This window comes from Caulobacter sp. 05L422, assembly GCF_056397765.1.
The window spans coordinates 55,573-106,856 of sequence record NZ_JBFTOB010000012.1 but is presented as its reverse complement, the minus strand read 5'-3'; the positions used below and the strand labels follow the sequence as shown (position 1 = coordinate 106,856).

Annotated in this window: 70 protein-coding genes (2 of these 70 only partly in view); 48 read left to right on the top strand and 22 right to left on the bottom strand. The window is 68.6% G+C overall.

All coding sequences use genetic code 11. The annotated features are described in order from the left end of the window. The 13 genes from AC1DMQ_RS13155 to AC1DMQ_RS13095 all read right to left on the bottom strand — a co-directional run. Positions 1-27: the 5' portion of a hypothetical protein gene (locus AC1DMQ_RS13155; protein WP_477034009.1), read on the bottom strand. The gene continues 237 nt to the left of window position 1, outside the view; only the first 27 of its 264 coding nucleotides appear in the window; it begins with the start codon at positions 25-27; its stop codon lies off the left edge, out of view. After that, positions 20-346: a hypothetical protein gene (locus AC1DMQ_RS13150; RefSeq protein ID WP_477034008.1), complete on the bottom strand. Its 327-nt coding sequence runs from the start codon at positions 344-346 to the stop codon at positions 20-22. The genes AC1DMQ_RS13155 and AC1DMQ_RS13150 overlap by 8 nt, the downstream gene beginning before the upstream one ends. Beyond that, the gene (locus tag AC1DMQ_RS13145) at positions 343-1,680 is read right to left on the bottom strand and encodes a hypothetical protein (RefSeq protein WP_477034007.1); all 1,338 of its coding nucleotides are present in this window, start codon (positions 1,678-1,680) and stop codon (positions 343-345) included. The genes AC1DMQ_RS13150 and AC1DMQ_RS13145 overlap by 4 nt, the downstream gene beginning before the upstream one ends. Further along, entirely contained in the window at positions 1,680-2,897 is a 1,218-nt protein-coding gene (locus AC1DMQ_RS13140) for a helicase HerA domain-containing protein (RefSeq protein ID WP_477034006.1), read from the bottom strand. Before AC1DMQ_RS13140 ends, AC1DMQ_RS13145 begins: the two co-directional genes overlap by 1 nt. Beyond that, positions 2,897-3,130: a hypothetical protein gene (locus AC1DMQ_RS13135; protein WP_477034005.1), complete on the bottom strand. Its 234-nt coding sequence runs from the start codon at positions 3,128-3,130 to the stop codon at positions 2,897-2,899. The genes AC1DMQ_RS13140 and AC1DMQ_RS13135 overlap by 1 nt, the downstream gene beginning before the upstream one ends. Positions 3,131-3,150: 20 nt before the next feature. Beyond that, positions 3,151-3,597 carry a helix-turn-helix domain-containing protein gene (locus tag AC1DMQ_RS13130; protein ID WP_477034004.1) on the bottom strand — a complete coding sequence of 149 codons (447 nt, stop codon included), beginning with the start codon at positions 3,595-3,597 and terminating at the stop codon, positions 3,151-3,153. 94 nt (positions 3,598-3,691) lie between these two features. Next, positions 3,692-3,946, bottom strand: a complete 255-nt coding sequence (locus AC1DMQ_RS13125; protein WP_477034003.1) for a hypothetical protein — start codon at positions 3,944-3,946, stop codon at positions 3,692-3,694. Positions 3,947-4,061: 115 nt separating this feature from the next. Then, positions 4,062-4,250 (bottom strand): hypothetical protein, encoded by a 189-nt coding sequence (locus AC1DMQ_RS13120; protein WP_477034002.1) that lies wholly within the window; start codon positions 4,248-4,250, stop codon positions 4,062-4,064. Beyond that, positions 4,247-4,762 carry a hypothetical protein gene (locus AC1DMQ_RS13115; RefSeq protein WP_477034001.1) on the bottom strand — a complete coding sequence of 172 codons (516 nt, stop codon included), beginning with the start codon at positions 4,760-4,762 and terminating at the stop codon, positions 4,247-4,249. The genes AC1DMQ_RS13120 and AC1DMQ_RS13115 overlap by 4 nt, the downstream gene beginning before the upstream one ends. Before the next feature lie 94 nt (positions 4,763-4,856). After that, entirely contained in the window at positions 4,857-5,171 is a 315-nt protein-coding gene (locus tag AC1DMQ_RS13110; protein ID WP_477034000.1) for a hypothetical protein, read from the bottom strand. Then, positions 5,168-5,449, bottom strand: a complete 282-nt coding sequence (locus AC1DMQ_RS13105; RefSeq protein WP_477033999.1) for a hypothetical protein — start codon at positions 5,447-5,449, stop codon at positions 5,168-5,170. Before AC1DMQ_RS13105 ends, AC1DMQ_RS13110 begins: the two co-directional genes overlap by 4 nt. After that, a complete protein-coding gene (gene gapR / locus AC1DMQ_RS13100) occupies positions 5,449-5,721 on the bottom strand; it encodes a nucleoid-associated protein GapR (RefSeq protein ID WP_477033998.1) in 273 nt (90 codons plus the stop codon). Before gapR ends, AC1DMQ_RS13105 begins: the two co-directional genes overlap by 1 nt. Before the next feature lie 237 nt (positions 5,722-5,958). Beyond that, positions 5,959-6,294: a hypothetical protein gene (locus AC1DMQ_RS13095; protein WP_477033997.1), complete on the bottom strand. Its 336-nt coding sequence runs from the start codon at positions 6,292-6,294 to the stop codon at positions 5,959-5,961. Positions 6,295-6,391: 97 nt separating this feature from the next. Here AC1DMQ_RS13095 and AC1DMQ_RS13090 point away from each other — a divergent pair, with 97 nt between their 5' ends. Next, positions 6,392-6,655 carry a helix-turn-helix transcriptional regulator gene (locus AC1DMQ_RS13090; RefSeq protein WP_477033996.1) on the top strand — a complete coding sequence of 88 codons (264 nt, stop codon included), beginning with the start codon at positions 6,392-6,394 and terminating at the stop codon, positions 6,653-6,655. Positions 6,656-6,675: 20 nt separating this feature from the next. On the opposite strand, the gene AC1DMQ_RS13085 is transcribed toward AC1DMQ_RS13090, so the two are convergent. After that, positions 6,676-6,891, bottom strand: a complete 216-nt coding sequence (locus AC1DMQ_RS13085) for a hypothetical protein (protein ID WP_477033995.1) — start codon at positions 6,889-6,891, stop codon at positions 6,676-6,678. 266 nt (positions 6,892-7,157) lie between these two features. Between AC1DMQ_RS13085 and AC1DMQ_RS13080 the strand changes: the two genes are divergently transcribed. From AC1DMQ_RS13080 to AC1DMQ_RS13045, 8 genes are all read left to right on the top strand, one after another. Further along, positions 7,158-7,430 (top strand): hypothetical protein, encoded by a 273-nt coding sequence (locus AC1DMQ_RS13080; RefSeq protein WP_477033994.1) that lies wholly within the window; start codon positions 7,158-7,160, stop codon positions 7,428-7,430. A 652-nt stretch (positions 7,431-8,082) separates the two neighbouring features. Next, the gene (locus AC1DMQ_RS13075; RefSeq protein ID WP_477033993.1) at positions 8,083-8,364 is read left to right on the top strand and encodes a hypothetical protein; all 282 of its coding nucleotides are present in this window, start codon (positions 8,083-8,085) and stop codon (positions 8,362-8,364) included. Then, positions 8,361-9,113, top strand: a complete 753-nt coding sequence (locus AC1DMQ_RS13070) for a helix-turn-helix domain-containing protein (RefSeq protein WP_477033992.1) — start codon at positions 8,361-8,363, stop codon at positions 9,111-9,113. The genes AC1DMQ_RS13075 and AC1DMQ_RS13070 overlap by 4 nt, the downstream gene beginning before the upstream one ends. 447 nt (positions 9,114-9,560) lie before the next feature. After that, positions 9,561-9,887: a helix-turn-helix domain-containing protein gene (locus AC1DMQ_RS13065; protein ID WP_477033991.1), complete on the top strand. Its 327-nt coding sequence runs from the start codon at positions 9,561-9,563 to the stop codon at positions 9,885-9,887. 66 nt (positions 9,888-9,953) lie between these two features. Continuing rightward, on the top strand, positions 9,954-10,484 hold the full coding sequence (locus AC1DMQ_RS13060) for a hypothetical protein (protein ID WP_477033990.1): 531 nt from the start codon (positions 9,954-9,956) through the stop codon (positions 10,482-10,484). A gap of 121 nt (positions 10,485-10,605) precedes the next feature. After that, on the top strand, positions 10,606-10,770 hold the full coding sequence (locus AC1DMQ_RS13055; protein WP_477033989.1) for a hypothetical protein: 165 nt from the start codon (positions 10,606-10,608) through the stop codon (positions 10,768-10,770). An 8-nt stretch (positions 10,771-10,778) separates the two neighbouring features. Further along, a complete protein-coding gene (locus AC1DMQ_RS13050) occupies positions 10,779-10,958 on the top strand; it encodes a hypothetical protein (protein WP_477033988.1) in 180 nt (59 codons plus the stop codon). A 213-nt stretch (positions 10,959-11,171) separates the two neighbouring features. Next, positions 11,172-11,726 (top strand): hypothetical protein, encoded by a 555-nt coding sequence (locus AC1DMQ_RS13045; protein ID WP_477033987.1) that lies wholly within the window; start codon positions 11,172-11,174, stop codon positions 11,724-11,726. On the opposite strand, the gene AC1DMQ_RS13040 is transcribed toward AC1DMQ_RS13045, so the two are convergent. Next, complete coding sequence (locus tag AC1DMQ_RS13040; protein ID WP_477033986.1) at positions 11,723-12,013, bottom strand: hypothetical protein; 291 nt, start codon at positions 12,011-12,013, stop codon at positions 11,723-11,725. The two genes, AC1DMQ_RS13045 and AC1DMQ_RS13040, sit on opposite strands and share 4 nt — an antisense overlap. 176 nt (positions 12,014-12,189) lie before the next feature. Here AC1DMQ_RS13040 and AC1DMQ_RS13035 point away from each other — a divergent pair, with 176 nt between their 5' ends. Further along, on the top strand, positions 12,190-12,384 hold the full coding sequence (locus tag AC1DMQ_RS13035; RefSeq protein ID WP_477033985.1) for a hypothetical protein: 195 nt from the start codon (positions 12,190-12,192) through the stop codon (positions 12,382-12,384). Here AC1DMQ_RS13035 and AC1DMQ_RS13030 read toward each other — a convergent pair. Then, on the bottom strand, positions 12,381-12,605 hold the full coding sequence (locus tag AC1DMQ_RS13030; RefSeq protein WP_477033984.1) for a hypothetical protein: 225 nt from the start codon (positions 12,603-12,605) through the stop codon (positions 12,381-12,383). The two genes, AC1DMQ_RS13035 and AC1DMQ_RS13030, sit on opposite strands and share 4 nt — an antisense overlap. A 23-nt stretch (positions 12,606-12,628) precedes the next feature. On the opposite strand from AC1DMQ_RS13030, the gene AC1DMQ_RS13025 reads away from it, so the two are divergent. From AC1DMQ_RS13025 to AC1DMQ_RS13010, 4 genes are read left to right on the top strand one after another with little or no spacing between them, the layout of a single operon-like run. After that, complete coding sequence (locus AC1DMQ_RS13025) at positions 12,629-13,681, top strand: site-specific integrase (protein WP_477033983.1); 1,053 nt, start codon at positions 12,629-12,631, stop codon at positions 13,679-13,681. Next, positions 13,678-13,908 carry a hypothetical protein gene (locus AC1DMQ_RS13020; protein ID WP_477033982.1) on the top strand — a complete coding sequence of 77 codons (231 nt, stop codon included), beginning with the start codon at positions 13,678-13,680 and terminating at the stop codon, positions 13,906-13,908. Before AC1DMQ_RS13025 ends, AC1DMQ_RS13020 begins: the two co-directional genes overlap by 4 nt. After that, positions 13,905-14,108, top strand: coding sequence for a hypothetical protein (locus tag AC1DMQ_RS13015; protein ID WP_477033981.1), 204 nt, complete (start codon positions 13,905-13,907; stop codon positions 14,106-14,108). The genes AC1DMQ_RS13020 and AC1DMQ_RS13015 overlap by 4 nt, the downstream gene beginning before the upstream one ends. Continuing rightward, the gene (locus tag AC1DMQ_RS13010) at positions 14,095-14,763 is read left to right on the top strand and encodes a DUF3164 family protein (RefSeq protein WP_477033980.1); all 669 of its coding nucleotides are present in this window, start codon (positions 14,095-14,097) and stop codon (positions 14,761-14,763) included. Before AC1DMQ_RS13015 ends, AC1DMQ_RS13010 begins: the two co-directional genes overlap by 14 nt. On the opposite strand, the gene AC1DMQ_RS13005 is transcribed toward AC1DMQ_RS13010, so the two are convergent. Continuing rightward, entirely contained in the window at positions 14,760-15,176 is a 417-nt protein-coding gene (locus AC1DMQ_RS13005; protein WP_477033979.1) for a hypothetical protein, read from the bottom strand. The genes AC1DMQ_RS13010 and AC1DMQ_RS13005 overlap by 4 nt on opposite strands. A gap of 143 nt (positions 15,177-15,319) precedes the next feature. Between AC1DMQ_RS13005 and AC1DMQ_RS13000 the strand changes: the two genes are divergently transcribed. Further along, complete coding sequence (locus AC1DMQ_RS13000) at positions 15,320-16,117, top strand: DNA adenine methylase (RefSeq protein ID WP_477033978.1); 798 nt, start codon at positions 15,320-15,322, stop codon at positions 16,115-16,117. On the opposite strand, the gene AC1DMQ_RS12995 is transcribed toward AC1DMQ_RS13000, so the two are convergent. After that, positions 16,114-16,395 (bottom strand): hypothetical protein, encoded by a 282-nt coding sequence (locus AC1DMQ_RS12995; RefSeq protein WP_477033977.1) that lies wholly within the window; start codon positions 16,393-16,395, stop codon positions 16,114-16,116. The two genes, AC1DMQ_RS13000 and AC1DMQ_RS12995, sit on opposite strands and share 4 nt — an antisense overlap. Before the next feature lie 200 nt (positions 16,396-16,595). Between AC1DMQ_RS12995 and AC1DMQ_RS12990 the strand changes: the two genes are divergently transcribed. The 31 genes from AC1DMQ_RS12990 (at position 16,596) to AC1DMQ_RS12840 (ending at position 45,896) form a co-directional block, all read left to right on the top strand. Then, the gene (locus tag AC1DMQ_RS12990; RefSeq protein ID WP_477033976.1) at positions 16,596-16,796 is read left to right on the top strand and encodes a Com family DNA-binding transcriptional regulator; all 201 of its coding nucleotides are present in this window, start codon (positions 16,596-16,598) and stop codon (positions 16,794-16,796) included. Then, positions 16,759-17,685, top strand: a complete 927-nt coding sequence (locus AC1DMQ_RS12985) for a DNA cytosine methyltransferase (RefSeq protein ID WP_477033975.1) — start codon at positions 16,759-16,761, stop codon at positions 17,683-17,685. The genes AC1DMQ_RS12990 and AC1DMQ_RS12985 overlap by 38 nt, the downstream gene beginning before the upstream one ends. A gap of 588 nt (positions 17,686-18,273) precedes the next feature. Then, a complete protein-coding gene (locus AC1DMQ_RS12980; RefSeq protein WP_477033974.1) occupies positions 18,274-18,885 on the top strand; it encodes a hypothetical protein in 612 nt (203 codons plus the stop codon). After that, the gene (locus AC1DMQ_RS12975) at positions 18,821-20,953 is read left to right on the top strand and encodes a phage terminase large subunit family protein (protein WP_477033973.1); all 2,133 of its coding nucleotides are present in this window, start codon (positions 18,821-18,823) and stop codon (positions 20,951-20,953) included. Before AC1DMQ_RS12980 ends, AC1DMQ_RS12975 begins: the two co-directional genes overlap by 65 nt. Positions 20,954-20,962: 9 nt before the next feature. Next, complete coding sequence (gene gpW / locus AC1DMQ_RS12970; protein WP_477033972.1) at positions 20,963-21,193, top strand: gpW family head-tail joining protein; 231 nt, start codon at positions 20,963-20,965, stop codon at positions 21,191-21,193. Further along, positions 21,193-22,857: a phage portal protein gene (locus AC1DMQ_RS12965; protein ID WP_477033971.1), complete on the top strand. Its 1,665-nt coding sequence runs from the start codon at positions 21,193-21,195 to the stop codon at positions 22,855-22,857. Before gpW ends, AC1DMQ_RS12965 begins: the two co-directional genes overlap by 1 nt. Next, positions 22,854-24,227, top strand: a complete 1,374-nt coding sequence (locus AC1DMQ_RS12960) for a S49 family peptidase (protein WP_477033970.1) — start codon at positions 22,854-22,856, stop codon at positions 24,225-24,227. Before AC1DMQ_RS12965 ends, AC1DMQ_RS12960 begins: the two co-directional genes overlap by 4 nt. A gap of 47 nt (positions 24,228-24,274) precedes the next feature. Further along, positions 24,275-24,931 (top strand): head decoration protein, encoded by a 657-nt coding sequence (locus AC1DMQ_RS12955; protein ID WP_477033969.1) that lies wholly within the window; start codon positions 24,275-24,277, stop codon positions 24,929-24,931. Between the two features lie 100 nt (positions 24,932-25,031). Then, complete coding sequence (locus tag AC1DMQ_RS12950; RefSeq protein ID WP_477033968.1) at positions 25,032-26,048, top strand: major capsid protein; 1,017 nt, start codon at positions 25,032-25,034, stop codon at positions 26,046-26,048. 104 nt (positions 26,049-26,152) lie between these two features. Then, a complete protein-coding gene (locus AC1DMQ_RS12945) occupies positions 26,153-26,389 on the top strand; it encodes a hypothetical protein (RefSeq protein WP_477033967.1) in 237 nt (78 codons plus the stop codon). Then, positions 26,389-26,721 (top strand): head-tail joining protein, encoded by a 333-nt coding sequence (locus tag AC1DMQ_RS12940; RefSeq protein ID WP_477033966.1) that lies wholly within the window; start codon positions 26,389-26,391, stop codon positions 26,719-26,721. Before AC1DMQ_RS12945 ends, AC1DMQ_RS12940 begins: the two co-directional genes overlap by 1 nt. Next, positions 26,721-27,497, top strand: a complete 777-nt coding sequence (locus tag AC1DMQ_RS12935; RefSeq protein ID WP_477033965.1) for a hypothetical protein — start codon at positions 26,721-26,723, stop codon at positions 27,495-27,497. The genes AC1DMQ_RS12940 and AC1DMQ_RS12935 overlap by 1 nt, the downstream gene beginning before the upstream one ends. Next, entirely contained in the window at positions 27,494-27,955 is a 462-nt protein-coding gene (locus tag AC1DMQ_RS12930) for a hypothetical protein (protein ID WP_477033964.1), read from the top strand. The genes AC1DMQ_RS12935 and AC1DMQ_RS12930 overlap by 4 nt, the downstream gene beginning before the upstream one ends. Before the next feature lie 8 nt (positions 27,956-27,963). Beyond that, positions 27,964-28,275 (top strand): hypothetical protein, encoded by a 312-nt coding sequence (locus tag AC1DMQ_RS12925; protein WP_477033963.1) that lies wholly within the window; start codon positions 27,964-27,966, stop codon positions 28,273-28,275. A 9-nt stretch (positions 28,276-28,284) separates the two neighbouring features. Continuing rightward, positions 28,285-29,292 (top strand): phage tail tube protein, encoded by a 1,008-nt coding sequence (locus tag AC1DMQ_RS12920; RefSeq protein WP_477034056.1) that lies wholly within the window; start codon positions 28,285-28,287, stop codon positions 29,290-29,292. Continuing rightward, positions 29,289-29,903 carry a hypothetical protein gene (locus AC1DMQ_RS12915; RefSeq protein ID WP_477033962.1) on the top strand — a complete coding sequence of 205 codons (615 nt, stop codon included), beginning with the start codon at positions 29,289-29,291 and terminating at the stop codon, positions 29,901-29,903. Before AC1DMQ_RS12920 ends, AC1DMQ_RS12915 begins: the two co-directional genes overlap by 4 nt. Before the next feature lie 47 nt (positions 29,904-29,950). After that, positions 29,951-30,103: a hypothetical protein gene (locus AC1DMQ_RS12910; RefSeq protein ID WP_477033961.1), complete on the top strand. Its 153-nt coding sequence runs from the start codon at positions 29,951-29,953 to the stop codon at positions 30,101-30,103. Between the two features lie 21 nt (positions 30,104-30,124). Then, entirely contained in the window at positions 30,125-33,319 is a 3,195-nt protein-coding gene (locus tag AC1DMQ_RS12905; protein ID WP_477033960.1) for a phage tail length tape measure family protein, read from the top strand. Then, positions 33,319-34,191, top strand: a complete 873-nt coding sequence (locus AC1DMQ_RS12900; RefSeq protein ID WP_477033959.1) for a hypothetical protein — start codon at positions 33,319-33,321, stop codon at positions 34,189-34,191. Before AC1DMQ_RS12905 ends, AC1DMQ_RS12900 begins: the two co-directional genes overlap by 1 nt. A 1-nt stretch (position 34,192) precedes the next feature. Beyond that, a complete protein-coding gene (locus tag AC1DMQ_RS12895) occupies positions 34,193-34,690 on the top strand; it encodes a hypothetical protein (RefSeq protein WP_477033958.1) in 498 nt (165 codons plus the stop codon). After that, positions 34,690-35,103, top strand: coding sequence for an NlpC/P60 family protein (locus AC1DMQ_RS12890; protein ID WP_477033957.1), 414 nt, complete (start codon positions 34,690-34,692; stop codon positions 35,101-35,103). The genes AC1DMQ_RS12895 and AC1DMQ_RS12890 overlap by 1 nt, the downstream gene beginning before the upstream one ends. A gap of 40 nt (positions 35,104-35,143) precedes the next feature. Beyond that, on the top strand, positions 35,144-40,129 hold the full coding sequence (gpJ, locus tag AC1DMQ_RS12885; protein WP_477033956.1) for a TipJ family phage tail tip protein: 4,986 nt from the start codon (positions 35,144-35,146) through the stop codon (positions 40,127-40,129). Beyond that, complete coding sequence (locus tag AC1DMQ_RS12880) at positions 40,130-40,360, top strand: hypothetical protein (RefSeq protein WP_477033955.1); 231 nt, start codon at positions 40,130-40,132, stop codon at positions 40,358-40,360. A gap of 25 nt (positions 40,361-40,385) precedes the next feature. After that, positions 40,386-40,661, top strand: a complete 276-nt coding sequence (locus AC1DMQ_RS12875; protein WP_477033954.1) for a hypothetical protein — start codon at positions 40,386-40,388, stop codon at positions 40,659-40,661. A gap of 1 nt (position 40,662) precedes the next feature. Continuing rightward, positions 40,663-42,924 carry a sialate O-acetylesterase gene (locus tag AC1DMQ_RS12870; protein WP_477033953.1) on the top strand — a complete coding sequence of 754 codons (2,262 nt, stop codon included), beginning with the start codon at positions 40,663-40,665 and terminating at the stop codon, positions 42,922-42,924. Beyond that, the gene (locus AC1DMQ_RS12865; protein WP_477033952.1) at positions 42,921-43,862 is read left to right on the top strand and encodes a hypothetical protein; all 942 of its coding nucleotides are present in this window, start codon (positions 42,921-42,923) and stop codon (positions 43,860-43,862) included. Before AC1DMQ_RS12870 ends, AC1DMQ_RS12865 begins: the two co-directional genes overlap by 4 nt. Positions 43,863-44,218: 356 nt before the next feature. After that, positions 44,219-44,590 (top strand): hypothetical protein, encoded by a 372-nt coding sequence (locus tag AC1DMQ_RS12860; protein WP_477033951.1) that lies wholly within the window; start codon positions 44,219-44,221, stop codon positions 44,588-44,590. Next, entirely contained in the window at positions 44,587-44,922 is a 336-nt protein-coding gene (locus AC1DMQ_RS12855) for a hypothetical protein (protein WP_477033950.1), read from the top strand. The genes AC1DMQ_RS12860 and AC1DMQ_RS12855 overlap by 4 nt, the downstream gene beginning before the upstream one ends. Beyond that, entirely contained in the window at positions 44,919-45,287 is a 369-nt protein-coding gene (locus AC1DMQ_RS12850; protein ID WP_477033949.1) for a tlde1 domain-containing protein, read from the top strand. Before AC1DMQ_RS12855 ends, AC1DMQ_RS12850 begins: the two co-directional genes overlap by 4 nt. Further along, entirely contained in the window at positions 45,284-45,676 is a 393-nt protein-coding gene (locus AC1DMQ_RS12845; protein WP_477033948.1) for a hypothetical protein, read from the top strand. The genes AC1DMQ_RS12850 and AC1DMQ_RS12845 overlap by 4 nt, the downstream gene beginning before the upstream one ends. 25 nt (positions 45,677-45,701) lie before the next feature. Beyond that, on the top strand, positions 45,702-45,896 hold the full coding sequence (locus tag AC1DMQ_RS12840) for a hypothetical protein (RefSeq protein WP_477033947.1): 195 nt from the start codon (positions 45,702-45,704) through the stop codon (positions 45,894-45,896). 104 nt (positions 45,897-46,000) lie between these two features. Here the strand turns inward: AC1DMQ_RS12840 and AC1DMQ_RS12835 are convergent, their stop codons facing one another. Genes AC1DMQ_RS12835 through AC1DMQ_RS12825 form a run of 3 tightly spaced genes read right to left on the bottom strand, consistent with a single transcriptional unit; the run spans position 46,001 to position 47,663 of the window. Beyond that, a complete protein-coding gene (locus AC1DMQ_RS12835; RefSeq protein WP_477033946.1) occupies positions 46,001-46,687 on the bottom strand; it encodes an SOS response-associated peptidase in 687 nt (228 codons plus the stop codon). A gap of 3 nt (positions 46,688-46,690) precedes the next feature. Further along, on the bottom strand, positions 46,691-47,080 hold the full coding sequence (locus AC1DMQ_RS12830) for a hypothetical protein (RefSeq protein ID WP_477033945.1): 390 nt from the start codon (positions 47,078-47,080) through the stop codon (positions 46,691-46,693). A gap of 4 nt (positions 47,081-47,084) precedes the next feature. Further along, on the bottom strand, positions 47,085-47,663 hold the full coding sequence (locus tag AC1DMQ_RS12825) for a hypothetical protein (RefSeq protein ID WP_477033944.1): 579 nt from the start codon (positions 47,661-47,663) through the stop codon (positions 47,085-47,087). Positions 47,664-48,034: 371 nt separating this feature from the next. Between AC1DMQ_RS12825 and AC1DMQ_RS12820 the strand changes: the two genes are divergently transcribed. Both AC1DMQ_RS12820 and AC1DMQ_RS12815 read left to right on the top strand, forming a co-directional pair. Continuing rightward, complete coding sequence (locus tag AC1DMQ_RS12820; RefSeq protein WP_477033943.1) at positions 48,035-49,228, top strand: esterase-like activity of phytase family protein; 1,194 nt, start codon at positions 48,035-48,037, stop codon at positions 49,226-49,228. A gap of 5 nt (positions 49,229-49,233) precedes the next feature. Continuing rightward, the gene (locus AC1DMQ_RS12815; protein WP_477033942.1) at positions 49,234-50,340 is read left to right on the top strand and encodes a winged helix DNA-binding domain-containing protein; all 1,107 of its coding nucleotides are present in this window, start codon (positions 49,234-49,236) and stop codon (positions 50,338-50,340) included. Here AC1DMQ_RS12815 and AC1DMQ_RS12810 read toward each other — a convergent pair. Further along, positions 50,337-51,284, bottom strand: the 3' portion of a protein-coding gene (locus AC1DMQ_RS12810) for a glycosyltransferase (protein ID WP_477033941.1). Its footprint extends 306 nt past the window's final position; only the last 948 of its 1,254 coding nucleotides appear in the window; its start codon lies off the right edge, out of view — the gene reads right to left on this strand; its stop codon occupies positions 50,337-50,339. The two genes, AC1DMQ_RS12815 and AC1DMQ_RS12810, sit on opposite strands and share 4 nt — an antisense overlap.

The window sequence follows — 51,284 nt, the reverse complement described above, 5'->3', positions numbered from 1 at the left end:
CGCCGTTGCGCTGCGGACCTCAGGCATTCGCACCCTCCGGTCGAAGGGCGCTCTCGATGTCACGCGCGACAGCGGCGCCGGCGTCGAGCAGCCAGTACTCCGTCCAGGACCTGCCCTGCCCACGGACTGACCGACTATCCGCCAGGCCGCGATCGCGCAGCGCGCCGATCACCAGGGGGTTGCCCGGCCACATCCCGTCCGTTTCACCGGTGAACTGGATCATCGGGACATCGGCGATCGGCTTGCCGGTCTCGCGCGAGACAGCGCCGGCGCGCAGCAGGCCCAACAGCTGGGCCCGCTGATTGGCGGTGAGCGGATGGCCGCGGGTTCGGGAAATGCAGCTCACGATTGGGCTCCTAGCGGCTGCGCCGGCGCACGCGCGGTTTTCGGTCGGCCGCGTCGGCGCTTGGGGGTGAGGTCATTGACCGGGGGGAGGTCGGTGCGATCCAACGTCAGGATCTGCTGCAGCGTCGGCTTGCCCTCGAACGCCACGGGGAGACGAGGACGCGCCGGCGACGACCAGGACAATCCAAGCTTCTGCATTCGCTTGAAGACGGCGGCGTCTGCACGACCTATGGCCGCTGCGGTCTGGCTGATCGTTAGGTCATGCTTCCAGGCGATGCGAAGCGCCAGGTCCTCGTCGGCGGAGTAGGGCTGCCTGTTGCCGAACTCTAGACCCAGGTGGTGCGCGAGCGTGTAGACCGCCCTGAGCGAGCGATTGAGGCGTTTGGCCAGGTCCTTGTTCGGGATCTTGCCGTAGTTGGCCCGCACGATTCCCCTTTCAGCTTCCGTCCACACCGGCTCGGTGCGCCAGCCCGCTTTGCTGACATGTGTTCCCCGCAAGCCGAGCTCACCAGCTCTCCATCGGATGGAGTAGATCCCGCGGCCGAGGCGGTCCGTGAGCGGCGTCAGGCTGGCCCCATTGGCGTAAGCCGCCCTGAGCAGATCATCCTCTTCGGATGTCCAGCTACGCCCCCAACCCCGACCGTATCCCATGGCCTTGAGCTTCGGCCCGAGACCGGCCTTGCTGCGCCGGGGGAAGCCTTCCTCAACCAGCATCTCGATGATCGCGAGGTAACGGTGCCCTTCGCTCGCCAGGCTAAGCGCCCGGCTCGTCTCCTCGAGCGACCAGAAGTCGGGCGCGCTCGCATGTGGGATCTTCAGGTGGCAGGCCATCGAGTTGACCGAAGAAAGCGTTCGGCCGATCAGCTGTGCCACCTGGAAGACTGGCACCCCTGCGCTGTAGCCCGCGCGGACCTGGGCGAGTTCCCACTCCGTGTATGGCGGCGACGCCGCTTCGCTCAGGCCGAGCCTGAAGGCGCGGAAATAGACCGCGCCGCTGCTTCGGCCGAGATCCTGGGCGATCTGGGAGGAAGACTCCATGCCGTAGCGCTTGATCAGTTCCGCGTCGTCAAGCTCAGTCCACGGGCGCGACGAGTTGCGGCGCAACCCCAGCTCATAGAACTTGGTGGAGACGCCGGCGCGGCCTCGCCCCAGGGCGGCGGCTATCTCCTCGATCGAGCGGTCCTCATCGAACATGGACCGCAGCAGCGCTATCTCGTCGGCCAGCCACGCATTGTGCCGAAAGGCGACTTCACGCAACGGCGCGGCTGGCACCGACGGCGGCACATAGGGGGCCAGCTCGACGACGTCGGCGGCCAGATCGAACGCGACGGCCATCACGCAAGCCCCACGATCTGAACGTCCGAAGCACGCTGACGCAGCTTCGCCGACAGTCGCGCTATGCGCTGTTCCCCACGTGGCATGGTGTCCACCGCTCCAAGACTTCCGAGGAGATCCAGAGCGCGGTCGACTTGGTCGCCCTCCAGGGAGAGGTGCTGGCCTAGGTTGACTGCCGTGGTGGCGTTGGGGGAGATGGCGCGCAACGCCTCGACGATCCGGACGCTTGGCCCGGCGATCGGGTCCATCAGGAATGCTTCCAGCGCGCGGCCGCCACGGTGACCGGCCGCGCTGGACCTGGCCGCGCCGGTCTCCCGAAGGGCGTCTAGTTGCAGCAGGTCGGCCGACTCCTGTGGCGACGCGAATGCCGGGCCGACCAGTTCGGGCGTCGCGCCGAGGTGTTCGGTGATCGGCGGCAGAACCTTGGTCATCAGGGGACGCACGCAAAGCGCCGGGCCGATGCAGTAGAATTCGCCAGGGTCTAGTTGGCGCAGGCGCGCGGCCTGGTCCGAGGCGAATCCCAGTCGGTCGGCCGCTCGCGCCAGATCGCGATCGAACACCGTCAGGCCGATCATGGAATTGTGAAGCTCGGAGGTCACCGACGGCGACATCTTGGCCAGGCGTTGGGTGGCGATCACCGAGACGATGCCGCGCTTTCGGCCCAAGGAGCATAGGTCGACCATGGCCGCGACACCCAACTGGCGGGTTTCGCGATCACGGGCCGAGGCGGCCATGTGCGGAGCCAACAGATGGGCTTCGTCGACCGCGACCAGGACCGTATTGCTCCAGTCCTCGCGCGGACAGCCCACTAGCCCGGCGAAGAAGGCCGCAGCCTTGATGATCCGCTCGTCCGGTGGCAGGCCGGAGAGGTCCAGGTGCAGGGGGAGGCGATGCTTGCGCGCCCGCACCGCCGCCGCCGTCAGACCTTCGGCTGCGAGATCTGTAGCGATCAGAGTCGTCGCACCGATGTGCGTGGCGAGATTGCCGAATTCACCTTCAGGGTCGACCAGGATGACGGTGACGTATTCAAACGCCTCCTCGACCAGGCGACGAAGCGTGCGGCTCTTGCCCGCGCCCGAGGAGCCCTGGATCAGCAGCCGGCCGGCCAGCAGCTTCTCCAGGTCGATCATCGTGGTCGCTCCGCCCGGGCCCGCACCGATCTCGAGGCGAACGGCCTGATGCGGAGGCGACACGGCCAAGGCGACGGCGGCAGACATCAGTGCACCGCCCCGCAGGCGCTGGCCTGCAGGGCCGCGCTGGCGTTCGCGCAAATCGCCACCTGATCGACCAAGCTAGGCACCGTCGCCGGGGGGATCGACGCCTGCGCGTAAATCTTGCCGGCTTCATCGTGGAGGCGGACCAGGAGGAAGCCGCAGCTGTCGACGACGACGCTCATGGCATGGGCCGCTTCAGGCGCTTCCAACGCTTCCGCCGTCGCCGGCGGGGTCATGCGGACGAGGTCTCCCACGGCTAGGCCGCCACGAGCTGGTCGGCGGGGTCAAACCCCATGGTGTCCTTCACCACCAGGGCGACGTTCTCGATCGAGCGCCGGCGGACGGAGTCACAGGCCAGGTAGGCCTGGGCCAGTTCGACGCCGCCCGGTGCCATGGCCAACTGCTGGATGGGATCGCTGGTCGGGCGACCATCGTCGGCGACCTCGGCCAGGCCCTCGAAGAAGTAGCCCGGCTTGACGCGCAGGTAGACGGCGATGTCGTAGAGTTTCGAAGCACTGACGCGGTTCGCGCCACGCTCGTATTTCTGGACCTGCTGGAAGGTCAGGTTGAGCGCGTCGGCCAGCTTTTCCTGGCTGACGTTCTGCATCTTACGAAGGACGCGGATCCGAGCGCCGACGTGCAGGTCGACCGCGGCCGGCGTGCGGGCGGCGGAGGGGACGACGGCGAGTTTGGACTTGGACATGGTTAGCTCCCTTGGACAGCGATGAGGGCGGCCTGGCCGAAACCAACGACGATGACCGCCAGGCAGAGAAGGTTGTGGTGGAGGGTGCTGAGCATCAGCCCGCTCTCTCGTTGATCGCGCGCCACCGGATGGCGGCGCAGGACGCTGCGGTGTTGACCCGCATGCGGGGATTGGCGCCGACGGCCGCTTCGACCTCGGCGCCCAGGACGGCAAGGCGCAGCAGCTCGGTCACCAGGGCGGCGGAGTCGCCGTTGAGCCGCATGGTGCTCTGCAAGCCCCGACTGGTCGTCAGCTCCAGACGCCGCTCGGCGTGGGTGAGCACCATGCTGTCCAGATCGTGGGGTTTCATCGGAAGACCCCCAGGAAATGGGCCCAGATTCCTGCGATGATCAGCACCCACGCCACGCCGCCGATCAGCAACTTGACGCAGGTCGGCACGGCGCCGGGAATGTCGGTGCGCCGGCTCATCGCAGCAGGGACGTGATCAGCAGGGCCGCGTGCTCCTCGAGCCACGGCGCGGCAGCGAAAAAGGCGAGGGCGGCCACGGCCAGGAGGATGTCGCGGGCATGGCGGGCGAGGGTCCGCCAGATGCGCCGGGATGAGCGCCGCGCGAGGCGCGCGCCAGGCGGGGGCTGGAAGGGCGCGGGGTTCATGCGGCCTCCGAGGTGGCGACTACCGCCGGCGCGACAGCCCGGCCGGCGGGGGTGAGGTCGTGCAGCGCCGGGATCGCGTGCTGCTCGTTGATGCGACGGACAAGGCCGCCCTGACGCATCTCCCAGAGCAGGGCTTCCAGGTTCTTGATCTCCGGCGCTCTAGCCTTGATGGCAGCGCTGGTGTGGAGGCCTTCCGCCAGCAGGGTCAGGACCCGGTACTTCTTGGTGCCGGGCTTGGGCACGGCGCCGACACGTTGTTCAGTCCGCTCAGCGCCCACCGGTCGCCCCTTGACCGGGTGAAGGGGCTGGGTCAGGTGCGCGAGGTCGAGGCCCTCCTCGTCGGCGGCCGCCCGGGCCTCCTCGGGATCCAGGTCGGCCAGGAGAGCCCAAGCGAAGCGACGCAGCTCGGGCGTGGAGACCTTGAACTCTTCCATGTAGCGACCGTCGTTCGGATGGATCTTCAGGATCCAGGCGTCGGCGCTACGGCGGCTGTGACGAAGGACGGCGGTCAAAGGGGGCCTCCGGTCAGGACGGCGGCCGCGACGATCACCAGCCAGCAAGCGCCGGCAACCGAAGCGAGCGACAGAGCGAAATGGGCGACGCGGCTCATGGCTTGCTCCGGGCCCAGACATCGAGGGCGAAGAACAGGCCGGGTCCGCCGCCGGCGAACTCGACGGTGGTGAACAGGCGGCCATGGCGCCAGAAGGTCTGGGCCAGGGGCAGGGGGCGCTCCCCCCGCAGCATCCGCGTCTCGGCCCAGGCGGCGATCGTCGAGGACGTGGGCAGGGCGAGCACCAGCTCGATCGGCAACGGCCAGCTGGTGGCGTCCAGGGCCGAACGGCCGAACTTCTCCACCGCCTGCAGGTGCGGCGAGCCGGTGACCTGGACGTACTGGTCGGGCTTGGGGAGCGGCGCGTTCATTGCGCCGCCTCGACGCCGGCGTCGGTGAGCCAGTAGCGAAAGCAGCCGTCGCCGGCGACGCGGGCCCGGACAAGGCCCTGGGCCATGCAGGAGCGCAGTGCGCTGGAGCTGGCGCCGTCGATGGCGCGGCAGGCACGGGCGGTCTCGCGGGTCAGCGCGCCGAGGCGCGCCATGGCGCGAAGGAGTTTACGGTGCGGATGCAAGGTGGCGGGGTCGCGCGCCAGCCAGGCGGCGAAGCGATGCGCCAGCTCGAGATCGACGGGATCCGGCTCGGTCATCAGATTTCACCGATGGCCGACAGGTAGAGGTCGAGGATCGCGTCCTCTTCCTGGCGCTTGGCGCGGTCGGTCTTGCGGAGGCGAACGACCTTCCTCAGGATCTTGACGTCGAAGCCGTTGCCCTTGGCCTCGAGGTAGACGTCCTTGATCTGCTCGGAGATCTCGGCCTTCTCGACCTCGAGCCGCTCCACGCGGTCGATGATGCTTTTCAGCTGGCTCTGCGCCGTCTGGTTGAGAACATCGGCGTGGGCAGTCCCGGATCCGTCGGCCACGGCAGACTCCTGGTGAGAGGATGTCCACCGGGCCTGCCGATGAGAGGGTCATCTCCGCATCTCGGGGGGAATGCGGTACGCGCTGACCCGGTGGACAGCGCAAGGTTTGGGGAAATCAAACTTCCTGTCAAGCGGCCAGTTTGAAAATTCCGAACCTTTTTGCCGCAGGTCCTCCCAGGACGGGCGTGAAGAGGCTCTCGTCGGTCCGGATGATTCTCGCCGCGGCCTGGCTAGAGCCTAGCCGTGGGTGCCCGTGCGCCGCGACGGAGCTATCGGGCCGGGCTTGGGCAGGAAGCGATCAGAGGCGCTGTTGTCGGCCACGATGGCCTCGGCGGTGGCGACCAGGCGCCGGACCGCCATGGCCTTCTCCGGGGGCATCAGCAGCTCGTAAGGCTCGATGCCCAGCCATTCGGCGACCTGGCGGATGTCATCCCGCTTATAGGACTGTTTGCCGTGGTACATGAAGTTGGCCCGGGCCTTGTCCCAGCCCAGCTCGTTGACAAGCGACGCCTGGATCTTGCCGGCCTCGCTCAGCCACTCCTTCAGGTACCAGTCGCCGGTCGTGTGGGTCATCCACAGATGATGCGCCTCGGCCGTTGCTGCGTCGGGAGGGGAAAACCAAACCCCGGCCCTTGACTCGAAGTTTGAAATATCCAAACCATGCCTTCTCATGGAACTGGCCGCCTTTCGAGAGTCGCAAGGACTGACGCAACACGCGTTCGCGCAGGAGCTCGGACTCCGGTCGAAGGGCTACCTGAGCGCCATCGAGCGCGGCCGAGAGACCTGCGGCCTGCGTTTGGCCCTGAAGATCGAAGCGCGATCGGCCGGAAAGGTCCCGGCGCTCTCGTTGGTCGAGCCTGATGACGCCGCCCTGCTGAAGGGCTTCGCCGATCGGCTCGCCGGTCGAGCCGCCAAGCCGGCGAGCACGCAATGACCGCCCGCCGCGCGCCCGATCTAGGCCGCCTGGGTGGGCGTTCGGCCGAGCGCCCTTTCGAGCAGGGCGATCCTGAAGCGCAACACCAGGTCCTCGCTTGGATCCCGCCGTTCGGTCCGACCAGCTTCGATTTGTTGGAGCCGCAGCCGCGTGATCTGAAGAGATCGATCAAGTTCGCCGGGTGCGAGCTGATCGATGATCTTTCCAAATTCGGCCACGATGCTGTTGAGGGCCATGAGTTCGTGGGTAATCGCGTCTTGTTCAGCATTCCCGCTGCTCGACGCCGCGCCTGTACAGTCCAAAACTCTACTCCCCGAGAACCACTGCTCTCTCGGATGAGCCCCACCGCCAAGCTTGGCAACAGTCTGCCAACCTTCGGTTGCGCGTCAAACTCCTTCAGATTGAATCCCCCTTGCCGCCGCGTGACGAGCATCCGTGTCGGCCAGGCACCGGCCGGCCCCTGCGTCACACGGGCCGGCCGGATCGCCACTGGGCGGGCGGCATGAGCACCTTCGCGCCCGGCCGGAGGGTCACGTGGTTCAGCGCCGCCCAGCGTCGCGAGGCCGAGCGCATGATCGCCGAGGCCCTGGAGTCCGACCGGGCGGTCCAGCGCGAGTTCATCCGCGAGCAGATCCTGCAAGAGCTGCGCACCGGCAAGCTGGCCGAGGAACTGCGTCGTGAACGAGCGAAGGCCTCCACGCCCGACCGTATGGCGTTGGCGCAGGCCTGCTTCGAGGCCCAGCTCGGCGGTCAAGCGCCCGCGGCAGGGACATAGCGCATGGGGCGGAAACGCTACGCGCTGAGCCCCGTCCCGACGCCCGATCATCTTCGTTCTGAACTGTTCCCGATTCGTGCTCAAGCGCACGGACCGCTCTCGCGCCGCCCGTCCGACCGGCGGTTGCCGAACCTTCGCCGCCGCCTCTTGGCGCGCCTGGCCCTGGACCGTGAGCGACAGGGCCGCACGATCCCAAATCACATCCGCGGGGGGCGCACGCCCGACGCCGCCGTCGCCCAGGTCGCCTGACCTGAGTGGCGGGGCGGCGTCGCCCTTCGCTTCATCCCCATAGATTCCGTCAACGGTCCTTCCGTTCACGCGCCGCTCCTGAGGCAGCGCGCGAGAAGCCTATTGCCGGTCGCACAGCGCCCAGCCGCGCCACACCTGTGGAAGCGGACGAGCCCCTTTGCGCCCGAAGCACGGCTTTCCGCGCGTCGTTTTCGAGAGCGTCACTGTGCGCGTGGACGGGGGGAGTCGTCTGCCGGACTCTTTTGACGAGAGTCCACCTGTGCACGCCATGAGCAATGCGCAGCACGCTCAGCTCGCCCGCGACTTGATCCGGGCCTGCGGAGGTGCGCGAAAGGCAGCGGCCCTGTGCCGCCTAGAACGTTCCCGGCTCTATGAGTTCGAGGATGAGACCGGCGACGCCTACATGCCGGCCGACATCATCGCCGACCTGGAGGAGTACTGCGGCGATCCGATCTACAGCCGGGGCCTGGTCGAGAACCGACCGTCGGCCGTCGAGCCCGGCCGGCTGGTCGACGAGACGTCGTCCCTGACCGAGATCTCCGCCAGCCTCCAGGCCTATGCCCGCTCAGCCGTGGCGGACGACGTGGTCACCCGTGTCGAGAAGCGCCAGCTGCTGGCCCTGCTCGCCAAGATCAAGGACCAGATCCGATCGGCCGAGGCCGCGATCGAGCGGGGGCGGCCATGACCGACGCCGTCGTGGAGATCGACCTTCGGCCGCATCGCGACCAGGTCAAGGCCAAGCGCCGCGAGCCCGCCCACCGCCGCACAGGTTCGCCTGTTCGGCGCGGGAGCGTGCCTGAAGGCGGGGAACGCCCCGTACCGGTCACCTGGACCCAGCGGCGCCTGCGCCTGGACGCGTTCGACAAGCTCGCCGTCGAGCGGCGCCGCGCCCAGCAGCGTTGGGGCGCCAAGGCCAAGGACGGCGACAAGGACAGCTGGATGTTCTCGCGCCATGATCGCGAGATCCTCGGCCAGCTGCTCGCCTTCGCCGCCAAGATGCGCGGCCAGGTCTATCCGACGCTGGCCCACATCGCCGAGCTCGTCGGCTGCACGGTGCGATCCGTCGTCGAGGGGCTCAAGCGCCTGAAGAAGGCCGGGTTCCTGACCTGGGACCGGCGCTATGTCGAGACGGGCAAGAAGGGGCTGCGCGGGCCCCAGGTCGAGCAGACCAGCAACTTCTACTACATGGCCTTGCCCAACGCGGCCGCGGCGCTGATCGACAAGTGGCGGGGCAAGCGCGCGCCCAGGGAGGACGAGGCCGCCGAGGCCGATCGCCGGGCCCGCGCCGACTTCACCGAGCGTTGCCGAAAGGCGGAGCTGGAAGATCGATGGAAGGGCAGGGGCGGCGACCCCCCCTCCGTCCTGAAGGCCCTCGCAAAAGCGCCGGCCGTCCAGGCTGGGGCCGCCGGCCAGGCGGCCACGGACTCGTCATAACGTGATTTCCCCCGGGGTCGAGAATCCCGGACTGGCGTCTATACAGAAGAAGGGAAAAGGCGTCGGCCTGCCGGCCGACAACATTATTCAGACCCGCAACAGAACCCCGACACGGAGCCAAGAACCGCAGGCGCTGCACTCAGCCGCCCGGGCCGAGCCCCCGTGTCCTCAGCGCGACCGCCTTCGGCGCGCGCTTCGTCCCGGCGGGGGCCGGCATGGCCTTCCTGACAGGCCGGGGCGTCAGGTCCGGACGCACCCCGGCGGCGGAACCACCGGATGGCTCTTCGGGGAAGAGCACTCGATTGTCGCCTGCGCGAACCTGGGGTTCGCCCCGGGTTCGCCAAGCGCCCAGGGCGCGGCTCACCAGGTCGTCGATCGCCTGCCGGCGACGTATCGCTGTCAGCGATATTGTCTTGCGCGCGGGCCGGCGGCGGGCAACATATCGCCATGAGCGATATTTCAGACGACCAGATCGTGATCACCCGGGCCGAGTACGACGAGCTGCTGGCCTATCGCGCGGCGGACCCTCGGCGCCGGCCTGACCAGGTGGCGGCGATGATCGCGGGCGGTGACAGCCCGCTGCGCGCGTGGCGCCGCTATCGCGGCATGACGCAGGTCAAGCTGGCCGCCGCCGGCGCGATCGGCCAGGGCTACCTCTCCGAGCTCGAGGACGGCAAGAAGTCGGCGTCGCGCGAGACGCTGCACTTCCTAGCCCTGGCGCTCGAGGTCGCGCCGGCCGCGCTCCTGCCCGGCCTGCCGGCCCGGCTGCGCTAGGCTTCACCGGAAATTGCGACATTCCACCGCATGGCTTAGGTTGAGCGATGTTCTAGGGGTGTTCTCATGGCGTCTGTGGCTGAGCGGAAACGAAATCGGAAGGCCAACGCCCGGGCCTCCGCCTCCGCCCGGCCCGCGTCCGACCTCGAGCCCCGGCGCCTAATCAAAACCGGTTCCTATGTTCGCCGGCAGACCGGGCTGCAGAGCCTGGGCAGCAAGGGCAAGATCAATCGCCGGCAGGCCGCCCGCGGCGAGGCCTATGGCCGACTCTACCGCGTGTCGACGATCTCGAACGGCGTGGCCATCCCTTCGGCGCTCGGCGACCTGGACCGGGTGCGGGGCACGGGCGGCGCGCTGATGCTGAACGACTATTCGGCGATCATCGTCGAGGCGCGCGAGCTCTTGGCGGCCGCGCGGGGCGCCCTGGGCTTCCACACGGGCTTGATCCTGGCCTGCGACCTGGTCTGCGGGCGGGGCCTGACGCCGCAGGAGATCACCGAGGTGCGCCGCGAGGCCGAGGAAATCGAGACGTCGCTGAGGATCGCCCTGGACCTCCTGGACGACCACTTCGGCGACGTCGCCAGCTGGTGGACTTGAAAGTTGGACCAGAAAGTGGTTCACATTGCTTCAGATGCCGAGCTGCGCCACCCGCAGCATCATCGGTTCCCCGATCGCCCCGCGCCCACCGGCCGGGGCTTTCGCATTTCTGGACATCGTCATGACGCCCAATGTGCTGCAGAAGCTGCGCGCGATCGCGGCTGACTGTGACGTGCGCGACCGGCAGACGGTCGCTGAATTCACACCTCGCCCGTGGCCGGCCGGCGCCCCGCTCCAGCCGGGTCCGGTCTCGCCGCCGACGCGGCCGCAGAGCCGGGCCGGCTGATCCAGCGCGTGACGCCGGTCGCCGACCTGATCGCCGCCAAGCGCGCCCTGGGCGTGCCGTGCGGCGTCTGCGAGCTCGAAAACTGCGCCGAGCTGCTCGAGCACCGTCGCCGCGGCGACGATGAATTCGAGCGCCTGCGCTGCTCGCTCGACGATGTGACCTTCCGTCGGATCTGGATCGCCGGCTGAGGATGGGCGCCATGCCCATCCAAGCGGGCGCCATACCCACTTCGCCGACCAAGTCGGCCTTCATCTGACTCAGGATGAGTCACCCACCATCCGCAGCGGCGGCGATATCGGGCCAGTGATGCAGCGCGGTCATCGCGTGCTGTCCGGCAGCGTTCGCGAAACCGCCTAAGCCGCCTGACGCACGGCCTGCGGACCCCCACCCGGAGCACGCCCATGACGGACGCCGCATCGATCTGCCCGCAACAGCGCGGGGCCGTCCTGCCGTTCCAGGTCTCGCATGTCGCGACCTGGCGCGTCGACGATCGCGACGGGCACGGCAAGGAGACGTGCTCCTACTGCGGCAGCCTGCACCCCGACGCGTTCATGGCCGCGGCCGAGGCCGGCCTGCAGCTGACCCCGACCGACAAGAGCTACAAGGTCTATGTCGACCTGCCGCGTGGTGATGTCGGCCAGCCGGTCGTCAGCGGCATGGGCGCCGTCCGCAGCGGCGGCGGCTGGGTCACCGCGTCCGAGGAGCACCGCGCGCTGATCGAGCGTACCTGGATGAAGGAAAGCGCCGACCGCGCCATCGCCAACGGCGAGGCCATCCTGATCAGCGCCCAGACGGCGACGAACACCGAGAAGTTCTACTTCGAGCATCTGAGCGAAGATCAGAAGCAACGTTTCGTGGAGCTGTTGAACGCGGGAACGCTGAAGCTCGCAGCGCCGGGCTATTTCTACGCCGCGCCGTTCTTCATCAGGTTCGGGCCCAAGTCGGACGCCGCCTAACCTCTGGGCGGCGGCGGTGGCGGTGGCCGCTGCAGGGTCTTTCGAGCTTCGCGGGTGCCGGGCTCCGTCGCCGGCGCGCTGATCACCGGGTCGCGGACCGCTTCGAACGTCAACGCTCTGTCGAGGCCTCGGTGGACCGTGAAGTACACCGGAACCTCGTCGAGCTGGCGCTGTTCGTCGAGCTCGATCGTGGCCGACCCGCCGGCGCGCCGGAGCAGGGTGTAGATGATCCGCACCAGGTCGTCCTGGTCCAGACCCTCCAGGTAGTCGCTGTCCTTGCTGAGCATGGTCGATCTCCAGGCGCCGGGGCTATGCATATTTATGCATTTCCATGCATAAATCGCGGCGTCGGTGGGTGAGCGGTTTAAACCCTCTGGCGCGCACAGTCCCTTGGAGCCGCGCGTGGCCGAGAAGGGGGACCGGGGGTTCGACTCCCTCCCGACCCACCGAAGCGAGACGGTCAATGCCGGAGAACGTCGGACTGCATTGGTGTGTTCACGCGGATGGCAAGGTGACGCTCACCTTGTTGGACGTGTTGCATTCGCTGTCGGTCACCGTGGACATCTCCGACGCGCGCCGAATGTCGAGTGCTTTCGCCGCCGCTCTGGACGATCCCGACATCACCTTCGGGTTGCTAACCTCTCCCCGATCGCCCTAGTCAAGGTCGTGCCGCCGAGCGTAGTCCCTTAGGTGCGCCTCGTCCGTGAAGGTCTGCGTTACGGTCGTGGCGCGGGTGTCCGGCACGTCGATTACGTCAAAGCCGCCGCCCACGAGCGGGATCCTCTCCTCCCTGCTGGTCGGTTCGAGCCAGGTCACCTCGGCCTTCAGGCCGTCTAGGTCCCAACCAATCGCTGTAATGCTCTTCAGGTAGCGCGGCATCGGGCCTCCCATAGGCGGGCGCCGTGTTCGCCAACGAGCCGCCGTCCAGCGTCCAAGAATTACACTTCTCGGACCCTGAGAAACACAGGATTCGCATGCCAGATAACGCGATCGCGACGGTCGCGGCGTCTGGCTGCGTCAAGTTCGCCAGCCTTGCCGAACCCCTTCGCGACTTCGCCCAGGCGGCGACGTCGCCGAGCACCCGGCGCGCGTACGAGAGCGCTCTGCGGGAATGGCGAGCCTGGTGCGCCAGCGTCGACGTTTGCCCGCTCCCGGCGGATCCGGCCCACGTCGCCCTGTATCTGACCGCTCGCGCGCCCAAGCTCGCGACGTCGACGCTGGCGAAGCACCTGGCCGCCATTCGGTGGAGTCACACAGAATCGGGAGAGGTCGCACCGGAGCATCCGGATCTCGACCGCGTCTGGGCCGGAATTCGCCGAACACTGGGGCGGCCGCCGCGCAAGAAGCGCGCGCTGCAGACCGACGATCTGAAGAAGGTGCTCAAACGCCTGCCGCCTGGCGCCGCCGGCGTTCGCGATCGGGCGCTGATCCTGGCGGGTTTCGCCGGCGCATTGCGGCGTGGCGAGCTGGCGGCGCTGGCGATCGGCACGGCCGGCGTCGACGAGCACCTGGTGGTCTTCGTGAGCGACGGCATGGAAATTCACCTGGGCCGCGCCAAGGGCGACCAGGAAGGGAAGGGCGCCGTCGTGGCGATCCCGTTCGGCAAATCCGTGTGTCCGGTGGCCGCGCTGCAGGCGTGGCTGGAGACCGCGAACATCCGCACCGGCCGCATCTGGCGGCACATTGACAAGCACGGGAACATCGCCGGCGCCGCGATCGGCGAGAAGGCGATGGTTCGCATCGTCAAGCGCGCCGTCGAACGCGCCGGCTTCAGCGCTTCTCAGTTCGCGGGCCACAGCCTTCGCCGCGGCCTGATCACCAGCGCCGCACGCGGCGGCGCGGCGGGAGACGTCCTCATGCGGCATGCCCGACACAAGAACGTCCAGACCACCATGGGCTACATCGAGGAGGCCGAGCGCTTCCGCAAGAACGCCGCCGGCAGGGCGGGCCTGTGAAGCCGGTCGGCGACGCCGACCTGGCGGAGCTTCTCGCCCTCGAGGAGGCCGCGAACGACGACCAACTGGCCCGCATGTGCGCTCTTGGCTTCGATCGGCGCGAGCTCCGGGCCCAGGACTCCGAATTCAACCCGATCGTCGGGCCGCTGAACCTGCTCCATTGGATGGGTCTCCCATCCACCTGGTGCTTTCGCCTTCAGCTGCTGCTCGTGAGGATCTTCCGGTGAGCGTCCAGGACGAAGCGGCCGAAGCCGACGCCCTGGCCGACGAAGTCAACAAGCTGGCCATGCTGTTCGGCAAGCCTGAGCGGTTCCACGAGATCAAGAACGACGTCGCCGTACGGCTTCGGAAGATGGCCAAGCGCCTGCGGGGCGATGGGCCCCGGAAAGACCTGACGACCTGGAGGGCGCCGAATGTCCGACGCTGAGACCACCAAGCTGCAGAAGCCGGTTGTGCTTCCGCCGGGCGTCGAGATCGTCAACGGCCTCGAGTACATGCGCAACGCCAAAGGCGGCCTGGATCCGATCTCGATGGTCAAGGACAAGGCCAAGCTGGAGGACCAGCTGGTGCGCGACTTGATGGCCAAGGCCGAGGCGGCCGCCGCCGTGCTCGCCCAGCTGAAGGTTGATATGTTCTCGGCGGTCGACGCCTTCAACGACCTGGTCTGGGAGAAGTACGAGCAGAAGCCGCGCGGCGAGAAGGGTAACCAGACCCTGGCGACCTACGACGGCAGGATGCGGATCCTCGTCCAGGTCGCCGACCAGATCGCCTTTGGTGAGGAGCTGAAGGTCGCCAAGGACCTGGTCATGGAGTGCGTGCACGACTGGGCCAGCACCAGCCGGGCCGAGTTGGTCGCAATCGTCGAGAACGCATTCCGCGTCGACAAGGCGGGCCAGATCAACCGCGGCGCCCTGTTGTCGCTGCTGGCGCTGAACATCGCCGACGAGAAGTGGCTGCGCGGCATGGACGCCATCCGCGACAGCATCCGGGTCGTCGGAACCAAGCGCTACGTCCGCCTGGCCAAGAGGGTCAAGTCTGAGGACGAGTGGCAGAACGTGCGCCTGGATCTGGCGACCGCTTAGTTGAACTCAGGAAGCCCTATCCACATGGCTTTGCAGTGTGGGCAGGCCATGTTCCTCGCTGGCATCGTCCTGGCTAGTTGAAGGTAGCGTCCGTCAACTTCCTCGCAGCGCGAGCAGAACGGCAGCCCCTGAGGTCCCCCGGTCTCAATGTTCTTGCGATACTTCATCCCTTTGACCTCGACCAGCTCCTCTCTGAATGCGAACTGTTTTGCCAAGCGGGCGATCTCTTCATCCTTCTTTCGAAGCTCTTCACGTGCATCGAGCAGCGCGTTCTTCGCGTCCGCTACCGCAACAAGCGCGTCGGCCATCTGAGCTTTGAACTTGGCATCGTCGAATGCTTTATCGACCTCGACCACGGTCTTCATGACGCTCGCGACTTGCCCGAGGGCAACTAGTCCGCTGGCGATGTCCATTTGATCTCCCCGTTAATGCGACGGGGGCCAGGGCGCTGTCACGCCCTGAGCCGCGAGGCTCGCACCTCGCACGTCCAGGGGTGCACGCCCCTTCCGCCCCGCCACCGGTCCGACCGGCGGGGCCATCCGAAGTTGAGTCCCACATGGAGTCGAGCCCCTTGAGGCCGGTCGCGCCCGTGCGCCCGGTCGCCCCTTACATCGGCGGCAAACGCAATCTGTCCCGCCGTCTGACTGCCCTGATCGAAACGATCCCCCACCGGACCTACGCCGAGGTGTTCGTCGGCATGGGCGGTGTCTTCCTGCGCCGCGCGGCCAGGCCCCAGGCCGAGGTCATCAACGACTGGAGCCGCGACGTCTCCAACTTCTACCGGATCCTGCAGGTGCACTTCGTGGCCTTCCTGGACATGCTCCGATTCCAGATCACCACCCGGGCCGAATTCGAGCGTCTGGTCGCCGTCGATCCCGAGACGCTGACCGACCTGCAGCGAGCGGCCCGGTTCCTCTACCTGCAGCGAGCGGCCTTCGGCGGGAAGGTCGCAGGACGCAATTTCGGGGTTAGCCGCCATCGCCCAGGGCGGATCGACGTGACCCGCCTGCAGGGCGAGCTCGAGCAGCTGCACGAGCGCATGGCGGGGGTCACGATCGAGCGGCTTCGCTGGCGGGCCTTCGTCGAGCGCTACGACACCCCGGAGACCCTCTTCTACCTCGACCCGCCGTACTACGGCTGCGAGGGCGACTACGGGCCCGACATGTTCAGCCGGGACGAGTTCATCGAGATGGCGGAGGTCCTGGCTGGCCTGAAGGGCCGGTTCATCCTGTCGATCAATGATCGGCCCGAGGTCCGCGAGCTCTTCGCCGCCTTCGAAATGGAGGGCGCCGACGTGACCTACACGGTCAGCGGCGGCGCCACAGCGGCCAAGGAGCTGATCATCACGGGCTAGGGCAGGCGCCGTGGGGGCCGGATGGGCCGGGCGCCGGAGGCCTCCTCGATGGCGTCCTCCCGTTCTCGTCTCACGGTCTCGATGACCTCCTTGACGACATGCGTCAGGTGCATCGGAGCGGCGCCGTCGAGTTCGGACCAGGTGCAGAGGCGGTTGAGCTCCTCGTCTCCGCTTCTGGCCATGACATCGACGCCTTCGATGGTCAGGAGCAGGACGATCGGGAAGGGCGCCTTGGTCGCTTCGGCGGCCGCCTGGGCGAAGTCTTGGAGCTGGGACATGGGTGAGGCCTCCATGCGGGGCACCTTGCCAGATTCCCTGACCTTCCACATCGAGATACCCCCGCCGCATTGTTGGCGGGGGCCAGGGCGTTCGCATCGCCCTGAGCCGCGGGAGTGGAGCCCGCACATTGGGGCGCTAGCAGCCCCTCTGATCCCGCCACCGGTCCGACCGGCGGGGGATCTCCACGTTGAGTCCATCCATGGAGTCTATCCGTTGCAACCCCTGCGGGGCGTTGCTGTTCAAGGCCGATCGGCGGGCCCTCTCGGGGTCGATCGAGATCAAATGCCGGCGCTGCGGCGCCACCAACAATCCGAGGCCTCTGAGCCCTAACGCCGGCACGCCGGCAGAAGGGAGCACGCCTTGTGGCTCTACGTTCCGAATTCGTCCCCGAGCCCGATGATTTCCGGGGGCTCTCGCTCTGCGCCGGCTACGCGGGCCTCGACCTCGGCGTCCATATCGCCGAGCCCAACTATCGAACTGTTTGTTTCGTCGAGCGGGAAAGCCACGCTGCGGCCACTCTCGTGGCACGGATGGCGGACCAAGCCCTGGGTCAAGCGCCTGTCTGGAGTGACCTTAGAGCCTTCGACGGCCGCCCTTGGCGTGGACGCGTTCATCTCATCGCTGCCGGCTATCCCTGCCAGCCGTTCAGCCTGGCCGGCCGGCGGCGAGGATCCGACGACCCCCGCCACCTCTGGCCTGCCATCGCTCGGATCATCGACCAGGTCCGACCCGAGTGGGTCTTCCTCGAGAATGTCGAAGGCCACGTCGATCTGGGACTGGCCGACGTCGTCGGAGACCTTGGCGGCCTGGGCTTCACGTCAAAGGTCGGCATCTTCACGGCGCGAGAAGCGGGCGCTAGCCATCGGCGTCGCCGGCTCTTCGTCCTGGCCCACGCCAACGGCCAGGGACAGCGGCTATCAGACCGACCTGATGGTCCAGGGGAGCTCCATCAAGCTGGTAGCGCCGGCGGACATCGATCCGGACAGCGGGGGGCAGTTCCCGGTCTCTTGGTCAGCCCGGGTGTGGACCATGCTCTTCCTGGTCCTGCAGGCGATGGGGATCCCGCTGTCTGCGGCCAGGCCGAGCTCTTCGCTCCCGGTCCGGGTGAGCTTCAAAGGTGGGAACGGCTACTTGCTGTCCGCCCTGAGGCCCAACCCGCTGTTCTACGAACTGCTTATGGGATGGCCGACGTCCTGGACCGAACCCGGGGCGTCGGTAATGGAGTTTGCAGCATGGCTGCAGCGCTCGCGTGGGCAACTCTCAAGGCTGCTCACGGCCTTCGAGCCTGAGGGGTAGGGCGGCTAGTTACTGGCCATCCGCTGATCTAGCGTGCGCCCACGATCCCGAGCGAACGGGGTGGGTTGATGGTCAAGGCGCGATAGTCGAAGGCCGGACTGCCCCTAGTAGGCCAGCAGCGTGGCGGTTCGCTGTCAGCTGGCGCAGGCTGTTACTGCGCCAGAGGGTGAAGAGCCCGCAGCCGGTGGGAACCCGGCACCCGCCATTGGAGGCATGCGATGTTCGATGGCAAACCATGGCCTGGGACGGAGTGGCTTTCGCAGGGCAGGGTGGCGCCCCTCTATCCCGACGAGCCGATCGTCTTGGGCGTAGACCTGGCCGAGGACCGCATCGAGTTCGACATCGCCGGGTGGGGCAAGGGGGCGATTGTCGCCGAAGGCCTGGCACCCCGGCCGAACCGCAGGGCTCGACGGGCCGCCGCGAGCCGGGCCCGGCGCCCGACCTGACACTCCTTCGGTGCAGGTCGGAAGGGTGCAGGCGCACGGGTCCTTCCCCGGCCCGGTGCAATACGGACGGGCAGAGCCGTTTGTGAATCCCAGCTATGAATCGCGAAAGTCGGTTGTCGGTTGACGGAGGTTGTCGTGGGCCTCGTATCGGTCGCCGAATTCGCCGAGCTGCATGGCGTCAGCAAACAGGCCGTCGGGAAGTGGAAAGCCAAGGGCTACTTGGCTTTGCGCGAGGGAAAGATCGACACCGAGCGCAGCGATCGCGTGCTCGAGCATGCGGGCCTGGGCCGCTTCAAGGACGCAGCGCCGGTTGTCGATCGACAACCGACAACCGACAACCAGCCTGATCCCGGCGACAACCTGGTTGTCGCGCCCAGGGCGGCGATCGAGATCGATGACGAGGCCGCGCTCGAGGACTTCATCGAGAACCTGCTGGCCGGGAAGTACGCGTCGATCGTGGTGGCGGCCACGGTCAAGGAAAACGCCCTGGCGGCGCGACGCCTTCTCGAGATGCGGCGGATGTCCGGCCAGCTGGTCGAGCTCGAGACCGCCGAGAAAGAGTTTTTCAAGCAAGCCCGGACGATGCGCGACATCTGGATGGCGTTTCCGACCCGCGTGGGCCCGCTGCTCGCCGCGGATCTAGGCGTGGAGCCGGACATGGTCGTGGAGGCCCTCACGGCGCATGTCCACCAGCAGATCGTCGAGTTCGGCGAAACGGAACCCAGCTTCGACGACGACAGCGATTGACCGCCTAGGACGCGCCTGGAGGCGCGGCTGGACGCCTCCGCCGCGCATCAGCATCCCCGAATGGGCGGATGAGTACCGCAAGCACGCCAAGGAGGCGGGCAACAGCTCGGGCAAATGGTCGACGTCGCGGGTGGAGATCGCCCGGGGCGTGCTTCTGGCCCCCACCGAACCGGGCGTCCACATCATCACCGCCCAGGTGGCCACCCAGCTGCTGAAGACGGCCACGATCGAGAACATCGTCGGTTACCACGTCCACCTCGATCCCTGCCCGATGTTGCTGGTGCAGCCGAAGGAGGACGCGGCCGAGCAGTTCTCCAAGGAACGGATCACCCCGTTTATCCGCGCCACGCCGGTCCTGAGGGACCTGATCGGCACGGGAAAGACCCGCTCGTCCGACGAGACGCTGCTCTACAAGGCGTTCCCCGGAGGCTTTCTAGCTCTGGCCGGGGCCGGCAGCCCGGACAACCTGGCCCGCCGGCCGGTCCGCATCGTCCTCTACGACGAGGTCGACAAATACCCGATCACCCGCGAGGGCGACGGTATCGCCATCGGCGACGAGCGGATGGCCACCGCCGTCAACTGGCTGTCGGTGCGGGTCTGCTCGCCGACGATCGCCGACGAGAGCCGGATCGAGGCCAGCTACCTCGAATCCGATCAGCGCCGGGCCTCGGTGGAGTGCCCGCACTGCGCGCACCGTCAGTTCCTGGATTTCTTCAAGCACGTCCGATGGGAGAAGACGCCGGAAGGCGAGCACCTGCCCAAGACGGCCAAGGTCTACTGCGAGGCCTGCGACAAGGCCTGGGAGGAAGGACAACGCCTCAGGGCCCTGGCGACCATCCGCTGGCACCAGACGCGACCCTTCACCTGCTGCGGCGAACGACAGGAGCCCTTGGCGGCCTACCAGGCCGCCTGGGCCCAGGACGGCCTGGCCGAACCGGTCGGTGAGGTATGGGATTGGTGGTCTTCCAACCGCTTCGCGGTCTACCGGGCCAAGTGTCGCTGCTGCGGGACCTGGGCGGTCGACAACGAACACGCCGGCTTCCAGGCCGGAAAGCTCTATTCGCCGTGGCCCAAGGACGCGCCGCGCAACCAGGCCAAGAAGTGGCTGGCGGCCAAGAACGACGAGGACCTGAAGAAGGTCTGGTGGAACACCCAGCAGGGCGAGACCTACAAGTACGTCAGCGGGAAGAACATCGACGTCGACAAACTGGCGTCCCGGCGCGAGGTGTGGCCCGACCCGGTCCCCGATGGCGTGGGCCTGATCACCGTCGGCATCGACGTCCAGGACTATCGCGTCGAGCTCGAGGTCGTGGGGTGGGGCAGGGACGAGGAGTCCTGGTCGCTCGACTACCAGGTCGTTCCCGGCGCCTTCGACGATCCGGTCGTGCAGTCCGCCGTCGACGGCCACCTCAAGGAAATCTGGCGCCTGGCCGGCGGCCGAGGCCTCGAGGTCGCTGCCACCTGCATCGACTCGGGCGGTCACCACACCGAAGCGGTCTACCAGTTCTCGAAGGCCCGCCTTGGCCGCCGGGTCTGGGCCGTGAAGGGCGCCAGCGAGAAGAACGGCCAGCGCCAGCCGGTCTGGCCGACCAAGATCCCGACCCGGAAGACCAAGAAGAGCTTCCGACCGACCATCATCGGCACGAACGCGGCCAAGGACGTGGTCCGCGACCGCCTGATCAAGACCGATCCGGGCGCCGGCTACATGCATTTCCCGGCCGATCGGGACCTGGACTGGTTCCACCAGCTGCTGGCCGAGAAAATCGTCGTCAAGGTGGCCAGCGGCCACAAATACCGCACCTGGGAGCCGATCAAGGGCCGCGCCAACGAGGCCCTGGACTGCCGCGTGTACGCCTATGCCGCGCTCTGCGGCCTGCGCCACATGGGCCTGCAGCTGAACAAGCGGGTCGAGCAGGCCGCCAGCGACCAAAAACCGCGCGCCGCGCCTTCCGAAGCCCTTCCGGCGCCCGCCGACACCCTCAAGCCCGCCCGATCGCCGCCGCCGGCGTCCACGCCGCGCAAGGCCAGGACGCTGAGCGACCGTCTGGGCGCGCTGAACCAAGACTAGGAGACGCCCATGGCGCCACTGAGCGACGCGGAACGCGCCGTGCTGACCGCCCAGCTGGCCGAGGCCAAGGCGTCCTTGCACAAGGCGACCGTCGGCGGTTCCCGCGTCCAGTCGCGCTACGGCGACCAGGAGATCCGCAACAGCGAGGTCGATAGGGACGCACTGCGCGTCTACATCGCCGAACTGGAAGGCAAGCTTGGCATCGGCGGCCGCGTCGGTGGCCGTCGGGTGAGCACCTGATGGCGCTCCCCTTCGGTCAGGGCCGGCCAGGGCCCGCCTATACGCCGCTGGTGCTCTCGGAGGGGTTCGCGCGGCCGTCGCCCTCGGCGCATGACGGCTTGAGGGGACCCTTCGCAGGCGCTTCGACCCGCGATCCGGATCTGGCCGCCTGGAACCCCTACAACTACTCCGGCCACGACGCGATCAGCGCCGACTACGACATGCTCACCACGCGTGTCCACGACTTCGCCCGCAATAACGGCTGGGCGTCGGCGGCGATGACCAAGTACGTCGACACCACGATCGGCGCGGGCTGGGTGTTCATCTCGCAGCCCAACGTGCGTCGCCTGGGCATCACCGAAGAGGCGGCGGCGGAGTGGTCGGCCGATGTCGAGGCCTTCCTCGACGACGTCACCACCGATCCGGAGTGCTGGCTGGACCGCGAGCGCACCTCGCCCTTCGGTCTGCAGCTGGCCCTGGCGATGCGCCACCGCATGGCCGACGGCAACGCCGTTGGGGTGATCGGCTGGAGCGAGCGCGGCGGCCCCTTGGCCACCTGGCTGAGCATCATCGACCCCGATCGCCTGTCCAACCGCGCCGGCGACATCAACACCGCGCTCCTTAAGGACGGCGTGGTGCTCGACCCCGTCGACCACGCGCCGATCGGCTACTGGATCCGCGTGACCCACCCGTCGGAGGGTTACGACGGCGACAACATGCGCTGGGTCTGCCTGGACCGTGACGTCAGGTTGCCCGCCCACAGCCGCCGCCAGGTCGTTCACGCCTTCGAGCCGACCCGGGCAGGAGAGCGCCGCGGCGTGCCGGCGCTGGCGTCGGTGCTCAAGAAGATGCGGATGCTGGACCGCTACGACGAGACCGAGGCCCAGGCCGCGCTGATCAACGCGATCATGGCCGCCTTCGTCACCAGCCCCAACGATCACGGCCAGCTTGCCGAAGCCCTCGACGACGAAGGCGCGGAGGGCATGTCCAAGTACCAGGAAGGCCGACTTGGCCACCACGAGAAGCACCCGATCCGGATGGCGGGCGCGAAGATCAACTTCCTCTACCCGAACGAGCAGGTAACGCTCACCAGCCCCAACCACCCCAACGCCGTCTACGACCCCTTCGTGCGGGTGGGCCTTCGGAACATCGCCGCCGTCGCCGGCCTCTCGTACGAGCAGCTGACGGGCGATCTCAGCCAGGTGAACTACGCTTCCATCCGGGCGGGCCTGCTGGACGTCAAGCGCGGCTTCACGGCCCGCAAGAGCCACTTCTCGACCCAGCTGGTGATGCCGTTCGGCACGGCGCTCATCCAGGAGGCCGTGGCTCGCGGCTTGCTGAAGCTGCCGGCCGGCGGCCCGCCCTTCGAGCAGAACAAGTCCGCCTACTGCGCCGGCGAATGGATCGGCCAGGGCCTGGGCGAGGTCGACCAGCTCAAGGAGATCAACGCCATGCGCGAGCGCCTGGCGCTGCGCATCACCACGCGCCGGCGCGAATGCGCCGAGCGCGGCTACCGCTTTCGCAACGTGCTCTCCGAGGCCAAGCGCGAGGACCAGGAGATGCGGGACGCCCAGATCGACCCGACGGTCGTCTCCAGCGCCGGCGCCAAGGGCGCGCCGCCTCCGGACGACCCCGCCGAGGAAGCGCGCCCCGCCCCCAAGCCCCAGAAAGGCGGCCAGGCATGAGCCAGTATCTCCGTATCGCCAACCGTCTGTTCAATCGCCCTCTGCTGCTCCTGCCCAGCGCGGCCGAGGTCGTCGCCTCGGTTCTCTCCTCGAGGACCGGAGTCGAAAGTCTCCTCAACCCGGCCGACTTCTCCGCCGCGGTCGAACGCGAGCTGGCGGCCAGGTCGCCGACGCCGGAGGCCAGTCGCTTCACAGGCCGTCATGTCGGGCCCGACGGCTCGTCCAAGCCCTTCTTCCGGCTCGAAGACGGCGTGGGGATGATCCCGGTGGTCGGCGAGCTGGTGAACCGCGGCGCCTGGATCGGCGCCAACAGCGGCCTGGTCTCGTACGAGGCGATCCAGGCCCAGCTGCAGGCCGCAAAGCGCGACGGCGACGTGACCTCGGTCATCATCGACCTGCAGACGCCCGGAGGCGAGGCCGTCGGGGCGATGGAGACGGCCGAGGTCGTGCGCGAGGTCGCCGCGGTCAAACCGGTGATCGCCGTCGTCAACGGCATGGCCGCGAGCGCCGGCTACGCGATCGCCTCTGGCGCCACCGAAATCGTCACGACCTCGACAGGGGTCTCCGGCTCGATCGGCGTCGTCATGCTCCATGTCGACCAGTCCGAGCGCCTGGCCAAGGCGGGCCTGAAGCCGACCCTGATCTTCGCCGGCGCGCACAAGGTCGACGGCCATTCGTTCGGACCGCTGCCCAAGGGCGTGGCGGCCGACATGCAGGCCGAGGTCGACGCCTTCTACGACCTCTTCGTCCAAACCGTCGCGGCCGGGCGTCCCGGGCTGACCGACGAGCAGATCCGCGCCACCGAGGCGCGCACCTTCATCGGACAGGCGGCGGTCGACGCCGGTCTGGCTGACCGCGTGGGCACTTTCGCCACCGCCCTCGCGGACCTCAAGGCCGGCCGATCGGCCCGCACCCAACCCAACAGAAGTAAGGAATCCAGTTCCATGTCGGACCAGACCGCTCCGGCCGCCCCGCCGGCCCCCGCTCCCGCCGCCACGACCACCCCGGCTGCCCCGGCCGCGGCCGCTCCCGCCGCCGCTGCTCCGGCGGCCACGGTGGACACCGTCGCCGTCGCCGCGGAGGCCACCAAGGCCGCCCAGGCCCGGATCAAGGCGATCACCACCTGCGAAGAGGCCAAGGGCCGCGAGCCGCAGGCCAACCACCTGGCCTTCGAAACCACCCTGTCGGCCGAGGATGCCAAGGCGATCCTCGCCGCCGGGCCCAAGGCCGCCGATGGCCTGATCGCCGGCATGAACGCCAGGGACCCGGTGGAGCTGGGCTCGGGCGGCACCACCTCGGCCACGACCGAGACGCCCATGGCGGCGGACGACATCTACGCCGCCCGCCGCGAGGCCAGCCAGCGCAAGTAGCGCTGGCGGTCAACACTCCCATCAACCCACCCTAGAAGGAGCTCTCCATGCTCAAGGAAGGCAACTACGCCGGGGAGTTCCTGCTCTCCGAAGCCGCCGGCAGCCGCTCGCGCGGCGTCACCAAGCTGGCCATCAACCAGACGCTGCTCGCCGGCCTCGTCCTGGGCGTCGTCGCCCTGGGCGCCCTGTCGGGCGCGGGCGTCGCCCAGGCCGGCAACACCGGCACCGGCGCGATCTCGGCGATCACCGTCGCCGCCGGCACGCCGATCGGCAAGTACCAGGTGCGGGTCATCGAGCCGGCCGCCAACGCCGGCGCCTTCGTCGTTGCCGACCCGGGCGGCGTCGAGATCGGTCACGGAACCGTCGGCGTGGCGTTCACCGGCGGCGGCCTCGGCTTCACCATCGCCGACGCGACCGATTTCGTGGCCGGCGACGGCTTCGACATCACGGTTAGCGCGGCAGCCGCCGCCGACGCCGGCCAGGCCAAGCCCTGGGATCCGACGGCGACCAACGGCCTCGAGCACGTCTCGGGGATCCTCTGGGACAACGTCACGACCACCGACGCCGCGGTCGACGCCCTGGACATCGAACGCGACGCCGAGGTCATCGCCGCGCTCCTGAAGTGGAAGACCGGCCTCAACGACAACCAGAAGGCCGCCGGCATCGTCCAGCTGAAGGCCCTGGGCATCATCGCCCGCGCCTAATCGGCGCACCACCACCCATCCCGAAAACGGACAGAGCGCGCCGCCCTCCGAGCGATCGGAGGCGCGGCCGTCGTGCGTCCATGCCTGAGAGACCATCCCCATGGATTTCACCCTCGCCGACGTCTTCAAGAGCGACCTGTTCCGCACGACGTCGCTCGGGGCCGCGATCGATCGCGTCCCCTATGTTCCCAATGTCCTGGCCCAGATGGGCATCTTCGAAGAAGGCGGCATCAGCACCACCTCGATGATGATCGAGCGCAAGGGCTCGCGCCTGCAGCTGGTGCCGGCCAAGCCGCGGGGCTCCCCGGGCACGCCGCGTGTCAGCGGCAAGCGCGATGCCGTCTACGTCGAGGCCCCCCACCTGCCGGTCACCGCCTCGCTGACGCCGGACATGCTGCAGAACGTTCGCGGCTTCGGCACCCCGGCCATGCTGGTGGGCGTGAAGGAAAAGCGCGACGAGATGATCGTCGAGCTCAGCCGTGACCTGGACGTCACTCTGGAATATCACCGCCTGGGCGCCATCAACGGCGTCATCCTGGACGCCAACGGCGACGTCCTGCTGGACCTGTTCGACCTCTTCGAGATCTCGCAGCCGGCCGAGAAGTCGCTGGGCCTCAACGACGCCTGGGAAGAGACCGACGGCGGCATCATCGACACCGCCATCACCGAGATCACCCGCGAGATCCGCGACTCCCTGGGCGGCGCCGCGCCGAGCGCCATCGACTCGCTCTGCGGCGACCAGTTCTTCGACAAGCTGCGCAACCACCCCGAAGTTCGCCAGACCTACATCAACCAGCAGGCGGCCAACTCGCTGCGCCGTACCGGCCCGATCCAGGAATTCGTCTACGGCGGCGTGACCTGGACCAACTACCGCGGGTGGGGCGACGTGGCCGTGCCGTCCAACAAGTGCCGGTTCATCCCGCGCGGCGTGCCCGGCCTGTTCATGACCCGCTTCGCCCCGGCCCCTCACTTCTCGGCGGTCAACACCAAGGGCAAGCCCAAGTACATCCTGCCGACCCTGGACCCGACCGGCGAGAAGGAGATCACGATCGAGGCCCAATCGAACCCCATCAACATCTGCACCCAGCCGGAAAGCCTGTTCACCGGCGCCTTCTAGGCGACCGGAACGATCGGGACGGGCCGCCACGCCGGCGGCCCGTTTTCGGCAGCACCCAGCGGCCGCCGGCCGCTGCGTCCTGCTGAAACCAGAAGGAGGGCGCGATGACCGCCAAGAACCAAGCCGCCGCCAAGGCCGACCGGGAACCGGTCGACTACGTCGTCCTGCAGCTGCGCACTTCGCGCGTGCGCGACCTGGCCGGCAAGAAGATTGCTCGCGGCCGCCTGGTGGCGGTCGAAACCAAGCGCGCGGTCAGCCTGATCGACAAGGAATGGGCCGTTGAGGCGCCCAAGGGGTTCGATCCGCGCGACGTGCTTGACCTGGTCGACCAGGTCGCCTGATGTCGGCCTGGACTGACGTCCTGGACGCCATTTACGAGGATCCAGAGTTCTCGGTGACGCTGACCTTGACGCCCGCGGCCGGCGGTCCGGCCGTCGACCTCCTGGCGTTGCCCGATCTGGCCGACAAGGTCGACCAGTACGGCCAGCGCCGCAGCGTCATCGAACGCAACGTCTATCGCGTCCGCGTGCACGAGCTGGCCGCCAAGGCGCCCGGGTTCGAGCCTCTTAAGGGCGACCTGGTGCAGGTCGGCGACCGACAAATGCGCCTGGTCAACGCGCCGATCCACGAAGATGTCCGCCGCCTGGAGTGGCGCCTGGACTGTCAGGTCTGATGGTCAACACCTCCGGTTGGCTCGGTTACAGGTTGACCGTCGACGGGGCGCTATCGACCGACATCGCCCTGGGGGCCGCCGAACGCTCGCGCGACCTGAGCGAGCAGGGGATGCGCGAGATGGCGCGATCCCACTCCGTGGCGATGGTGCGGGTGGTCGACCGCTACAAGAAGCGCCTGCAGGGCGACGTGGCCCAGTCGGGGATCCGCAACGCCTCCCGGATGGCCAAGACCTGGCGGGGGCGAAAGCTGCCCGCCAAGGACACGATGGAGCCGGCTGGGTGGTTCTGGAACAAGGCCGGCGTGATCATCCAGGTCCTGACCGACGGGGCCGAGATCACGGTCCGAAACCGCAAGTACTTGGCCGTCCCGGTGGGGCCCGCCAAGGCGATCCTGACCAAGTTCCTGCGCCAGGTCGCGTTGGCCTCGCGCGGATCCGGCCTCGGTCGCGACACCGACGGGCGGTTCCAGGAGCTGGGCGGCGCGGTAGCCATCGTCTGCCGCTCGCTGGGCGTCGAGAAACTCGAGATGCGACGGGATGTGGGCGAGGGCGGGGCCGGATACGTCCTGGTCGCCCCCGGCCGGTCCCTGACCCGAACGGGCCGCGATCGTCGGCGGGGCGGCGGGGACACCGTCCTCTTCATCCTGCGCCGCAGGGTCCGCGTGCGTGGCGGTCGCATGCGCGGCGTCAACCTGTTCACGGAATTCCGCCGCACGTTCGAGGGCGACTTCATCGCCGAACTGATCGCCGCCCTGCCGCCGGAGTTCAAGCCATGACCCTGAGACGCGTCGACGTCGTCGACGGCGGCCTGGCCGTGCTGGTGGCGACCCTGGTCGACTGCGAGGTCGCGGTAGATGTCGAGGAAATCGACCGCTACACGCAAGGCGCCGGCTTCATGCACGGCTGCATCATCGATTCCGGGAAGTTCGAGCCGACCCTAGACGGCGGCCCCTCCAACCAGTGGGAGGGCGAGCGCGCCTGCATGGTCGAGTACCAGGTGCTCGGCGCCAACGTGGCCGCGCGCCGGGCCCAGCGCGATCTCTTCCTGGTCGCCCTCGGCGATAGCCTCGAGCAAGACCGGACGCTCGGCCTGCCCGACGCCCAGGTCTACGCCCAGATCACCGAAGGCGACGAGGACGACGTCCCGATCGGCGAGGCCGGCGACGCCGGCGCCATGAGCGTCGCCACCGCCACCGTCACCATCCTCTACGTCGCCCCCACAGCCGCCGGCTAGGAGCCCCCATGACCAAAACCAACGTTCCGGCCGCCTTGGCGGCCGAAGAGCCCCCCGTCGCGCCTGGGCCGCAGCCCGACGCCGGCGCTTCCTCCCCGTCGCCCGAGCCCACGCCGCCTCCGCCGACGCAGCCCGACGAAGCCGCCCTGTCCGAGCACGTGCTCGTGCTGGTCGACCTGCCTGAGGTGGGCGGGGTCGCCGGCCGGGTGATCCGCGGCGGACCCGACGCCATCGCGCGCCTTCCGACGGAGGCCGTCCGCCCCGCCACCGCCGACGAGATCTCGCTGGCGGCTCCCCGCTTCATCGTCCTGGAGGACTGACCCTTGGGTGTGACCACCAACCTGCCGCGTGGCCGCGCCACGCTCCTGAACCTGAAGTCGCAGACTGACTTCCCGACCCCTGCGGCCGGCGCCAGCGGCGTGCAGCTGAACGTCTATCAGCGCACCTTCAACAAGAAGCGCCCGCTGGAGGACGACGACGTCACCGGCGTGGTCGGCTACCAGAACCCGACCGACGATCGGCCGGCCGAGCCGGGTCTGGAAGACGCCGACGGTTCGCTGAGCGTGCCGCTCGACCTGCACCAGATCGGCTACTGGTTGACCATGGCGCTGGGGGTTGAGGCCACGCCGGTGTCGGTGGACACGCCCGCGCCTGTCGGGACTTTCGCCCACACCTTCACCTCCGGCGCGGCCGGCCTTCCGATCGTCACGATGGAGGCGATGAACGCCACCTCGCAGTACGAGAAGCTGATCGGCGGCCTGGTGCAGGACATCACCCTGCCGATCGGGCCCGACAAGGGCTACGCCCGGGCGCCGGTCACCCTGATGGGGCGCCAGGTCTCCGATCCCTACAACGCCTCCGTGTTCACCACGCCGACGGTGTCGGCGCTGGCCAAGCGTGTGCCCAACTCCAACGGCGTGCTCAGCATCGGCGGCGTGCAGACGGGCCGAGTCACCCGCGGTACGCTGAAGATCGCCAACACGATCGAAATGGACCGCTACTCCGGCGACAACGTGCAGAGCGAGGCCTTCCTGGCCAAGATCAGCGCCGAGCTGAACGTCACCGCCCGCTACGTCACCGACGCGATCCGGGCCTATGGCGCGACGGGCGCCGACGGCATCCTGCCCGACGCCCAGGCCGTGGTCCTGACCTGGGCCCTGTCGACCTACATGAAGCTGGTCGTCACCCTGCCGGCGGTTCGCTTCGAGCCGGTCTCGGTCCCCGTTCAGAACGGCGGAACGATGACGGTCGACCTGAAGGGGCGGGCGGAAGTGGGCGCGGCCGCGCCGATGATCACCGCGGTGCTCACCAACCTGACCGCGGCCTACACGCTGTGAGCGGCGGCAGCATCACGGTCGATTTCGATCAGGTCGACGAGGCGTGCGCCGAGGCCCAATGGCACGACCTGCCGTTTGGCATCCGGCTCAAGCTTCGCCCGCAGACCGGACTGCTCAGCGCCACGGTTGAGGCGCAGATCGGACGCGACCTCTACCTCATGCAACAGGGTGAGGACGTGCTCGAGCGCTACGGCTTCTCGGCCGACGAGGTGGGCCTTTTGGCTGACCACGACGTTTCGATGGGCTTTGCGATGATGATCCGCGCCACCGCGCGCGGCCTGGCGCTGATCGAGGAGTGGAATCTGGTCGACAAGGCCGGCGTCTCAATCGAGCTGACCGCCGAGACCGTTCGAAAGTTCTTCCACCTGGGGCCGTTTCCCGGCTCCGGCCCGATCCTGATGGCGGCGTTCGGCAGGATCTGCGATGCGCCGGCGCTGCGTAGGGCCGCCGAGGGAAACGGCTCAGGCTCCTCGCTGAATGGCGCAACAGCGGCGGGGCCAAACACTGCCAAGACTGCCGCGAAGTCGGCGAAGCGTGCGCGTTCGGTGGCCGGTGCGGGGGGCAGCTCTGCCCCGAAGTCGAAAACGCGCCTCAAACCCCCGAAGGGGTGATCGCCCTTCACGCGATCGAGCGTCACGGCGTTTGGATTCGCGCCGGCATGACCGGCACGGTCACCGGGCTCAATCTCCTCGAGGCGCGCGGCACGGCGGTCGCCTTGGGCGCTCCCGACGGCGAGGACCTGGTCGAGTACCTCTCGGCGATCGAGACGGGCGCCCTGGTCGGCATCGAAAAATCCAGACCGCCAGAATGACGGCGAGAAACGGGAGGGACGATGGCTGACGGCGGCTCGATCACCTGGCGCGTGGCCCTGGGCGGCGCCGAAGGCGCGCGTTCGGACCTGCGTTCGCTGGGGCCGGCGGCCGCCGAAGGCGCGCGCATCGCTCAAAACGAGCTGCGCAAGGTGGGCGGCCAGGCGGACGACGTCGCCCAGCGGTATGAGCGCATGGCGGCCGAGATCCGCCGCGCGACCGCCCAGGCGGCGGCCACGCCGATGCAGCAGCGGATCGACGGCATGGTCGACGCCACCGGCGCCGGGTCGGCCAAGGCGTCCGCCTCCTTCTTCGCGGCCGCCGAGACCCAGGCCCAGGCGCTGCGCGCGGCGCTCAACCCGCTTGCGGTCGCCCAGCAGCGTTTCAACGACGAGCTCGCCCAGGCCCAGGGGCTGGCGCGGGCCGGGCTGATCAGCACCGAGGAGTTGACTCAGGCTGAGTCACGTCTTCGGCGCAACCTGGACCAGACGACCGAGGCGCTGCGTCGCCAGGACAAGGAACGCAAGAGCGGCCTGTCCACGATGCGCCGCAACACCCTGATCTATACAGCGTCCGACATCGTCTCTTCGGCGGGCTCAAACATGAGCGCCAGCCAGATGTTCCTGCAGCAGGGCCCGCAGCTCTTGCAGGCCTTCATCATCGGCGAGGCTGGGGTCTCCGCCGGATTCATCGCCGCCGCGGCGGCTGCCGGCGTCTTCGCCCTCGGGCTGGGCGGCCTCATCCTGGCCCAAGACAAGGTCTCGAACGAAAACGCCCGGTTGACCAACGTCCTGAACGGCCTGGGCATCGCCTCGGGCGCGACCGCCGACGAAATCAACAAGATCGCCAAGAGCACGGCCGATGCGACCACCCAGTCGATCGCCTTCTCCAAGACAGTCGCCACGACCTTCGCCACGACGGGCCAGGTCACCAAGGCCAACCTGGGCGCGGCCACGGCCGTCGTCGACTCCTTCGCCGCCGCGACGAACCGCACTTCGAAGGACGCCCTGACCAAGCTGGCCGAGGCGTTCCGGGATCCGGCCAAGGGCGCGGTCGAGCTGAACACCGAGCTGCACTTCCTGACGGCCAGCGAAATCGAGCACATCCGCCGCCTGCAGGAGCAGGGCGACAAGGCCGGCGCGCTGAAGGTCATGCTGGGCCAGCTTAGCCGGTCCCTGCCCGACGCGACCAGCAACGTCACCGGCCTGGCGGCGGCCTGGAGGTCTGTCTCCAAGGCGATCTCCGACACGATCACCGGCATGGCCAACTTCGGCAAGACGCCGACCCCGAACCTTCAGCAGCAGCTGAAGGACCTGCAGGCGATGCGCCAGAACGCCCAGGATGGGCTGGGCGTCCCGATCATGGGAGATGGCCGGGACGCATCGATCGCGCGGGCGGTGGCCGGCGTCGACGCGCAGATCGCCAAGGTCAAGGCGCAGATGAAGGCTGCGCAAGACCGCCAGGCACAGGCCACGCGCTCGATCGAGACCGGCCAGGTTGCGGGAGCCGTGGACGGGCTTAATCCCAAGGACGAGCAGATCAAGGTCGTCCAGGACCGCCAGGCGATCGCCCGCCGCGCGCTTGAAGGCAAGATCCAGACCGACAAGACGCCCGAGCAGCTCCGCGCGGCGATCGCCGCCGGCGACAAAGAAATCGAGCAGATCAAGAAGCGGGGCGAGCAGGTCGATCGACACGGCGCCGCCCTGCAGCGAGATTCGGCCGCAATGCGCGAGAACGCCGCCGGCGCGCTAGTCGTGGCCGAGGCCTATCTCCGGTCGGACGCCGCCGGCATGAAGGCCGAGGCCCAGCGCAAGGCGTCCACCGACGCCACGCGCAAGGGAACCGACGTCGAAAAGCGCTATGCCGAGCAGCTGGCCATTGCGGTCGGCGACGCCGCCGCCAATGGCGCCAAGGCTACCGCCGACCTGCGGTCCCAGGCGGACGCACGAAAGGCGGTCAACGACAACGTCGCCCAGGGCCTGATCCCCCAGCGCCAGGCCGACCAGGCCATGCAGGACGAGGCGGCGCTGCGCCCGCTGCTGACCGCGCAGACGTTCGCCCAGGGCGAGGCGCTCAAGCAAATCACCGCCGTCATCATCGCCTACCGCGCCGCGCTGAAGGCCGGCCACGACGAAGAGGCGCGCTCCAACGTGCTGGCGGCCACTAGCGGCCAAAAGGACACCGCGGCGGCCCTGCAGGATCGCCTGGACCGCGCCGGCCGACCGAAGGCCAGCCGGGAGGACGACGCCCTGGTGGCCTCGGCCGCCGCGCGTAGGCTTCGCGACATGGGCGGCGACGGCTCGTCGGCCGACGGGGCCGCCTACATCGCCCGCGAGGTCGAGAACGCGCGCAAGGCGCGACAGGCCGATGCTGCCGAGGCCGCCGGCGACATGCTGCGCGACCAGAACCGGTCCAACGAGGCCATTCAGGTCGAAATCGGCCTGATCGGCAGGTCGGCAGCCGCGCGGGCCGCGATCACCGCGCACCTGCAGGCCCAGCAGGCTCTCCTCGAGCGCGGGATCCCGCTGGCCAGCGGGGAGGCGCGGGCGATCCTGGCGGCCGTTGACGCCGGCTCCACGCTGGCGCGGCAGCTCGAGGAAAACCAGGCCGCCTTCAGCGAGTTCGAGGACTTCGGGTCGCGGACCCTGGACACGCTTCTTAATCCCGGATCCTGGGACGAATGGGGCAAGGCCGGTCAGCGGGCGCTGAACGACCTGATGATCGAGCTCGTCAAGCTGGCCGCCCTGAACCCCCTGAAGAACGCGCTGTTCAACCAGAACAATCCGACCCTCGGTTCGGTCGGCGGGATGTTCCAGAGCATCTTCGGTTCTAAGTCCCCGCCGGGATATGCGACCGGGACTGACGATCACCCAGGCGGCTTCGCCGATGTCGGGGAGCATGGTCGTGAGCGGGTTTGGATGCCCCCGGGCACCCGCGTGCTGACCAACGCTCAAACCCGGGCCATGGACGCGGCCAACGCGCGCGCCGTCGCCCCGATGGTCGTCATGTCGGCCAACGCCGGTTCGCCTAACGTGTCGGTGCACTACCACGGCTCGGCCAAGGTCCAGCAGAAGGTCAGCCGCGAGGAAGACGGCGGCGTCCGGATCGACCTCTACGAAGAGCTCGGCCGAGGCTTCATCGCCAAGGCGGGGAGCAACGGCGACCTGACGCGGGCGAGCAAGACCGCGCCTCGCCTGAAGCGCTACGGGAGCGGCTAGTGGGAAACGGCATCAAGAACGCCGGCCTGCTGGACGGCGTCACCGACTGGTCGGCGACCGCCGGCGCGGTCCGCACGGTGGACGACGAGGTCATCGGCGGCCCGGGCCGCAACGTGCTGACGGTCACCAAGACCCTGACGACGGGACAATCGATCTCCGCCTGGTCGACCGGCCTGGCGGTCACCGCCGGCCAGGTCCTGGAAGTCTTCGCACTGAGCGGCAATTCCGAGGCCGGCCTGACCGATCTGACGCTGCAGGTCCTGGACGGGGGAGGGACCGTCATCGGCAGCACGCCGATCGCCCTGCGCCGCCGTGGCGCCGGCGTACCACGACGCGGCCTGTCGGTGAGCTTCAACGACCATTTCGGGAAGGTGGCGGCGCCGGCCACCGGGACGGCCCGTCTGCTGGCCACCTCGGTCGCCGCCGCCAACGCCCCGCACCAGCTCTATCTGACCAAACCCTATCTGGCGCCCGCCCGCGCGGGCTTGGCGCGCTGGGACCCCGGCGCTCACTCCAATCCCGATCTTGACCTCCCGATCTGGCCCGCGGACCTGCCGCCGTTTCGGTCTGTCAGCCCCGAACCCTACGCCAATCGCAAGTCATTCGCCGGCGACGTGGGCATCCCCGGAAACACCAAGCTCTACGGTGGTCCCCTGCATCACGCGATGCGCGGTCAGATGCGCCTGACCCTCGAGACCGCCGACGTGCTGGACGCCTTCTTCGAGTCCGACGCCGAACCCTTCTACATCGTGCGACCCGACACCGAGCAGCTGTGTATGGCCGAGTGGCTGGACACCGGTGCGCCCAAACCGGCCGAGCAGCGTGGGCGGTTCACGTTCGTCGAGGTCGGCCTGCACATCTGGGCGCCCTGAGATGCCAGCAGCCGTTTCCGAAGCGTTCATCCGCGCCTCCTTCGCTCGCAAGACGCCCGACCTCGCGCTCCTGGTTACCATCGACGCGGACGGCCTGGACGAACCGCTGCGCGCCAGCAGCTGGCCCCAGACGATCGCCGGCCAGAACCGGCGCGGCATCGTCAGCCGCGGCGAGGTCTACGACTTCTACCCGTTCGACTTTTCCTGGTCGGGAGCCGGGACCGGGGAGATCTGCCGGGACGCCAAGCTGGAGATCGCCAACACCGACGGTCGCATCAGCGAGGCCATCCGAACGGCGATCGCGCGGCCGACCGTCGATATCGAGACTGTGCGGGTTGCGGCGCCGGACATCGTCGAGCTGGCGCTTCTGGGCGCCGACCTTGTCGAGACCGAGATCGACGACACCCACGCGACCGGCACGCTCAAGCCTCGCGACTTCGAGAACGAACCGGCCTGCGCGGTTCGCTACACCCCCGCGACCATGCCGGCGATGTTCTGATGCTGGACCTGCGGGCCCAGGCCGCGCCCTTCGTCGGCGCACCCTATCGCTTGCTCGGCCGCGATCCCGCCGGCTGGGACTGCTGGGGATGCGTGCGCTGGCTGCGCGGCCACCTGGTTGGCAGGGAATCGCCCTGCTGGGGGGCTGCCTACAGCCTTGAAGACACGCTCGACTTCGGGCTTCCGGCCAAGGCCGAGGCCCTGATCGCCGCGCGCCTTGCCGCCTGGGCCCGGCAGGATCAACCCGCCGCCGGTCAGGTGGTGCTGCTCGAAGTCTTCGAGCGCGCCGCCCACGTGGGTTTCATGCTCAACGACCGCGACTTCATCCATGCGTGGGAGGGCGTCAACACGGTGATGGCCGCTACCACGGACAATCGCTGGCACGACCGCGTGCTGGGCTTCTATGACACCTAGGCTCCCGAGGGAGAGGGCCAGGAGTTCGGGGAACTTGGCGGTGGCCGATCGTGCGCGCGCCGGCGGGCCGCGGCCGACCAGGTCGCGCGAACCTCGCCGCCGCCTGACGGCGATCATCGCTCCCGAGCCGTTCACGCCCCGCACCGCGCAGGTCCTCTACCCCGAAGGCGAGACAATCGCCCAGATGCTGACGCGTGCCGTCGCGGCCGGCGCCCTGGACGCCAACGACCTGGGTTGCACCGAGGTGTTCATCGACGGCGAGCAGCTGGTCGATCGGGAGGCGGCCCTGGACGTGCGTCCGAGCGCCGGCCAGGTGGTCAACATCGCCGTCATGCCCATGGGAGGCGGCGGCGGGCGGGGCGGCGGCAACAAGACATTGCAGACTGTGCTGCAGCTGGCGGTGATCGCCGCCTCGTATTTCGTCGGCGGCCCCCTGGCGGCCGGCGCCTCGGCCAAGACCACCATGGCCCTCAGGGCCGCCGCCGCCGCTATTCAGATCGGCGGGCAGATGGCGATCGCCGCCGCGTTCGCCCCCAAGCTGGACAACCTGGCCGCCCAGCAGAGCTATTCGCTCACGTCGCAGTCCAACCAGGCGCGGCCGCGGCAATCGATGGTGTTGGCCCTCGGGGAAGGGCGAATGGCCCTGGACCTGGTGTCCAGCGCGATCACCAGTGTCAACGGCGACGACGTCTTCATCACGGCCATCTACGGCGCGCACTTCGGCGCCTGCACCCTGGCGGACCTGAAGCTGGGGGAGACGCTGTTCGCCGATCTGCCGGACGGCGAAGTCCAGATGGAGCAGTTCCTGACACCCGGGCCGCGGGTGTCGACGCTCTATCCGATGCGCACCGTCCAGGCGGGCTACACCGAGGAGCTGGAGTTCACCGGTTCCACGCCCGGCGCGTGGGTCGTCAAGACCACGGCCCCCGACACTGAAGCATTCGAGATCGACGTCACCTTCCCCAACGGCCTCTATCTCGCGAAGAGCAACGGAAAGACCCTGCCGCAGGAGGTGAGGGGAACGGTCGAGTATTCGCCGGCCGGCGCCAACGCCTGGCAGGCGGCCCCCCTGGACCAGACCTATTTCAGCCGGACCGGGGCGGCGATGCCCGAGGGCGACTGGTACTTCCAGGGCMGGGCCCGGCGGGCCGTGCGCCGCACGGTCCGGGTCGTGCCGCCGGCCAAGGGCCAGTTCGACGTGCGGGTCAGGGCCTGGGACCCGGACAACGACGATCCTGACGAGTCGACCTACACCACCCAGTGGACGGCTATGCGGTCGATCGAGGCCAAGGCGGCCATCGTCGATCAGACGCTTTCGGTCATCGTCGTGCGGTTCAAGGCGGCCAGCAGCGTCAACGGCGCGCTGCCCACCATCTCGGCGGTCGTCACGCCGATCGTGCCGATCTGGACGCCGCCGGCCGGTCCCGTCCAGGGGCACTGGAACACCAGCGCGCCCACTTCCAACGCCGCGGCGCTGGCGCGATGGCTGGTCACGGGACCGGCGGCCATGCGGCCGCTGCTGCCCGGCCAGGTCGACGTGTCGTTCGCCACGGCCTACCAGCTGATCGAGGACAACGACTGGAAGGGCGCGGTCCAGCTGAAGGACGAGGTGAGCCAGCAGGACGCCCTGGTGCGCCTTGGCTTCATGGGCCGCTTTTCGACTTACTGGAACGGCCAGAAGCTGTGCGCGGTGACCGATTGGGAGCGGCCCGCGGCGCGCCAGATGTTCACGGGCCGCAACGCCCAGGACTACAAGTACACGCGCGCCTTCCCCGATGCGATCCACGGCGTCGTCGTCGAGTTTGGGAACCTGGACCAGGACGGCGACGCCGACCAGCTGGTCGTCTATGCCGACGGCTTCAGCAAGACCGGCGGCCTGGTCGAAGGGGTGATGACCCAGGCGGCCTCGATCCTGCCCACCTTCGAGCTGCCCTTCGCCGCCACCATGAACCGGGCCCACCGCGAGGGCCGAGTCTGGCTGGCCAAGCGCCTCTACCAGTCGGAGAGCCATGCCTGGGCCGCCGGCAGTGACGGCCTGGTCTCCACCTTCGGCGACCGGATCCTGGTGCGCCATGTCTCCACCCTGTTCGGCGAGGCCGAAGCCCGGGTGCAGAACCGGCGGTTCTCTGGAGCCCTGGTCTCGGGCCTTCGCCTCGACACCGCCGTGACCATGGAGGAGGGCAAGACCTACGCGATCGACCTGCGGCGCGCCGATCGGACGATCCGGGGTCTGGCGCTGGTCACCACCCCTGGGACAACGCGCGACCTGGTCTTCGCGGTTCCCAAGGCCGAGGAGGACGCCCCGGAGAAAGACGACCTGGTCGCCTTTGGCGTAGTCAACGTCATCACCGAGGACCTGGAGCTGGTCGACATCGCGCCCAGGTCGCGAACCTCGATCGGTCTGCGCGCCCAGCCCTATCGCTTCGCCGACATCCAGGCCGCCGAAACCGGACCCATTCCGCCGCTGCAGTCGCTGCTGACGGCGCGCGCCAAGGCCCCCACGCCGATCATCCTGGCGGCCGACGGCTCGCCGGACGGGGCAGTGATCTCCTTCTCGGTCGACAGCCAGCGCAGCTCGCCGATCAAGGCGTTCTACGGCCGCTGGCGACCGACGCCGTCGGAGCCGACGCCCAGCCCGGGCTGGACGACGCTTGACCCCATCGCCGCCGAGTCGCGCGAATTGAGGACCCCGGCTTTCCCGGACGCGGTGCACATCGCCGGCGACGAGGAAGGCGAGTACCGGATCGACGTTCAGGTCCGGACCGTCCTTCAGAACGGGGACATTTCCGCGCCGGGCAGCGTGGAAGGCCTGCTGATCCAGCGCGGTGTTCCCGTGCCGGTGAATTTCACCGCCGTCGGGGTGAAGCGGATCGCGGAGGACGGATCGTCGTATCCGGTGATCGCCTGCAGCGCCGACGCGATTGAAGCCGGCATCGTCGCCGACCTGATCGTTCAGAAGAAGGACGCCGGCGCGGCCGACGACACCTACATCTCGGCGGGCGAGCCGTTGCCGGCGGCGAACCCGCGCGGCGACTACAATTCGGTCAAGGGCGGCAACGATTACGACGTCCGGGCCTGCTGGCGCAGCGCCGACGGCTGGTCCTCGGGATGGGTGGTGCGTGCCGGCGTCCACGTGCCGGGCGGAGCCCTGGTCGCGCACCCCACGGTCAACACGATCGTGACCATCAACGAGGCCGCCGCCGCCGCCCGGGCAGCCGCCTTGCTGGCGATCGAGGAGGTCGCCGACCGCGCCTTCGCGGTCGACATCGTCGAGCGCGCGACCCGAACCCCCGATGGTCTGCCCGTGGGCCCGACTACCCGGGAACAGATGACGATCACCGAGAACGCCGTCGAGACGATCTCGCTGATGGCGGTCAAGACGCTGGATGCGTCGGCGGTTATCTGGCAGCGCGACACCGTCATCGTTGACGAGGCAACGGGCGAGACCTGGGCGGAACACGACGCGAGCCTGCTGGCGGCGGATGAGGACGCCCTGGCCATCCTGGCGTTGGAGGAAATCGCCAGGATCGACGGCGACGAGGCCGAGGCCCTGGCGCGCCTCGCCTTGGCCGCGACCGTCGCAGGCAACAAGGCTCTCGCTGACGCGGCCTTGCTGACCCTGAGCGACGCCGACAGCGCGATGGCGGCCAGGGCGCTGGTCCTCGAGGCGTTGACGCGGTCAGGTTCGCCGAGCCGGACCATCAATGGCGACTTCTCGGACGGGTGGCGTGGTTGGCTGTCGAGCACCGGTTCGTTCGCCAATTGGAACTATGGCATCGACGTCAACAGAGGCAGCTTGGCGTTTTCGGTCTCCGGAACGGTCGGAGACCACATCTATCAGGACATCTCGGCGCAGCCTGGCGTTTCCTACACCATGTCGCTCGAGGGCGACGGCGGCGCGGCATCCCAGTCCTATTTCCAGATCCTGAACGCAGCCAAGTCGGTGGTCCTTGCCACGTCGACGACGGCGTCGCCGACCTCCTGGACCAATCCGCGAAGCAAGACCAATACCGTCACCGCGCCGGCCGGCGGGGTCTACATCCGTCAGTTCGTAAAGCGTGCCGCGGTTGGCGGCTTCGCGTTTAGTCGCATCATGACCCAGGAGGGACCGGCCACGGCCTGGCGCGACGACGCCACTGTGGGATCCGCGCTGGCGCGCCTGACCAACGAGGAGATCGTCCGCACCAGTGAGGACCTGGCGCTGGCGGCCTCCCATCTGGCGCTCGAGACCGAGGTCGACGGGAACAAGGCCTCGGCGGATTCCTCCATCACGGCGCTGACCACGGCGACGGAGGCGGTCGCCGACAGCCTCGACCTCCTTCAGGTCGAGGTCGACGACAACAGGGCCTCGGCGGAATCCTCGATCACCGCTTTGGCCGACGAGACGAGCGCGGCGGTCGCCAGTTTGGACCTCCTCGAAATCGCGGTCGACGGTCACACCGCCGATCTCGCCGTCTTCGGGTCGGCTCTGGGAGACATCAACGACAGCCTGGCCGTGGTCTACGGCTTCAAGCTGGGCGTGGACGGCAAGGTCATCGGGATGGTGGCCATCAACGACGGCGTGGGCGGCGCGCCCGACACAATCACCTTCGACAGCGACGGCGTGAACATCACCGGCGACCTGTTCGTCGGCGGGCAGATTCACCGAACGGGCATGGCCGACGGGTCGGTCCACGTCTCGGAGTACGCCTTCACCAACTCGCTCCTGAACGGCACCGGCGGCACTCAGATAGGCTTGTACGCGCTGGTCGACCTTGAGGCGGACTGCATCGTCTCGGCCACGGCGTGCATCGCCTGGGCCTTCCCATCGGGCGACCAGAGCTGGTCCTGCGACATGCGCATCGACGGGGTGACCGTGTTCTCGACGAGCGGCGCGCGATCGGTCGACCTCACGCCGCTGTCCGGCCAGCAGTTCTGCACCGGTGGGCGGACGATCAGCGTCGATATCCGGTTCAGCGGCAACAGCAACGTGCGCTGGGCGGCCCGCAACATCAGCGTCGCCGGCGCGTATATTCTGGGAGTCTAGATGAGCAATCCCGTCGTGACCGCCGCCATCTACGATCCAGCCATCACCGACCCGAGCGTCACGAATATCGTCGTGCTCACCCAAGGGCGGCTGAACAACCTGCTCGCGCGCGGCCAGCCCTACCTGCTGATCGACCCCGCAGGGCTGCCGCCTGATGAAAACCTGTTCACGCTGCAGGACACCCACCGGGTCGCCGGCGAACCGCCGGTCCTGACACTGCTCGCCGGCTAACGATCCACCATCTCAGGAGAACCCGATGGCCAAGGCCCCTACGGTCGAGGATAGCCTCGCCGCGCTCGCTGCTGCCCGCCGGAGCGTCGCGACTCATCGCCTTCCGATCCTCAAGGCGATGTCGAGCCAGCTCGCCACCACGGATCTTGAAAGCCTGGCCGCTCAGGCTGGCCGGGTGGCCGAGCTGATGGACGCCGGCGCCGCCAAGACGCTGTTCGCCAACTACGCCAAGGCTCTGCCTGGCCTGCCCCGCCAGGTCGAGGCGGCGATCAAGGCCGCCGAGGTCGAGGCGGAAGCCTAGAATGGCGATGTCGATCGCCGAGCGGGCCGCGGGCGAGTCCGCCCTGCTGTCTCAGCGGATCTCCGGCGCCCTGGACGAGGCCGGGTATACGACGGCCCTGGCCGCGCTGCTGGCCGAGTACGACGACGTCGGGACGCTGAGCCAAAAGGTCGGCGACCTGATCGACATCAAGAACGAGATTGTCTCGGCCGCCCAGGCGATGGGCCTGGCCGGCGCGGTCAACCTGGTCAGCGAGCTACCGGCCGCCGCCGACGGCACGACCTACCTGGTCGGGCCCCAAAGCGGCGGCGTGCGCCATATCTACTTCAAGTCGCCGGGCGGTTGGGTGGACCTGGGGGCGTTCACGGGCGCCAAGGGCTGGGCGCCGATCATCGCCCCCGTCACCGATGGCGCGCGCGTCGTCAACAAGGTGGTGGACTGGTCGGGCGGCGAGGGGACCAAGCCCGCGGCGAACGTCTATCTCGGCGCGGCGGGCCTGGTCGCGACCGCGGCCGAGGCAGTGGACGTCGCCGGCGTGATGGGCTCGGCCCTGACCCCGTACGTGACCCTGGCGACGGCCGCCAAGGACGCGGCCGTGGTGGCCAAGGACGCCTCGGTGGCCGCCAAGACCGGCGCCGAGTCGGCCCAGTCGGGTGCGGCCGGCTCGGCCGTGGCGGCAGCGGCGGCCTATTCCGGCTTTGGCGGCACGATGAAGACCTACGCCGGAACCGATGAGGTGCAGCCCCTCTGCACCGACCGCGACGGCCGGGTCATCCTGGGCTTCTACAAGACGACCGGCTACCTCTACGCCAACCTCGACATGGTCTCGCTGGTGTCGCCGCTGCTCCTGCCGGCGATCGTCAACTATGTCGCCATGAACGCCAGAGGCCTGACGGTCTACACCGGCACGGACATCCTGCCGATCGCGGCCGACCGCAACAACAACACCCTGGTCGGGATCGATCCGGCCACCGGGTTCATGGTCGGCCATTCCGTCGGCCAGTTCGCGATCGCCCGGCCGAACATAGCCCTGCTCGCCGCCGATCGGCCGGTGCTGGCCGCCTGGAACGGGGTGATCGTCTACGGGCAGTCGTTGTCGATCGGCGCGTTCAGCACCCCGGTGCTCTCCTCGTCGCAGTACTATTCGAACATCACGTTCGGCAGCGGGCCCAGGTCGGCCAAGGTCGGCAACACGGCGGGCGCCACCACCAACCTGTCGCCTGGTACGACCACGACCAAGGCCCTGGTCGAGGATCTCGTGGGCGCCTACGCCGAGTCGGGCCTGGGCGAGACCCCATGTTCGGGCCTGGCCAACGAAGCCGTGGAACGCGCCGGCCGCGAGAGCGGCTTGGCCGCGGCAAGCTTCGTGATCTTCGCCAGCGCACCCGGGCGAGGTGGCGAGCCTATCGCAAGCCTCTCCAAGGGCCAGCCCGACTACAACAACTTCATCGACCATGTGACCCAGGCCAAGGCCAGGGCGGTCGCCGCGAGCAAGTCCTACGCCCTCCACGCGGTGTGCTGGGTGCAGGGCGAAAGCGACGTCACCAACGGGACCACTCGGGCAACCTACAAGGCGGCCCTTCTACAGCTGCAGTCGGACATCGACACGGACGTGCGCGCGATCACCGGCCAGTCGGCGCCTGTGCACCTGTTGGTCTATCAGCCCACCCACGGCATCCGGACCACGCCGGACACCACCGATCAGGTAGTCAGGGCCTTCCAGGACGCCGTCAACGCCAGCACCCGAATCCATTTCGTGACGCCGATCTGGGACCTGCCGCGCGTCGGTGACCTGTTGCACCTGACCAACGTGGGCAGTCACCTGCTGGGACGTCGTTTCGGGCGCGCCTACAAGCAACTGGTCGTCGACGGGATCAAGCCGGAAGCAATCTGGCCTCTGGCCGCCTCGGCGAAGACGACCACCCTGACCATCGCGCTGCGCGTCCCGCACGGTCCGCTCGTGATCGACAACGCCCTGCTGCCGGCGGCGACCGACTACGGCTTCAAGGTGGTCGATGACACCGGGACCCTGACGATCAGCAACATCAAGGTGGTCGAGGCCACGAAGGTTCAGATCACGCTGAACCGAGCCTTGGGGGCCAATCCGAAGGTCCGCTACGCGCTGGATTACGCCGGGGCTGGCCTGTCGTCGATCGGATCGGCCAGCGGCAACCTTCGCGACTCCACGCCGGACAAGACCGTGATCAGCGGCGTGACCTATCCGCTCTGGCACCTGGCTCCGCACTTCGAGCTGCCCATCCTGATCCTGGATCCCAACACATGAGCCGCACGCCGTTCTTCGTCATGCCGTTCGAGCTTCCAGCTCTGAGCAACCGACTGGACCCGACCTTGGTGACGGCCCTGTTCCCGCCGCTGGCGGCCGAAGTCGACGCGTCGGCCCATTGGCAGTTCGGCAGCCACAATCCGACCATGGCCGACCTGGTCTCGGGCCAGCGGATGGCGCGGAACCTGACCTTCAGCGTGTCGAACGGCGGTTCGGGCTACACGACCGCCCCCACGGTCACCCTAGCGGGCACGACGGCCGAGGCGGTGGCGGAGATCAGCGCCGGCGCTGTGGTCCGGCTGTACCTGACCAAGGGCGATCCCCTGCTGACCTCCAGCCCGACCGTGTCCTTCAGCGGTGGGGGCGGCAGCGGCGCGGTCGCGACCTCGACCCTTCGCGGGGCTCCGACCCTGAGCACCGGGTTCCTGAGCACGGTGGCGTCGGGCGGCCTGATCACGCCCTACCTCGAGAGCGACGAGTCGACCTGGTGCGCGGTCGTCAAGAAGGTTGCCTCGACCCAGGTCGTTCTCGGCTCGGTCGGCAATTCGGGGACGGGCGGCTTCACGCATCTGTGGTCGAGCACGGGCTACAAGTTCACCACGACTGGCTTCACCGACAGGTTCGTGGAGCCCCCGGCCGGGGTGACGACCGGGGATTTCATGTTCATGGCCTTCGGGCATTCGGCCAGCGCGGCGCGGCGACGCGGGTACTACGGCGGCGGCTCGATGTTCCAGGAAACGGGAACCAAGACGCCGTCCAGCCCCCTTCGAAGGGTCGCGGTCGCGGGGGCGTACTATTCGTCTGGCGCGCCCTCGACAGCAGCGCTCGATATCGCAGAGCTGATCCGGTTCCCCTACTTGATGACCGAGGCGGAGATGATCGGCGTCTGGATGCGGTCGCAAGCCCGGGGTACCGCGCTCGGTATCACGGTGGAGTAACGCCGCCGGACGCTACCAAACCAGCGTTGTGCAGGCGTCGCAGGTCTCGGAGCCCTTTTCCATTGGCGCGTCGCACAGCGGGCATGGAACGGTTTCGACCGGATCTGACGAGCGGCCAGTGCGCTTGGGCGCGAATAGGCGTGCAAGCGGACTGAGGAGAGACCTCGCCCAGGCCGCGAGGTTGAACGGGTCCGATCGGCTCAGATCCCGGCGCGCATCATCGAGCAAACTCATCAGGGCCCCCTGCTTTCCGACACCCTGCGCGAACTTGACCGTACGCGCAACCTGCGGGCGGGCGGACAGGGCGTCCTCGCGCGACGGGCAACTCGACCAAACTCAAGCTGAAAGGACGTCCGATGCCGGACAAGAATCCGTTGCACGCCTGGCTTGTTGGCCTGGGTGTCGCGGCCCTGTGGGCGGCCATGCAGATGGTCGCGGTGCTCTTCGCCGATCCGCCCAACAAGCGCTCCTACGTGATGAGGGTCTTGCTCGAGAAGACCCTGGCGATGATCGCCGCGTCCTTCGCCGCCCGCCTCTCGGCGCCATGGGCTACCGAGGCGGCGAACGGCGTGATCGCCTGGCTGCCGCTGAAAACCGGCTTCCAGGTGGATCCGCTCACGGCGGCGGCCGTCGTCGCCGTGGTCACCTTGACGCTGATCGCTGACCCGACGGCGCGGGCGAAACTCTTTGCCCTCTTCCAGTCCCGCATTCCCGGAGGTTCGAAATGAACGCCCTGCAGCTGCTGGCGGTGATCCTGGCCCTGATCGCCGCCCTGAGCTTTGGCCAGGCCGGCCGGCTCCTGGGCGCGGAGGCCAAAGGCTGGCCTGACGCCCCGATCGGCGTCTTCATCCTGTTCGAAGGCGTGGCCGTCTTCTGGCTGGGCGCCATGGTCCACGCATTCACCCATCCCGGGATCGTCTCGGCCGGAAGCCTGGCGCTCGCCGCTGTGTTCGCCGGCGGCGGTCTGTGGGCGATGAACTGGGTGCTGCGCCGGCGTCCGCATCGTCGACGTCTGAAGCGTCGCACCATCGACGCCTCTCATGGGGTGGCGACGCGATGACCTGGACCTATTCGCAGAGCACCGGCGAGCTGCGCTTCCAAGATCGCGTGGTCGCGCGCGGCTATTCAGGGCAGGGCCACACCCTGGCTGAAGGCCGCAACAATCCCGACATGCAGACGGTCACCGCCAAGGGACCTATCCCGCGCGGCCGCTGGTCGATCGGCCGGGCCTACCAGCACACCAACCTCGGTCCGGTGTGCATGAACCTGGATCCGGTCGGCCACGACGCCTGCGGGCGCTCGCTCTTCAGGATCCACGGCAACAACCGGGCTGACGACGCTAGCCACGGCTGCATCATCCTGGATCGGCCCACCCGCACCCTGATCGCGACAAGCGCCGATCGAACCCTCGAGGTAGTCAAATGACGAACTACGTCTACGGCGCCGTCGGCGCGGTGATCCTCATGCTGCTGGTCGCCCTGGGGATCTCCAATGGCAAGGTCGCCGGCCTGACCAAGGACCGCGACAACTGGCGTCAGAGCGCCGGGACCTACTCCGCCGCGGCCGCCGGCTGGGAGAAGAACTTCCGCTGGGACGCCCATCTTCGGGACATCGAGCGGAGCGAGGCCGTCGGGGCCATCAAGGCCGCCGGCCGCGCTTGCGACGCCCGGGTCGAGGCGGCCCGCAAGACGACGTCCGCCATCCAGTCCATCATCACCAGGGAGACGATCTATGACCAGGCGCATTGCCCTGTTCGCCGCGGCGTTGGCTTTGAGCGCCTGCGCGACTCCACGGGCCTCGCCCCAGCAGATTGAGCCGCCTAAGCCCAAGGCGACCGACGTGCGGCTCTGCGACGACGTGCCCGAGCAACCGGGCCTGCCGCGGCGCGCCGACCTGGTGCAGCCGGAGACCTCGGCCGAAAGGACAGCCTTCGAGCTCTTCATGGGCGCGGTCGCCAAGCTGGTCGACCACGACAACCAGGTGACCGACCGGGCCAGGCTGGCCCAGAAGGAGAACTGTCCTCCTGGGGTTTAATCGCCCCTCGCCGCATGTGACTATCGTCGCGCCCCTTGAACCTGACTGCGACTTGAGCGCCCCCTGGCTTCGGCCAGGGGGCCATTTTCGTTTCAGGCTGCCGCCTAGATCAGCGACGGCTCGGGCGGATCGAAGGCGTAGGTCCCGGGCGGCGGACCCGCCATCAGCGCTTGATAGTCCGCGTCCAGGTCCAGCCAGCTTCTCGCGCCGGCGCGGTCGAGCAGAACGGGCTGGCGGTTGTGGAACGGCGCAACGTCATGATCGCCGACGGAGGCGGTCATCACCATGGTGTAGGTGTCCGTCGCGCCCTGGTCGCCGGGATGGGCGGTTTCCCAGAGCCCGGCGAACAGCATCAGGTCACCATCGCGGCGGGTGATCGTGTGCTTCACCTTCTTGCCCTTCGTCTTGCCCGTCCATTCACGGAAGGCCGTGGCCGGGATCAGGCAGCGCCGCCGCTTCAGGGCGGTGCGAAAGGTGCTCTTCTCGGCCATCTCTTCGCTGCGGGCGTTATTGCAGGGATAGGTCCAGGCCTTCAGCGGCGCGGTGTGGCGCGCCGGCGTAAGGTTCCAGTAGGCGACCGCTGGCTCCAGGCCGGACGACGGAGCTGCGGCGTCGATCGGTCTGAGGATCAGCCCGTACAGGCGTGGGAAGACCGCGCGGCTCCAGGGACGGTTGGCCTGGCCGGCCTCGAAGTTGAGCGGGATCTGCAGGGGCAGTTCGCCGCCCAGCTGGCGGTCGATCGCGGCGTTCATCTCCTCGAGCGCCATGTTGAGTTCGTATTCGTTGCACATGGTCTAGACCTTCCGCCGTAGCAGGGCATGCCACCAGCCGCGCGGGTGGACTTCGTCAGGTACGGCTTCCACGTGGAGTTCAACGTGGTCGGCCGCATCGATGCGGGACCGGGCGTCGGCCGGCGGCGTGCAGCCCTCGCCGAACAGTTCCTCTTCCTCCCAGTCCCGAACGGGCCTGCCGCCCCATTCCTCGACTCCGTCCTCGAGCGCCACGCGCGCGGGCCAGCTGCCGCGCCGCCAGAGGTAGCGGCGGATGGTTTCGGGATCTCCGGCCGGCCAGGGAAACGTCGGGTCGCGGAGGGACTGCTTGGCCAGGTCGCCGATTTTGCCGCCGCGACTCCCTTGTTTGGCCAGCCAAGCGCCGAAGTCGCTTTCGTTCTTCTCGCTCGTCATCCGTTCAGAACTCCAAAGGGTCGATCGGCCCGCTGGTGGTCGGCCGGGCCATGTCGATCATTCGGCGGCCGCCCCAGGTTTCGGGATTCGGCCAGGCCACCTGAACATCCCAGGCGGTCTTGCCGCAAGCCTTGCAGGCGCCCGACAGCAGCCCGGACAGGTCGCGGACCTCGGTGTCGCCGCCGCCTTTGTTCTCGGCCTGCAGGCGGGCGATCATCTGCTCGGGCGCGATCTTCAGTCGCGCGCCGCACCCGCGACAATGGAGCTGGACGGTGACGGCCGGCCGTCGGCAGAGGGTGGCCAGCTTCAGGCTTTCGGCCATCAGGTCGTCGTGGAAGACAAGGGCGCAGCCGTCGAGGCGACCGCAACGGAACAGCGCCTTGACCTGGTCCATGCGCAGAGCGCCGAGGCCATCGGCGTGCAAGCGTTGGACGTCGATGTGGCAGGTCCGCCTGCAGTCCCGCGTATGACAGCGGCCGCTGACGGCTTGGCGCCGGGTGTAGTAGCCGCGCACGGTTCGATCGGCCTGCAGGATCCCCGAGGCGATCAGCCATCCGGCCGGAGGTTTGTGAGGATCGTTCATCGATGTGTTCGTCGGTAGAGTGTTCGCGGAATGTTCTCATTCCGGCCGCGCCCCGAGTCAAACGGATCTTGGTCGAACGCCGGTTCGATCGGGCGCGTGAGAAGGCCAGTACTGGGTTGGACCGGAAGGTGAACAGGGCGCGCTCCCGGGTTATTCCCGCGAAACCCTGCAAATCAGCGTGAACGAAGGTGGATCATTCCCGGGAGCATGAAACGAAAACGCCAGCGATTTCAAAGGAACAGGAAAAAGGCGTCTCGTTTACACCGAGAGGGTCGGGGGTTCGATCCCCTCACCGCCCACCAAAATCCCACTTCGAACTCCCATTCCGACGGGCGATGGACTTTCGCCTTCGCCGCCCGCACTGATCGGGCATGGCCGCCGCGATCACCGTCACCCGCCTGACCTGGACCGACCATGCTCTCGACGAGGTCGAGACGCCGCGCGGGCGTTTGGCCATCACCCTGGGCCTGGGCTCCGGCCTGGCGCGGCGAGCGGGCGATCCGCCCGGCGTGGTCTGGGCGATCGGGGATCGCGGCCCCAACATCAAGGTCGGGCCGGCGGTCGAGGATCACGGCCTGGCGCACCTGTCGGGTTTGGTCGGACGGGAGGGGGCCAAGATCATGCCGCGGCCGGCGATCGGTCCGATGCTGGCCCAACTGCGCGTCGAGGGCGACACGGTCACCTGCCTCCAGGTCCTGCCCCTGCGCGACACGACCGGCGCGGCCTTCGACGGCCTTCCTGGCCCCGGCGGCGACACGGCGGCCATGGAGCCCGCCTTCGACCTGTCGGGCGCCTTGCTGGGCGAAAGTCTCAGGGGAGGCGACACCGAGGGCGTCGCGGCCCTGGCCGACGGGACCTTCCGGGTGGCCGACGAGTACGCTCCCTCGATCCTGGTCGTGGCGGCCGACGGCGTGGTCCAGGCGCGCTGGGTTCCGGAAGGCGAGAGCGCGGCCCTGGCGGGGGCGGCCTATCGGGTCGAGGCGGTGCTGCCGGCCTTGTCCGCCCGCCGGCGCCTGAACCGCGGCTTCGAGGCCCTGGCCTTGTCGCCGGACGAGACGCGGCTGCATGTGATCCTGCAGAGCCCGCTGGCGCCGGAGGACGAAGTCGTCGCCGAAGGGCGGGCGCGCGCCAGGCTCTGGACGCTGGACGCCCGGACCGGCGCGCCGCTGGCCGAACACTTCTATCCGTTCGATGCGCCCGAGACCTTCCGCCGCGACGCCGAGGCCGGTCCGGTGGGGCCGGATGACCCGAAGATCTCCGAGGCCGTGTCGCTGGGCGGCGACCAACTGCTGGTGCTCGAGCGGATCTCGCGGACCTCCAAGCTCTATCGCGTGACCCTGGACGCGCCGGTCCTGACCAAGACCCTGGTGCTCTCGACCGACGATTGGCCGCAGATCGACCCCGACCTGGAGGGCATGGCGCTGCTTTCGGACCGGGACCTGCTGCTCAGCACCGACAACGACTTCGGAGTCGAGGGACGGGAGACGGCGTTCTACCGGGTGACGTTCGCGACGCCGCTTGCTGACATCGGGGCGGCGGCAGGCCCGAGCTACATCCAGGCGTGAGCTCCATGGCGAAGACCTTGAACCGACGGGCGCTGAACCGGGCGTTGCTGGCGCGGCAGCACCTGTTGGGGCGCGCCGACCTCTCCGTGCCTCGGGCTTTGGATCGACTGATCGCCTTGCAGGCCCAGGCGGCGCCGGCTCCCTATTTCGCTCTGTGGACCCGCCTGAAGACCTTCGCGCCGGAGGACCTGTCGGCGCGGCTCGAGGATCTCGGCGCCGCGCGCGGGACCTTGATGCGCGGCACGCTGCACGTGGCGATGGCGGTCGACTTCGCGGCGATCCGCCCGCTGATCCAGCGCGGCCTGGACCGGTTTCTGACCGACGGCAGCGTCCATGGCCGCGCCTTGGCGGGGTTGGACCAGGCCGAGGTCGTGGACGCCGCGCGGAATCTGCTGGGCCGAGGACCGCTCACCGCGGCGCAACTCCGCGGCGCCTTGGCGGCGCGCTGGCCCGATCGCGATCCGCAGTCCCTGGCCATGGCGGCGCGCATCCATCTGCCGATGTTGCAGCTGCCGCCGCGCGGCCTGTGGGGGCGCGGCGGCCAGCCGACCCTGGCGGCGATGGCCGATCGGCTCGAAACACCCAAGCCGGGCTTGACCTTGGCCGATCTCGTGATGCGCTACCTGGCGGCGTTCGGGCCCGCCAGCGTCGCGGATGCTCAGATCTGGCTGGGCCTCAGTCGTCTGGCGCCCACGTTCGAGGTGCTGCGGCCATCCCTGGCCGTCTTTCATGGCGAAGACGGCCAGGAACTGTTCGATCTGCCCGAGGCGGACAGGCCGTCGGGCGAGGCCGATGCGCCCGTCCGCTTCCTGGGCGAGTTCGACAACGTGCTGCTGGCCCACGACGACCGTTCGCGGATCATGTCGGCCGAGCACAAAAGTCGGCTCTACACCGCCAACGGCATCCTGCGCGCGGCGGTCCTGGTCGACGGGTTCACGGCGGGGCGTTGGCGGATCGAGGACGGCAAGGCGGAGTCGGTCCTGCGGATCGAGCTGTTCGACAAGGTCGCCAAGCCCGTCGCCAGGGCCCTGGCGGAAGAGGGCGAGCGCCTGCTGGCCTTCGCCGCCAAGAGCGCCGTCCACGATGTCCGCATCGACGTCGTCGAGACCTAGGTCGCCAGCGCCTCGAGCACCGACGCCGCGTCCCGGGCGGCCTCGTCGGCGCGGATCGCCGCGCCCAGGCTTTCGGCGGCGGCCTTGAAGGCAGGCTCGTCCAGCAGGCGGCGCACGGCGGCGGCGATGGCCTCGACGCCGGCGTCGGCCGGCAGGGTCAAGCCTGCGCCGCGATGGGCGACGCGGGCGGCGTTGTCGCTCTGGTCGCGGCCCATAGGCAGGCACAGCAGCGGCACGCCGGCCAGCAGCGGCCGCAGGGTCGAGCCGTGGCCGGCATGGGTGACGAACAGGGCCGCGTCGTTCAGCAACGCGCCGTGCGGGGCGCTGCGGACGACGGCGACATTGGCCGGGGCGTCGAATTCGCTCGGATCGATCGTCGGGCCGGTGGTCACCACGCCGCGCACCGGCAGCTGGCCCAGGGCGGCGATGATCGCGCGCAGGGCCGGTTCCTGCGCCTGGTAGAGGCTGGAGAACGACACGACCACCAGCGGCGCGTCGCAGGACGGGCGCGCGAACGGCTCGACCCAGGCCGGATCGGCCAGATACGGGCCGACATGGGCGAAGCGGGCGGGCAGGGGATCCGGCGCGAAGTCGAACGCCTTGCTGGTGGCCAGAAGGATCGCCTCGGCGACTTCCAGCTGGTCGAACAGGTCGGCCAGCGGCGGCAGGCCCAGGGCCGCGCGGGCGGCGTTCAGGTCGGGCAGGCCGGCCTGGAAGAAGGTCCGGCTCATCTGCCCGACCATGGCGTGCATGGCGCGTTCTTCGTCATTGGTCGCCGGAAGCATTCCGGCCCCGAACGGCGGCGCGCCCGGCATCGTCGGCAGCGACCAGACATTGGCGGCCAGCAGCGCCAGCGGCAGGCCTCGCGCCTCCGCCGCCGCCATCGGGCCCAGCAGCAGCTCCTGCGAGACCACGACGTCCGGCGCGAAGGCGTCGATCGCGGC

Bases quoted from the DNA above. Each gene is read 5' to 3' on its own strand.
- AC1DMQ_RS13030 (WP_477033984.1), bottom strand. From the start codon at position 12,605: ATGCCGCGCTACCTGAAGAGCATTACAGCGATTGGTTGGGACCTAGAC.
- AC1DMQ_RS12890 (WP_477033957.1), top strand. From the start codon at position 34,690: ATGCTGGACCTGCGGGCCCAGGCCGCGCCCTTCGTCGGCGCACCCTAT.
- AC1DMQ_RS12965 (WP_477033971.1), top strand. From the start codon at position 21,193: ATGGCGCTCCCCTTCGGTCAGGGCCGGCCAGGGCCCGCCTATACGCCG.
- AC1DMQ_RS13105 (WP_477033999.1), bottom strand. From the start codon at position 5,449: ATGACCGAGCCGGATCCCGTCGATCTCGAGCTGGCGCATCGCTTCGCC.
- AC1DMQ_RS12905 (WP_477033960.1), top strand. From the start codon at position 30,125: ATGGCTGACGGCGGCTCGATCACCTGGCGCGTGGCCCTGGGCGGCGCC.
- AC1DMQ_RS12950 (WP_477033968.1), top strand. From the start codon at position 25,032: ATGGATTTCACCCTCGCCGACGTCTTCAAGAGCGACCTGTTCCGCACG.
- AC1DMQ_RS12910 (WP_477033961.1), top strand. From the start codon at position 29,951: ATGACCGGCACGGTCACCGGGCTCAATCTCCTCGAGGCGCGCGGCACG.
- gpW (WP_477033972.1), top strand. From the start codon at position 20,963: ATGGCGCCACTGAGCGACGCGGAACGCGCCGTGCTGACCGCCCAGCTG.
- AC1DMQ_RS12845 (WP_477033948.1), top strand. From the start codon at position 45,284: ATGACGAACTACGTCTACGGCGCCGTCGGCGCGGTGATCCTCATGCTG.
- AC1DMQ_RS13090 (WP_477033996.1), top strand. From the start codon at position 6,392: ATGGAACTGGCCGCCTTTCGAGAGTCGCAAGGACTGACGCAACACGCG.
- AC1DMQ_RS13075 (WP_477033993.1), top strand. From the start codon at position 8,083: ATGCCGGCCGACATCATCGCCGACCTGGAGGAGTACTGCGGCGATCCG.
- AC1DMQ_RS12995 (WP_477033977.1), bottom strand. From the start codon at position 16,395: ATGTCCCAGCTCCAAGACTTCGCCCAGGCGGCCGCCGAAGCGACCAAG.
- AC1DMQ_RS13130 (WP_477034004.1), bottom strand. From the start codon at position 3,597: ATGTCCAAGTCCAAACTCGCCGTCGTCCCCTCCGCCGCCCGCACGCCG.
- AC1DMQ_RS12975 (WP_477033973.1), top strand. From the start codon at position 18,821: ATGTCCACCAGCAGATCGTCGAGTTCGGCGAAACGGAACCCAGCTTCG.
- AC1DMQ_RS13140 (WP_477034006.1), bottom strand. From the start codon at position 2,897: ATGTCTGCCGCCGTCGCCTTGGCCGTGTCGCCTCCGCATCAGGCCGTT.
- AC1DMQ_RS13120 (WP_477034002.1), bottom strand. From the start codon at position 4,250: ATGAACCCCGCGCCCTTCCAGCCCCCGCCTGGCGCGCGCCTCGCGCGG.
- AC1DMQ_RS13040 (WP_477033986.1), bottom strand. From the start codon at position 12,013: ATGCTCAGCAAGGACAGCGACTACCTGGAGGGTCTGGACCAGGACGAC.
- AC1DMQ_RS13065 (WP_477033991.1), top strand. From the start codon at position 9,561: ATGAGCGATATTTCAGACGACCAGATCGTGATCACCCGGGCCGAGTAC.
- AC1DMQ_RS13055 (WP_477033989.1), top strand. From the start codon at position 10,606: ATGACGCCCAATGTGCTGCAGAAGCTGCGCGCGATCGCGGCTGACTGT.
- AC1DMQ_RS13000 (WP_477033978.1), top strand. From the start codon at position 15,320: ATGGAGTCGAGCCCCTTGAGGCCGGTCGCGCCCGTGCGCCCGGTCGCC.
- AC1DMQ_RS12895 (WP_477033958.1), top strand. From the start codon at position 34,193: ATGCCAGCAGCCGTTTCCGAAGCGTTCATCCGCGCCTCCTTCGCTCGC.
- AC1DMQ_RS13095 (WP_477033997.1), bottom strand. From the start codon at position 6,294: ATGACCCACACGACCGGCGACTGGTACCTGAAGGAGTGGCTGAGCGAG.
- AC1DMQ_RS13005 (WP_477033979.1), bottom strand. From the start codon at position 15,176: ATGGACATCGCCAGCGGACTAGTTGCCCTCGGGCAAGTCGCGAGCGTC.
- AC1DMQ_RS13060 (WP_477033990.1), top strand. From the start codon at position 9,954: ATGGCGTCTGTGGCTGAGCGGAAACGAAATCGGAAGGCCAACGCCCGG.
- AC1DMQ_RS12945 (WP_477033967.1), top strand. From the start codon at position 26,153: ATGACCGCCAAGAACCAAGCCGCCGCCAAGGCCGACCGGGAACCGGTC.
- AC1DMQ_RS12820 (WP_477033943.1), top strand. From the start codon at position 48,035: ATGGCCGCCGCGATCACCGTCACCCGCCTGACCTGGACCGACCATGCT.
- AC1DMQ_RS13070 (WP_477033992.1), top strand. From the start codon at position 8,361: ATGACCGACGCCGTCGTGGAGATCGACCTTCGGCCGCATCGCGACCAG.
- AC1DMQ_RS12865 (WP_477033952.1), top strand. From the start codon at position 42,921: ATGAGCCGCACGCCGTTCTTCGTCATGCCGTTCGAGCTTCCAGCTCTG.
- AC1DMQ_RS12835 (WP_477033946.1), bottom strand. From the start codon at position 46,687: ATGTGCAACGAATACGAACTCAACATGGCGCTCGAGGAGATGAACGCC.
- AC1DMQ_RS12825 (WP_477033944.1), bottom strand. From the start codon at position 47,663: ATGAACGATCCTCACAAACCTCCGGCCGGATGGCTGATCGCCTCGGGG.
- AC1DMQ_RS12870 (WP_477033953.1), top strand. From the start codon at position 40,663: ATGGCGATGTCGATCGCCGAGCGGGCCGCGGGCGAGTCCGCCCTGCTG.
- AC1DMQ_RS13045 (WP_477033987.1), top strand. From the start codon at position 11,172: ATGACGGACGCCGCATCGATCTGCCCGCAACAGCGCGGGGCCGTCCTG.
- AC1DMQ_RS12875 (WP_477033954.1), top strand. From the start codon at position 40,386: ATGGCCAAGGCCCCTACGGTCGAGGATAGCCTCGCCGCGCTCGCTGCT.
- AC1DMQ_RS12880 (WP_477033955.1), top strand. From the start codon at position 40,130: ATGAGCAATCCCGTCGTGACCGCCGCCATCTACGATCCAGCCATCACC.
- AC1DMQ_RS12940 (WP_477033966.1), top strand. From the start codon at position 26,389: ATGTCGGCCTGGACTGACGTCCTGGACGCCATTTACGAGGATCCAGAG.
- AC1DMQ_RS12955 (WP_477033969.1), top strand. From the start codon at position 24,275: ATGCTCAAGGAAGGCAACTACGCCGGGGAGTTCCTGCTCTCCGAAGCC.
- AC1DMQ_RS12925 (WP_477033963.1), top strand. From the start codon at position 27,964: ATGACCAAAACCAACGTTCCGGCCGCCTTGGCGGCCGAAGAGCCCCCC.
- AC1DMQ_RS12855 (WP_477033950.1), top strand. From the start codon at position 44,587: ATGAACGCCCTGCAGCTGCTGGCGGTGATCCTGGCCCTGATCGCCGCC.
- AC1DMQ_RS12860 (WP_477033951.1), top strand. From the start codon at position 44,219: ATGCCGGACAAGAATCCGTTGCACGCCTGGCTTGTTGGCCTGGGTGTC.
- AC1DMQ_RS13080 (WP_477033994.1), top strand. From the start codon at position 7,158: ATGAGCACCTTCGCGCCCGGCCGGAGGGTCACGTGGTTCAGCGCCGCC.
- AC1DMQ_RS12990 (WP_477033976.1), top strand. From the start codon at position 16,596: ATGGAGTCTATCCGTTGCAACCCCTGCGGGGCGTTGCTGTTCAAGGCC.
- AC1DMQ_RS13125 (WP_477034003.1), bottom strand. From the start codon at position 3,946: ATGAAACCCCACGATCTGGACAGCATGGTGCTCACCCACGCCGAGCGG.
- AC1DMQ_RS12960 (WP_477033970.1), top strand. From the start codon at position 22,854: ATGAGCCAGTATCTCCGTATCGCCAACCGTCTGTTCAATCGCCCTCTG.
- AC1DMQ_RS12830 (WP_477033945.1), bottom strand. From the start codon at position 47,080: ATGACGAGCGAGAAGAACGAAAGCGACTTCGGCGCTTGGCTGGCCAAA.
- AC1DMQ_RS13110 (WP_477034000.1), bottom strand. From the start codon at position 5,171: ATGAACGCGCCGCTCCCCAAGCCCGACCAGTACGTCCAGGTCACCGGC.
- AC1DMQ_RS12850 (WP_477033949.1), top strand. From the start codon at position 44,919: ATGACCTGGACCTATTCGCAGAGCACCGGCGAGCTGCGCTTCCAAGAT.
- AC1DMQ_RS13145 (WP_477034007.1), bottom strand. From the start codon at position 1,680: ATGGCCGTCGCGTTCGATCTGGCCGCCGACGTCGTCGAGCTGGCCCCC.
- AC1DMQ_RS12935 (WP_477033965.1), top strand. From the start codon at position 26,721: ATGGTCAACACCTCCGGTTGGCTCGGTTACAGGTTGACCGTCGACGGG.
- AC1DMQ_RS13135 (WP_477034005.1), bottom strand. From the start codon at position 3,130: ATGACCCCGCCGGCGACGGCGGAAGCGTTGGAAGCGCCTGAAGCGGCC.
- AC1DMQ_RS13085 (WP_477033995.1), bottom strand. From the start codon at position 6,891: ATGGCCCTCAACAGCATCGTGGCCGAATTTGGAAAGATCATCGATCAG.
- AC1DMQ_RS13010 (WP_477033980.1), top strand. From the start codon at position 14,095: ATGTCCGACGCTGAGACCACCAAGCTGCAGAAGCCGGTTGTGCTTCCG.
- AC1DMQ_RS13035 (WP_477033985.1), top strand. From the start codon at position 12,190: ATGCCGGAGAACGTCGGACTGCATTGGTGTGTTCACGCGGATGGCAAG.
- AC1DMQ_RS12930 (WP_477033964.1), top strand. From the start codon at position 27,494: ATGACCCTGAGACGCGTCGACGTCGTCGACGGCGGCCTGGCCGTGCTG.
- AC1DMQ_RS12815 (WP_477033942.1), top strand. From the start codon at position 49,234: ATGGCGAAGACCTTGAACCGACGGGCGCTGAACCGGGCGTTGCTGGCG.